At 37.9% G+C, this 57,671-nt stretch carries 60 protein-coding genes and 2 tRNA genes (2 of these 62 only partly in view); 29 read left to right on the top strand and 33 right to left on the bottom strand.

Features of this window, described 5'->3' with window-relative positions:
• The 8 genes from groL to fbp form a co-directional block, all read right to left on the bottom strand.
• Positions 1-160: the 5' portion of a chaperonin GroEL gene (gene groL, locus LUD75_RS01730; RefSeq protein ID WP_232703996.1), read on the bottom strand. Its footprint begins 1,463 nt before the window's first position; 160 of the gene's 1,623 nt are visible here — the first part of the coding sequence; the start codon lies at positions 158-160; its stop codon lies off the left edge, out of view.
• A gap of 102 nt (positions 161-262) precedes the next feature.
• Positions 263-541, bottom strand: coding sequence for a co-chaperone GroES (locus tag LUD75_RS01725; RefSeq protein WP_034977079.1), 279 nt, complete (start codon positions 539-541; stop codon positions 263-265).
• Between the two features lie 168 nt (positions 542-709).
• On the bottom strand, positions 710-1,195 hold the full coding sequence (locus tag LUD75_RS01720; RefSeq protein ID WP_232703995.1) for a hypothetical protein: 486 nt from the start codon (positions 1,193-1,195) through the stop codon (positions 710-712).
• A gap of 41 nt (positions 1,196-1,236) precedes the next feature.
• Positions 1,237-1,950, bottom strand: a complete 714-nt coding sequence (locus tag LUD75_RS01715; RefSeq protein ID WP_232703994.1) for a hypothetical protein — start codon at positions 1,948-1,950, stop codon at positions 1,237-1,239.
• 87 nt (positions 1,951-2,037) lie between these two features.
• Positions 2,038-2,412, bottom strand: a complete 375-nt coding sequence (locus LUD75_RS01710) for a hypothetical protein (RefSeq protein ID WP_232703993.1) — start codon at positions 2,410-2,412, stop codon at positions 2,038-2,040.
• 4 nt (positions 2,413-2,416) lie between these two features.
• Positions 2,417-4,798, bottom strand: a complete 2,382-nt coding sequence (locus tag LUD75_RS01705) for a M1 family metallopeptidase (RefSeq protein WP_232703992.1) — start codon at positions 4,796-4,798, stop codon at positions 2,417-2,419.
• 96 nt (positions 4,799-4,894) lie between these two features.
• Positions 4,895-5,911, bottom strand: a complete 1,017-nt coding sequence (locus LUD75_RS01700) for an o-succinylbenzoate synthase (protein ID WP_232703991.1) — start codon at positions 5,909-5,911, stop codon at positions 4,895-4,897.
• A 63-nt stretch (positions 5,912-5,974) separates the two neighbouring features.
• On the bottom strand, positions 5,975-6,994 hold the full coding sequence (gene fbp / locus LUD75_RS01695) for a class 1 fructose-bisphosphatase (RefSeq protein WP_232703990.1): 1,020 nt from the start codon (positions 6,992-6,994) through the stop codon (positions 5,975-5,977).
• A 241-nt stretch (positions 6,995-7,235) separates the two neighbouring features.
• Between fbp and LUD75_RS01690 the strand changes: the two genes are divergently transcribed.
• The 4 genes from LUD75_RS01690 (at position 7,236) to LUD75_RS01675 (ending at position 10,632) form a co-directional block, all read left to right on the top strand.
• Positions 7,236-8,474, top strand: a complete 1,239-nt coding sequence (locus LUD75_RS01690; protein WP_232703989.1) for an aspartate kinase — start codon at positions 7,236-7,238, stop codon at positions 8,472-8,474.
• 7 nt (positions 8,475-8,481) lie between these two features.
• A complete protein-coding gene (locus tag LUD75_RS01685) occupies positions 8,482-10,326 on the top strand; it encodes a lysophospholipid acyltransferase family protein (RefSeq protein WP_232703988.1) in 1,845 nt (614 codons plus the stop codon).
• 94 nt (positions 10,327-10,420) lie between these two features.
• A tRNA-Phe gene (locus tag LUD75_RS01680) sits at positions 10,421-10,493 on the top strand.
• A gap of 66 nt (positions 10,494-10,559) precedes the next feature.
• Positions 10,560-10,632 (top strand) — tRNA-Phe (locus LUD75_RS01675).
• Between the two features lie 130 nt (positions 10,633-10,762).
• Here LUD75_RS01675 and coaD read toward each other — a convergent pair.
• The 3 genes from coaD to LUD75_RS01660 form a co-directional block, all read right to left on the bottom strand.
• On the bottom strand, positions 10,763-11,233 hold the full coding sequence (gene coaD / locus LUD75_RS01670) for a pantetheine-phosphate adenylyltransferase (protein WP_232703987.1): 471 nt from the start codon (positions 11,231-11,233) through the stop codon (positions 10,763-10,765).
• Between the two features lie 55 nt (positions 11,234-11,288).
• Positions 11,289-12,272: a D-alanine--D-alanine ligase gene (locus tag LUD75_RS01665; RefSeq protein ID WP_232703986.1), complete on the bottom strand. Its 984-nt coding sequence runs from the start codon at positions 12,270-12,272 to the stop codon at positions 11,289-11,291.
• A 147-nt stretch (positions 12,273-12,419) separates the two neighbouring features.
• The gene (locus tag LUD75_RS01660; RefSeq protein WP_232703985.1) at positions 12,420-12,782 is read right to left on the bottom strand and encodes a diacylglycerol kinase family protein; all 363 of its coding nucleotides are present in this window, start codon (positions 12,780-12,782) and stop codon (positions 12,420-12,422) included.
• 115 nt (positions 12,783-12,897) lie between these two features.
• On the opposite strand from LUD75_RS01660, the gene dnaN reads away from it, so the two are divergent.
• The 6 genes from dnaN (at position 12,898) to LUD75_RS01630 (ending at position 19,732) form a co-directional block, all read left to right on the top strand.
• Positions 12,898-14,028: a DNA polymerase III subunit beta gene (gene dnaN, locus LUD75_RS01655; RefSeq protein ID WP_232703984.1), complete on the top strand. Its 1,131-nt coding sequence runs from the start codon at positions 12,898-12,900 to the stop codon at positions 14,026-14,028.
• A gap of 125 nt (positions 14,029-14,153) precedes the next feature.
• Entirely contained in the window at positions 14,154-14,387 is a 234-nt protein-coding gene (locus LUD75_RS01650) for a hypothetical protein (protein WP_232703983.1), read from the top strand.
• The gene (locus tag LUD75_RS01645; protein ID WP_232703982.1) at positions 14,384-14,656 is read left to right on the top strand and encodes a Txe/YoeB family addiction module toxin; all 273 of its coding nucleotides are present in this window, start codon (positions 14,384-14,386) and stop codon (positions 14,654-14,656) included. The genes LUD75_RS01650 and LUD75_RS01645 overlap by 4 nt, the downstream gene beginning before the upstream one ends.
• A gap of 110 nt (positions 14,657-14,766) precedes the next feature.
• Complete coding sequence (gene pheT / locus LUD75_RS01640; protein ID WP_232703981.1) at positions 14,767-17,196, top strand: phenylalanine--tRNA ligase subunit beta; 2,430 nt, start codon at positions 14,767-14,769, stop codon at positions 17,194-17,196.
• Positions 17,197-17,490: 294 nt separating this feature from the next.
• On the top strand, positions 17,491-18,849 hold the full coding sequence (gene hemN / locus LUD75_RS01635; protein WP_232703980.1) for an oxygen-independent coproporphyrinogen III oxidase: 1,359 nt from the start codon (positions 17,491-17,493) through the stop codon (positions 18,847-18,849).
• A 52-nt stretch (positions 18,850-18,901) separates the two neighbouring features.
• Positions 18,902-19,732, top strand: a complete 831-nt coding sequence (locus LUD75_RS01630) for a dienelactone hydrolase family protein (protein ID WP_232703979.1) — start codon at positions 18,902-18,904, stop codon at positions 19,730-19,732.
• A 3-nt stretch (positions 19,733-19,735) separates the two neighbouring features.
• On the opposite strand, the gene LUD75_RS01625 is transcribed toward LUD75_RS01630, so the two are convergent.
• Positions 19,736-20,203, bottom strand: a complete 468-nt coding sequence (locus tag LUD75_RS01625) for a hypothetical protein (RefSeq protein ID WP_232703978.1) — start codon at positions 20,201-20,203, stop codon at positions 19,736-19,738.
• A 100-nt stretch (positions 20,204-20,303) separates the two neighbouring features.
• Here LUD75_RS01625 and LUD75_RS01620 point away from each other — a divergent pair, with 100 nt between their 5' ends.
• Positions 20,304-20,747, top strand: coding sequence for a 6-carboxytetrahydropterin synthase (locus LUD75_RS01620; RefSeq protein WP_232704906.1), 444 nt, complete (start codon positions 20,304-20,306; stop codon positions 20,745-20,747).
• Between the two features lie 74 nt (positions 20,748-20,821).
• Positions 20,822-21,442, top strand: a complete 621-nt coding sequence (locus LUD75_RS01615) for a porin family protein (protein WP_232703977.1) — start codon at positions 20,822-20,824, stop codon at positions 21,440-21,442.
• A 53-nt stretch (positions 21,443-21,495) separates the two neighbouring features.
• On the opposite strand, the gene LUD75_RS01610 is transcribed toward LUD75_RS01615, so the two are convergent.
• Positions 21,496-22,692 carry a DUF1343 domain-containing protein gene (locus LUD75_RS01610; RefSeq protein WP_232703976.1) on the bottom strand — a complete coding sequence of 399 codons (1,197 nt, stop codon included), beginning with the start codon at positions 22,690-22,692 and terminating at the stop codon, positions 21,496-21,498.
• 4 nt (positions 22,693-22,696) lie between these two features.
• Between LUD75_RS01610 and LUD75_RS01605 the strand changes: the two genes are divergently transcribed.
• Both LUD75_RS01605 and LUD75_RS01600 read left to right on the top strand, forming a co-directional pair.
• A complete protein-coding gene (locus tag LUD75_RS01605) occupies positions 22,697-23,926 on the top strand; it encodes an FtsX-like permease family protein (RefSeq protein WP_232703975.1) in 1,230 nt (409 codons plus the stop codon).
• Positions 23,927-24,094: 168 nt separating this feature from the next.
• Complete coding sequence (locus tag LUD75_RS01600; protein WP_232703974.1) at positions 24,095-25,078, top strand: pyridoxal-phosphate dependent enzyme; 984 nt, start codon at positions 24,095-24,097, stop codon at positions 25,076-25,078.
• Between the two features lie 229 nt (positions 25,079-25,307).
• Here the strand turns inward: LUD75_RS01600 and LUD75_RS01595 are convergent, their stop codons facing one another.
• The 4 genes from LUD75_RS01595 to LUD75_RS01580 form a co-directional block, all read right to left on the bottom strand.
• The gene (locus LUD75_RS01595) at positions 25,308-25,556 is read right to left on the bottom strand and encodes a hypothetical protein (protein ID WP_232703973.1); all 249 of its coding nucleotides are present in this window, start codon (positions 25,554-25,556) and stop codon (positions 25,308-25,310) included.
• A 426-nt stretch (positions 25,557-25,982) separates the two neighbouring features.
• The gene (locus LUD75_RS01590; protein WP_232703972.1) at positions 25,983-26,693 is read right to left on the bottom strand and encodes a hypothetical protein; all 711 of its coding nucleotides are present in this window, start codon (positions 26,691-26,693) and stop codon (positions 25,983-25,985) included.
• Positions 26,694-26,717: 24 nt separating this feature from the next.
• Positions 26,718-27,560, bottom strand: a complete 843-nt coding sequence (locus tag LUD75_RS01585) for an isoaspartyl peptidase/L-asparaginase (protein WP_232703971.1) — start codon at positions 27,558-27,560, stop codon at positions 26,718-26,720.
• Between the two features lie 153 nt (positions 27,561-27,713).
• Positions 27,714-28,622 carry a cyanophycinase gene (locus LUD75_RS01580; protein WP_232703970.1) on the bottom strand — a complete coding sequence of 303 codons (909 nt, stop codon included), beginning with the start codon at positions 28,620-28,622 and terminating at the stop codon, positions 27,714-27,716.
• Positions 28,623-28,977: 355 nt separating this feature from the next.
• Between LUD75_RS01580 and cphA the strand changes: the two genes are divergently transcribed.
• On the top strand, positions 28,978-31,605 hold the full coding sequence (cphA, locus tag LUD75_RS01575) for a cyanophycin synthetase (protein ID WP_232703969.1): 2,628 nt from the start codon (positions 28,978-28,980) through the stop codon (positions 31,603-31,605).
• A gap of 71 nt (positions 31,606-31,676) precedes the next feature.
• Here cphA and LUD75_RS01570 read toward each other — a convergent pair whose 3' ends face one another.
• Positions 31,677-32,531 (bottom strand): LysR substrate-binding domain-containing protein, encoded by an 855-nt coding sequence (locus LUD75_RS01570; protein ID WP_232703968.1) that lies wholly within the window; start codon positions 32,529-32,531, stop codon positions 31,677-31,679.
• Positions 32,532-32,633: 102 nt separating this feature from the next.
• Between LUD75_RS01570 and LUD75_RS01565 the strand changes: the two genes are divergently transcribed.
• From LUD75_RS01565 to LUD75_RS01550, 4 genes are all read left to right on the top strand, one after another.
• On the top strand, positions 32,634-33,095 hold the full coding sequence (locus tag LUD75_RS01565) for a gamma-glutamylcyclotransferase (protein WP_232703967.1): 462 nt from the start codon (positions 32,634-32,636) through the stop codon (positions 33,093-33,095).
• Positions 33,040-34,296, top strand: a complete 1,257-nt coding sequence (locus LUD75_RS01560; protein ID WP_232703966.1) for an MFS transporter — start codon at positions 33,040-33,042, stop codon at positions 34,294-34,296. Before LUD75_RS01565 ends, LUD75_RS01560 begins: the two co-directional genes overlap by 56 nt.
• Positions 34,297-34,311: 15 nt before the next feature.
• Positions 34,312-35,034: an MBL fold metallo-hydrolase gene (locus LUD75_RS01555; RefSeq protein ID WP_232703965.1), complete on the top strand. Its 723-nt coding sequence runs from the start codon at positions 34,312-34,314 to the stop codon at positions 35,032-35,034.
• Between the two features lie 64 nt (positions 35,035-35,098).
• Positions 35,099-36,229, top strand: a complete 1,131-nt coding sequence (locus LUD75_RS01550; protein ID WP_232703964.1) for an alpha/beta hydrolase-fold protein — start codon at positions 35,099-35,101, stop codon at positions 36,227-36,229.
• Between the two features lie 53 nt (positions 36,230-36,282).
• Here LUD75_RS01550 and LUD75_RS01545 read toward each other — a convergent pair whose 3' ends face one another.
• Both LUD75_RS01545 and LUD75_RS01540 read right to left on the bottom strand, forming a co-directional pair.
• Positions 36,283-36,600 carry a nuclear transport factor 2 family protein gene (locus LUD75_RS01545; RefSeq protein ID WP_232703963.1) on the bottom strand — a complete coding sequence of 106 codons (318 nt, stop codon included), beginning with the start codon at positions 36,598-36,600 and terminating at the stop codon, positions 36,283-36,285.
• Positions 36,601-36,620: 20 nt separating this feature from the next.
• On the bottom strand, positions 36,621-37,415 hold the full coding sequence (locus tag LUD75_RS01540) for an SDR family oxidoreductase (protein WP_232703962.1): 795 nt from the start codon (positions 37,413-37,415) through the stop codon (positions 36,621-36,623).
• Positions 37,416-37,538: 123 nt separating this feature from the next.
• On the opposite strand from LUD75_RS01540, the gene LUD75_RS01535 reads away from it, so the two are divergent.
• Positions 37,539-37,922, top strand: coding sequence for a winged helix-turn-helix transcriptional regulator (locus LUD75_RS01535; protein WP_232703961.1), 384 nt, complete (start codon positions 37,539-37,541; stop codon positions 37,920-37,922).
• A gap of 55 nt (positions 37,923-37,977) precedes the next feature.
• Here the strand turns inward: LUD75_RS01535 and LUD75_RS01530 are convergent, their stop codons facing one another.
• The 11 genes from LUD75_RS01530 to LUD75_RS01480 all read right to left on the bottom strand — a co-directional run bounded on the left by LUD75_RS01530 (position 37,978) and on the right by LUD75_RS01480 (position 46,053).
• Positions 37,978-38,538: a dual specificity protein phosphatase family protein gene (locus LUD75_RS01530; protein ID WP_232703960.1), complete on the bottom strand. Its 561-nt coding sequence runs from the start codon at positions 38,536-38,538 to the stop codon at positions 37,978-37,980.
• A gap of 59 nt (positions 38,539-38,597) precedes the next feature.
• Entirely contained in the window at positions 38,598-39,038 is a 441-nt protein-coding gene (gene arr / locus LUD75_RS01525) for an NAD(+)--rifampin ADP-ribosyltransferase (protein WP_232703959.1), read from the bottom strand.
• A 34-nt stretch (positions 39,039-39,072) separates the two neighbouring features.
• Entirely contained in the window at positions 39,073-39,660 is a 588-nt protein-coding gene (locus LUD75_RS01520; protein WP_232703958.1) for a hypothetical protein, read from the bottom strand.
• 50 nt (positions 39,661-39,710) lie between these two features.
• On the bottom strand, positions 39,711-39,902 hold the full coding sequence (locus LUD75_RS01515; RefSeq protein ID WP_232703957.1) for a hypothetical protein: 192 nt from the start codon (positions 39,900-39,902) through the stop codon (positions 39,711-39,713).
• A gap of 61 nt (positions 39,903-39,963) precedes the next feature.
• Entirely contained in the window at positions 39,964-40,581 is a 618-nt protein-coding gene (locus LUD75_RS01510) for a hypothetical protein (protein WP_232703956.1), read from the bottom strand.
• 75 nt (positions 40,582-40,656) lie between these two features.
• On the bottom strand, positions 40,657-41,817 hold the full coding sequence (locus LUD75_RS01505) for a serine hydrolase domain-containing protein (RefSeq protein WP_232703955.1): 1,161 nt from the start codon (positions 41,815-41,817) through the stop codon (positions 40,657-40,659).
• Positions 41,818-42,009: 192 nt separating this feature from the next.
• Positions 42,010-43,041 (bottom strand): S41 family peptidase, encoded by a 1,032-nt coding sequence (locus LUD75_RS01500; RefSeq protein ID WP_232703954.1) that lies wholly within the window; start codon positions 43,039-43,041, stop codon positions 42,010-42,012.
• Between the two features lie 232 nt (positions 43,042-43,273).
• Positions 43,274-43,630 carry a hypothetical protein gene (locus LUD75_RS01495; RefSeq protein ID WP_232703953.1) on the bottom strand — a complete coding sequence of 119 codons (357 nt, stop codon included), beginning with the start codon at positions 43,628-43,630 and terminating at the stop codon, positions 43,274-43,276.
• 10 nt (positions 43,631-43,640) lie between these two features.
• The gene (locus LUD75_RS01490; protein WP_232703952.1) at positions 43,641-44,474 is read right to left on the bottom strand and encodes a CBS domain-containing protein; all 834 of its coding nucleotides are present in this window, start codon (positions 44,472-44,474) and stop codon (positions 43,641-43,643) included.
• Positions 44,475-44,523: 49 nt separating this feature from the next.
• On the bottom strand, positions 44,524-44,802 hold the full coding sequence (locus LUD75_RS01485) for a hypothetical protein (RefSeq protein WP_232703951.1): 279 nt from the start codon (positions 44,800-44,802) through the stop codon (positions 44,524-44,526).
• Positions 44,803-44,841: 39 nt separating this feature from the next.
• Positions 44,842-46,053, bottom strand: a complete 1,212-nt coding sequence (locus tag LUD75_RS01480; RefSeq protein WP_232703950.1) for an RNA-directed DNA polymerase — start codon at positions 46,051-46,053, stop codon at positions 44,842-44,844.
• Positions 46,054-46,323: 270 nt separating this feature from the next.
• Between LUD75_RS01480 and LUD75_RS01475 the strand changes: the two genes are divergently transcribed.
• Positions 46,324-46,887 carry a hypothetical protein gene (locus LUD75_RS01475; protein ID WP_232703949.1) on the top strand — a complete coding sequence of 188 codons (564 nt, stop codon included), beginning with the start codon at positions 46,324-46,326 and terminating at the stop codon, positions 46,885-46,887.
• A gap of 179 nt (positions 46,888-47,066) precedes the next feature.
• Here LUD75_RS01475 and LUD75_RS01470 read toward each other — a convergent pair whose 3' ends face one another.
• Together LUD75_RS01470 and acs are read right to left on the bottom strand one after the other, a co-directional pair.
• Positions 47,067-47,459 carry a surface-adhesin E family protein gene (locus LUD75_RS01470; RefSeq protein ID WP_232703948.1) on the bottom strand — a complete coding sequence of 131 codons (393 nt, stop codon included), beginning with the start codon at positions 47,457-47,459 and terminating at the stop codon, positions 47,067-47,069.
• Positions 47,460-47,935: 476 nt separating this feature from the next.
• Positions 47,936-49,876, bottom strand: coding sequence for an acetate--CoA ligase (gene acs, locus LUD75_RS01465; protein ID WP_317207308.1), 1,941 nt, complete (start codon positions 49,874-49,876; stop codon positions 47,936-47,938).
• A gap of 208 nt (positions 49,877-50,084) precedes the next feature.
• Here acs and LUD75_RS01460 point away from each other — a divergent pair, with 208 nt between their 5' ends.
• From LUD75_RS01460 to argH, 8 genes are all read left to right on the top strand, one after another.
• Positions 50,085-50,663: a GNAT family N-acetyltransferase gene (locus LUD75_RS01460; protein WP_051878668.1), complete on the top strand. Its 579-nt coding sequence runs from the start codon at positions 50,085-50,087 to the stop codon at positions 50,661-50,663.
• Positions 50,656-51,849, top strand: coding sequence for an argininosuccinate synthase domain-containing protein (locus tag LUD75_RS01455; protein WP_232703946.1), 1,194 nt, complete (start codon positions 50,656-50,658; stop codon positions 51,847-51,849). Before LUD75_RS01460 ends, LUD75_RS01455 begins: the two co-directional genes overlap by 8 nt.
• 128 nt (positions 51,850-51,977) lie before the next feature.
• A complete protein-coding gene (gene argC / locus LUD75_RS01450; protein WP_232703945.1) occupies positions 51,978-52,943 on the top strand; it encodes an N-acetyl-gamma-glutamyl-phosphate reductase in 966 nt (321 codons plus the stop codon).
• A gap of 36 nt (positions 52,944-52,979) precedes the next feature.
• Positions 52,980-54,143: an aminotransferase class III-fold pyridoxal phosphate-dependent enzyme gene (locus LUD75_RS01445; RefSeq protein ID WP_232703944.1), complete on the top strand. Its 1,164-nt coding sequence runs from the start codon at positions 52,980-52,982 to the stop codon at positions 54,141-54,143.
• A gap of 124 nt (positions 54,144-54,267) precedes the next feature.
• Positions 54,268-55,221 (top strand): N-acetylornithine carbamoyltransferase, encoded by a 954-nt coding sequence (locus LUD75_RS01440; RefSeq protein WP_232703943.1) that lies wholly within the window; start codon positions 54,268-54,270, stop codon positions 55,219-55,221.
• Between the two features lie 105 nt (positions 55,222-55,326).
• Positions 55,327-56,118, top strand: a complete 792-nt coding sequence (gene argB / locus LUD75_RS01435) for an acetylglutamate kinase (RefSeq protein ID WP_232703942.1) — start codon at positions 55,327-55,329, stop codon at positions 56,116-56,118.
• Positions 56,093-57,175, top strand: coding sequence for a M20 family metallo-hydrolase (locus tag LUD75_RS01430; RefSeq protein ID WP_232703941.1), 1,083 nt, complete (start codon positions 56,093-56,095; stop codon positions 57,173-57,175). Before argB ends, LUD75_RS01430 begins: the two co-directional genes overlap by 26 nt.
• A gap of 274 nt (positions 57,176-57,449) precedes the next feature.
• Positions 57,450-57,671, top strand: the 5' portion of a protein-coding gene (gene argH / locus LUD75_RS01425) for an argininosuccinate lyase (protein WP_232703940.1). Its footprint extends 1,083 nt past the window's final position; 222 of the gene's 1,305 nt are visible here — the first part of the coding sequence; its start codon is at positions 57,450-57,452; its stop codon lies off the right edge, out of view.

The following is a 57,671-nucleotide window of genomic DNA, read 5'->3' as shown; positions in this document are numbered from 1 at the left end:
TCACACCATCTTTGGTAACGTGTGGCGCACCGAAAGATTTTTCGATGACAACGTTTCTACCTTTTGGTCCTAAAGTTACTTTAACTGCATTTGCCAACGCGTCAACACCTCTTTTCAAAGCGTCTCTTGATTCAATATCGAATTTAATTTCTTTTGCCATTTTTTGTTGTATTAATGTACTTTGTACAATGTATTAATGAATGTTGTATTCACGAAAATTTAAATCATTTTACGTAAATACCTTTTACTTTTTACAAATTTGTTACCCAATAATTCCAAGAAGATCTCCCTCTTTTACGATAAGATAATCTTTCCCTTCAAACTTAAGTTCTGTTCCTGAATATTTTCCATAAAGCACTTTGTCACCAACTTTTACAGTGGTTGGCTCATCTACTTTTCCAGGACCAACTGCTACAACGGTTCCTTCCTGAGGTTTTTCTTTTGCAGTGTCTGGGATGATGATTCCTGATGCTGTTTTAGTTTCTGCAGGTGTTGGTTCTACCAAAACTCTGTCCGCTAATGGTTTGAAATTTACTGACATAATTATATTTGATTTTTAATATTTATTCTGATTCCTACATCTCCAACAATGTGCCAAGTCGGGTAGAGCCTGCAAGATAAATGATTGAAGTTAGATTTGGCAGATTTTTATTTCGAGACTGAAATTTTGGCAGAAAAAAAAGTCATTCGGTTTGAATGACTTTCACGGTTAGCTGTTGCGCCGTTTGTGCTTTTTATTTTTTGATCTTTTAGTTTTAAGTAATTGTCTACAATAATCTACAGCCATACAGCAAATATTACTGAAACTATCATTTGTCAAGTGTTTTTGATATGAATTGATGAAATTAAAATATCCTAATTGTGCCTTTGAGTGATTCTTGGCTTCCAAAAGAATATTGTAAGACGAATTTCTGTACTCTTTTGCGAAGATGTTATTCACATATTTTCTTAATTCATCATCGGAAACATAGATTTCATTATCAAGTTCTTCGTGTTCCTTCTTTCGTTTTTCTTTTTCTTCCGGAGTTTTTCGGTCAAATATATTTTGAACGATTCCTTGATTCATCGCATCATAATCTGCTTTGTACTTATGAGGAAAAGCAACCAAACTGTTTCCTTTTTCATCGGCAGGATAAAACCAGATTTGCTTGCTAAGTTTTTTCTTTTCTAATCGAGGTAATTTAAACTTATCCATAATATCGTTTTAGAAAGTTTTACTAAAGCTACCAATTTATTTTATTCCATTATCATCTTCCTGCCTCCAGCATTTATTTCCTGCTTAATAACTTTTCTCGAATCCAAATCAATATAATAAGTACTCTCGGTTTTCCTGTCCTGAATATCATCCGTCGTTTTTACAATCCAGACTTTCTTATCATGGTATTCACCAATTTCTACCTTTTCAATATAAGCTTTGATAACCCCTTTTTTTGCTGTCGGATTATAATCGAAAATTGAAATTTCTGTTGAATAATTTTCTTTTAAAGGCAAAAACCGAATGAGTGCAGGATAACTGTTGCTGTCAAAATAGGCTGTATTGGTAGCTTCATTAATAATGTCTTTTTTCTGAGTTTTATTATCCAAATAATAACCTGTCACTTTATTTTTATCAAATTTTAGCGACATATTTCTCATAGAATTAAATGACGAATGATACACCGGCTGGAAATCTGAAATCTTAACAATTGTAGAATCCACCCAAGCATCAGGAGCTTGCTTCATTTTGACAGTCGTTTTTATCAGAAGTTCTTTTTTGTTTAATTTTTTCTGTTCGGTTGTTACTTTCCCGATTTCTATTTTTTTTCCTGCATTTTCCATTGTCCAACTCACCTCATTCGATTCATCTTGGATGTACTTTGAATCAAGTTTAATGTTGGAAGGTGTAAGCAGGTTTTGTGCAGAAAAAAAATTGGCACTACCAATTATTAAAAGAATAAGAAATGTTCTCATATTTTTTAATAATAAGTAGTGCCAAATATGATAAAGTTACAGCAAACTGTTTACTTTTTATAGACAGGACGAAATTGAAATTATATTCTAATTTCCTTCCTTCAAAGCGTTTTCAAATAATTCATCAACATCAAGGCAATTGCATCTTTCTTTTATGAAAGGATCGTCTTTCTTGATACCCTTATTTACTCTGATGATTTCTTTGCAGTAATCTTCTTTTTTCAATAAACTTCCAAGATACATCAACGGAATATTCATTAAAACAAAAAGTAGAACACCCGGAAACATATAAATTAATGCTTTCATTGATACAGCACTGATGCTGATTACTCTGTCATTAGTTACACTTTTGTAATATTTTTTCCAGATCTTTTTTGCCCACCAAATCAATATCAATACGCCGCCTCCAAGTCCGAAAACTAATGCAATGTAAAATAATATTTGAATGGTGCTATGTGTCATTTTTTTATTTCTTCCCTGCAGCTTGCATCGGATTTACTTTTCCGCTGGCGCCGCCTCGTGCTGTTTCTCTTTGTGACTGTTTGAAAACCTGGAATTTCGTAGGCGCTTCCGTCGATGAAGTTGCTGCCCAGAAATTGTTGGAAGTGTCGATGTCAGCTGTTTCTTTCATTGGATCAAGCTGGATAGATTTCAGTTTTTTATCAAGGTAATAAGTTTTGGAAACCTTTTGCTCATTAGCTCTCCAGATTTGAACATTGATTTTGTCTTTCAATTTGGTTCCATCTTCAAAAGTCAGTTCTAGAATGATCGGCATTACCAATCCGCCTTTATTTGTGAAGTCGATTTGATAAGCTGTGATATTTTTGTTAAGACCTTGAGTTTTTTCCTGCGCTGATAATTTTTCAGAACCTTCGCTTTTTAAAACATATTCTTTAGAAGTGTCCACTTTTTCCTGTCCACGGTCGTATTTGTAATAAAAATCCTGAACGTTTTTGTCTCCGTCAACATAGAATTTGATGGTTTTATCTTCTCTGTTTCTGATCTTGGAAATGTCTTCAAAATCATTCAGAAGCGGTGCGTCAGTTTTGTATTTGGTTTCTTTTGCTTCTTTTGGAATGGCATCAAAATCCGGAACTGCTACAGTCACTTTGTCAATCGCAATATCTACTGGATCTGTGCTGTAGAACCAGCCTCTCCAGAACCAATCCAGATCTTCGCCGCTTGCATCTTCCATCGTTCTGAAAAGATCTGCAGGCTCAGGATGACGGAAAGCCCATCTTTGTGCATACGTCTTGAATGCTTTATCAAAAAGTTCTCTGCCCATAATGGTTTCACGAAGAATGTTTAGTCCTGTTGCAGGCTTAGAATAAGCATTTGGCCCGAATCTCGCGATATTTTCTGAATTGGTCATAATTGGCTCCAATTCATCTTTCGGAAGTTTCATATAATCTACGATTGTCCAAGCTGGCCCACGTTTCGAAGGGAATTTATTGTCCCATTTTTCCTCGGTCAAATATTCTACAAAGGTGTTCAATCCTTCATCCATCCAAGACCATTGTCTCTCGTCTGAGTTGATGATCATTGGGAAAAAGTTGTGTCCAACTTCGTGGATGATCACGCCAAGCATTCCATTTTTAATCGCCTCGGAATAGGTTCCGTCTTTTTCAGTTCTTCCGTAGTTGAAACAGATCATCGGATATTCCATTCCGTTGGACGCTTCTACCGATTGTGCCACAGGATATGGATAAGGAATCGTAAATTCTGAATAAGTTTTAATGGTGTGGGCAACCGCTTTTGTAGAGAGTTTTCTGTAAAGTCCGTAAGCTTCTTTTCCGTAGAAACTCATTGCCATCACTTTGTTGTTGTTTTCAGGAATCGTGACGCGCATTCCGTCCCAGACAAATTTTCTGGATGATCCCCAGGCAAAATCCCTTACGTTTTCCGCCTCGAATTTCCAGGTTTTTCTTTCCTTGGATTTATTTTTCTCAGCTTTTTTAGCTTCGTCAAGTGTTACAATTTCGATTGGTTCGTTAGAGTTTTCAGCTTGTTTGTATCTCGATAATTGAGCTGAAGTCAAAACCTCACTGTAATTTTTACATTCTCCAGTTCCGCCGATAATGTGATCTGCAGGAACATTCATAGAAACTTTGAAGTTTCCAAAGACCAATGCAAACTCGCCACGACCTGTAAACTGGTGATTCTGCCAGCCGTGGAAATCGCTGTAAACACACATTCTCGGATACCATTGCGTCATTGTATAAAGGTCGTTGCCGTCTTCCGGAAAGTTTTCATAGCCGCCACGACCGCCTTTTTCCATACGGTTCGGGATGTTGTAATTCCAGTCGACTTTAAATGTGAATTTCTCTCCAGCCTTCAAAGGTTTTGCCAGATCGATTCTCATCATTGTTTTGTTGACAACATATTTGATAGGAGAGCCTTTTGCATCAGTTACTTTTTCAAGATTTACACCGTAACCATTATCCTTCAATGGAACTTCGGAAGGTCTTAACCTGTCGATATTTGAAGTTTTTCCCAAAGTGGAAGATGAGGGATAATCTGCATTTTTTACAGAAGACTGCTGATTTTCATCCAATTGAAGCCAGAGATATTCCAACTCGTCCGGCGAATTGTTGTAATAAGTAATCGTTTCAGAACCTTTCAGATTTCTTTTGTCTTCGTCCAAATAGGCAGAGATGTCATAATCTGCACGCTGCTGCCAATACTGATTTCCAGGCGCACCGGAAGCCGTTCTGTACGTGTTTGGCGTGGGCAGAATTGTCCCAAGCTGTTCAAATTTGTTCCCATGATTGCTCCCTGGATTATTTTGAATATTCTGAGCATTGATGAACACACTGGCGACAAGAAGACCTAAAACTTTTAATTTCATTTCGGAAAAATTAATGACTGAGAAAATTATATGTCATCAAATTTAGGAAAATGTTACTAATAAATTTGGAACGAAAAACGATTATTGATGTTTTTTTTATAAATGTTGGTATTCAAACCAAAGATTTTCGCCCTTTAAAACTAAAGGACTTGGAAAATTATTAGTAAACAAACTTCCGGTGCCCAGTCCTTGCGGCATCGGATTATTTTTGTTGTAAGTATACTGCGCAATCGCATTCAGTCCGATGTTGCTTTCCAATGCAGAAGTGATCCACCAATTGATCTTATTTTTCTCAGCTAAATCAATCCATTCGTCAGAGCCGGAAAAACCGCCGACCAAACTTGGTTTCAGAATGATATATTGAGGTTTGATTTCTGTCAGAAGATCTTTTTTAGACTCAATGTTTAGAACGCCAATAAGTTCTTCATCCAAAGCAATTGGAGTGGGGGTATTTTTACAAAGTTCTGCCATTGCTTTCCAGTTTCCGGATTCTATTGGCTGTTCGATGGAATGGATTTCCAGTTCGGCCAATTCCTGCAAAACAATTTTAGCTTGTTCTGGAGAAAAAGCCCCATTTGCATCTACCCGAAGTTCAATCTGATCTTTCGGGAATTTATTTCTAATAGATTTGATAACCTCTTTTTCGGAATTCCAGTCAACACCGATTTTCAGTTTGATACAGGTGAAATTATTTTTGAGTTTTTCCTCAATTTGAGATTGCATAAATTCAGCATTTCCCATCCAGATCAAACCATTGATTTTTATTGAATCCTTGCTTTCAGTAAAATCACTTGGGAAGTAAAGATCGCCCTGATGTTTCAAATTTGCCAAAGCCTGCTCGATTCCAAAAATAATCGACGGATGATTGATGAGTTCTTCCTGCAACTCTTCAAAACTCAGATTAATATTACGGCAAGCCCACTCGAGCGCACTTTCATAGTCATCATCGTCATCAAAACTCAATCCTCGGAAAAGGGCGCATTCTCCAATTCCTTTTTTGTCGTCTTCGGTAATTTCTATAAAATAAGTTTCTTTGGTATTCAAAACACCGCGCGAAGTTCCACTTGGCTGTTTGAAGTTCAGAATATATTGGTTGAATGTTGCAGTCTTCATCCTACAAAAATAAGAAAAGACCGACAAAATCGGTCTTTAGTATGATTTAAAAAATAATTAATTCTAGTTTTTATTCACCGCTTTCGCCATAAATTCCTCAGCTTGCGTTACCATCGCTGCACTTCCGCAGAAAAACGGAACACGCTGATGAAGTTCTGTTGGTTCGATTTCCATAATTCTTTTGAAACCGTCGCTGCATTTGCCGCCAGCTTGCTCTGCCAGAAATGCCATTGGATTTGCCTCGTAAAGCAATCTCAGTTTTCCTTTTGGAGAATGAGAAGTTTGAGGATAAATATAGATTCCGCCTTTCAGCATATTTCTGTGAAAATCTGAAACCAGCGATCCAATGTATCTGGAAGTGTAAGGTCTGTCGCCTTCTTCTTCCTGGCAGTATTTGATATAATCTTTCACACCCTGAGGGAATTTGGCATAATTTCCTTCATTAATGGAATAGATTTTTCCCATAGTCGGGAATTTGATATTTTCGTGAGATAAATAGTATGTTCCGATTGATGGATCCAAAGTAAATCCGTTCACGCCATTTCCAGTCGTGTAAACAATCATTGTGGATGAGCCGTAAACTACATAGCCTGCAGCGACCTGATTCACACCTTTTTGTAAGAAATCTCTCAATTCTACAGGGCTACCAGGATCAGAAACTCTTCTGTAAATTGAAAAAATAGTTCCTACAGAAACATTCACATCGATGTTGGAAGAGCCGTCCAAAGGATCAATCAAAACGACATATTTACTAAGGTGTGCATTTTCTGTACATTTTACTTCGATGAAGTCATCGCTTTCTTCAGATGCAATTCCGCAAACTACTTCTCTTTGCGAAAGTGCGGCAATGAAAATATCGTTGGCCAATACATCCAGTTTTTGCTGATCTTCGCCCTGGATATTCATATTTCCAACATTTCCGATGATGTCTGCAATTCCGGCTTTGTTCACTTCGCGGTTTACGATTTTTGTCGCAATTCTGATTGAACTGATAAGGCGGGAAAGTTCTCCTGTTGAATATTTGAAATCATCCTGTTTATCGATGATGAATTCTCCTAAAGTCTGTAAGGCTTGTTTTGACATGGGTTTAATTTTCAGATTTACAAAACTATATTATTTTTCAAACAAATGAAACAAAATTTATCATTAATTGATGATAGTTATCATAATCCTATTAATATGGTTTTATGATTCATAATGAGGCATTAAAAAATCTGATGTCCAATTTTCATATTTCGTTCATTATTAATATTTTTGGGGGTTAATAATAAATTAACGATGTTGTTCTATTAAAATCAACTGTTTTTAAGTCTTAAAAAATCTAATGAAAATTTACAAATTTGGTGGCGCATCTGTAAAAGATGCTGAAGGTGTGAAAAATGTAGCCTTGGTTCTCGAAACTCAGGGTTTTGAAAAATGTCTGCTTGTGGTTTCCGCAATGGGAAAAACGACGAATGCTTTGGAAAAAGTAGTGGAATATTATTTCAAGAAGCAGGATTATCAGCAGGAAATTGAGTTGATAAAGAAAAATCACATCGACATTGCCAAAGGTTTATTTTCAGAAAACCATCCGGTTTTTGGAGAGATCTCATTATTTTTCGATGACATCGATTCTTTTTTAAGACGAAATAAATCGCCGAATTATAACTTCGTTTACGATCAGGTTGTAAGCTGCGGCGAAATGATTTCTTCAAAGATATTGAGTGAGTATCTTAATGATATTCAGTTTTTTAACCATTGGCTGGATGCTAGAGATTACATCAAAACCGACAGCAATTACAGAGAAGGAATCGTCAACTGGCAGGAAACTGAGCAGAATATTTCCAAATTGGATAAAATCAATTGTTATGTTACTCAAGGATTTATCGGTTCTGAAACCAATAATTTCACAGTTACTTTAGGAAGAGAAGGTTCCGATTATACCGCTGCGATTTTCGCCTATTGCCTGAATGCGGACGAAATGACCATCTGGAAAGATGTTCCGGGCGTGATGACTGGTGATCCTAGGAAATTTGATAACGTGGAACTTTTGTCTTTCATCTCTTACGAAGAGGCGATCGAGATGGCTTACTACGGCGCATCCGTTATTCACCCAAAAACATTGCAGCCGCTTAAACAGAAAAATATTCCATTCTTTGTAAAATCATTTGTTGATCCGAAAGAACCGGGAACTAAGGTTGGAAATTCAGCAGAAAACGAATCTGTAGAAAGTTACATCCTCAAAGAAAATCAAACTTTGCTGAATGTTGAAACCCGCGATTTCTCTTTCATAGCCGAAGATCACATCAGTTTGATCTTTACGCTTTTGGCAAAATATAAAATTAAAGTTTCTTTGATGCAGAATTCGGCAATTTCACTAGCTTTATGTTTGGAAGATAAATTTGGAACCGCTAATGAATTCAATGAAGAACTGCAGCAAAGTTTCATCACACAAATGACGAAAAATGTATCCTTGTTTACCGTTAGAAATGCTGAATTGGACAAGCTGGAGAAATTCTACAAAGACAAAAAAGTACTGTTGGAGCAGATTTCCAAAAAAACCTTCCAAATGGTAACCATGTAAAAACACTATGAGCTTAATTTCCAAAGAAGACTTGATAAAAGCAGCCGGACTCGATAAAATTGGTTTTCTCAAGAGACCCGTTTCGTCTGCGATCATGAATCTCACCAAAATAAATGAAGTCAACACACTTTATAATAAACTCATCCATACAAAAGGTGTGGAATTCTTTGATGAATTTGTAAAAGAGCAGGAACTCAGCTACATCGTTTTTGCGGAAGATCTTGCCAAGATTCCCAAAACCGGACCATTTATCATTGTTTCCAATCATCCGCTGGGTGCATTGGATGGGATATTGATGTGCAAAATAATTCTGAGTGTGCGTCCGGATTTCAAAGTGATGGGGAATTTTCTCTTATCGAAAATCAAACCAATGGAACCTTTCGTTATTTCCGTTAATCCATTCGAGGAGCGGAAAGATGCGTACAGCAGTTCATCGGGAATGAGAGAAACTTTCAGACATTTGTCGGAAGGTGGTTGTTTGGGCATATTTCCAGCTGGCGAAGTGTCCAATAAAAATAATGATTACGGGGAAATTCTTGACAGACCTTGGGGGAAAACAGCGCTGAAGATCATTAAAAAAGCCAAAGTTCCCGTAGTTCCGATGTATTTCCACGCCACTAATAGTAAGATTTTTTACAATCTGGCTAAGCTTCATCCGGATCTTCAAACATTGATGCTGCCAACGGAAATGATGCGCAAAAGGGATCATCCAATCCGTATCAGAATCGGAAAACCTATCTCCGTAAAACAAATGCAGGAAGAGGAAACGATCGACGAACTTGGCGATTATCTTTATAATAAGGTTTATATGCTGAAGTCTTATTATGAAAGAAGAAAAAGCATCACGGAAAAATTGAAGCTTCCGAATATGTCGCTCAAAAATCCATTGGTAAAGCAGAATAATATCGTACAGAATATCATTGAAGAAACGCCAACGGAAGACATTGAAAGCGAAATCAACATCCTTAAAAATACAGAAAATAAAAAACTTTTTTCTCACGGCGACTACGATGTTTTTTTTACAACATCAGCCGAGATTCCTTTTATAATGAGGGAAATCGGGCGTCAGAGAGAGTTGACTTTCCGGGCAATTGGTGAAGGCACAAATCTCCCTTTTGATCTGGACGAATATGATAACCATTATCACCATCTTTTTATGTGGGATAATGCCGGCAAAAAGCTGGTTGGCGCTTACAGAATGGCTCTTGGCGCGGAAGTGATGAAGAAATATGGCATTGATGGATTCTACACCAGTTCACTTTTCGAGTACGATCCGGAGTTGCAACCGTTCTTCCGAAAAGTGATCGAAATGGGACGTGCTTACGTTTCTGTGGAATATCAGCAGAAACCGTTTCCGTTATTCTTACTGTGGAGAGGAATTGTCCACGTTTGTCTTCGAAATCCGGAACATAAATTCCTGATGGGTGGTGTAAGTATTAGCAATAAGTTTTCAGAATTCTCAAAATCTTTGATGATTGAATTTATGCGTTCTCATTATTATGACTCTGCTGTTGCGCAATATATTCATCCAAAAAATGAATTCAAAGTGGTGATGAAGGAACGTGATAAAGCGTTATTTTTCGAAGATATTGATGCCGATCTTAATAAGTTAGATAAGATTATTGACGATCTTGAACCTGAATTGAGGTTGCCTGTTTTGATTAAGAAATACATCAAGCAGAATGCGAAAATGATCGCCTTCAACGTTGATCCAAACTTCAACGATGCGATTGACGGATTGATGTACATTCGAATCAGCGATTTGCCGGAAGATACGATAAAGCCTGTTTTGGAAGAGTTAAGTGATTTTTTCAAAGCACAAACTGAAAAAAAATCCTCTGAAAATCAGTAATTTTCAAACAAATATTGACTAATTTTCAATATAATTTGCATTGTAAGGATAAAGACTATATTTTTGCACCACTCAAAATAACAATGCGAGTGATGGTTTCTTAGCTCAGTTGGTAGAGCAATGGATTGAAAATCCATGTGTCCCTGGTTCGATCCCTGGAGAAACCACAATTAAATATTGATTTACTATTAATGTTTAAAACTAATTAATGAGTTCATTGCTCAAAAAACAATGGTTTCTTAGCTCAGTTGGTAGAGCAATGGATTGAAAATCCATGTGTCCCTGGTTCGATCCCTGGAGAAACCACTTAAAACCGCCTTTTATAGGCGGTTTTTTTGTTTTAATACCAAAATGTAAGTAGATGTTCTATAAATTATAAATAAAAAAATCCTGAAGTTATCAGGAATTTTTATGTGTTGAAATTTAACTTAAATTTTTATTCTTTAATTGCTCTCACCGCATCCGGAACCATAATCTCGTAGTTTCCGCCATAAGAAATGATTTCCCGCACAATACTACTGCTGATGTACGATTTGCCAGAAGATGTCAGAAGGAAAATTGTTTCAATCGTGTTTTCCCTTGTCAAAGCTCGGTTGGTTTGGGCAATTGACTTTTCAAATTCAAAATCGGCTGGATTTCTTAAGCCTCTCAAAATGAAATTCACGTTTTTACTTTTACAATAATCGATGGTCAATCCTTCAAAATCATCGACTTCCACATTAGGAAATTTTTCAAAAGTTTTTCTGATGAATTCCTTGCGTTGCTCGAGAGAGAACATATATTTTTTCTGAGAATTCTTTCCGATGGCGATGATGATCTTGTCAAAAAGCGGAACGGCGCGCTCTACGATATCGTAATGTCCAAGTGTGATAGGATCGAACGATCCAGGAAAAACAGCAATTTTCATTTATTTCAGATTTAAAAAAAATTAAGCCAAAGACTTTTCTCTGGCTAATTTATAATTATTTATTTAAAGCTTTCTCAACTTCGCTTCCACAAAGGTCTTTGATGGAGATTCCGTAGATCTTCGCTTGTTGCGGAAGAATACTTGCCGGCGAAAATCCAGGGTTTGTATTCATTTCCAAAAGGTATGGAATTCTGTCCACAATGATAAATTCTGACCTAGAGAATCCACTCATTCCAAGTGATTTATAAGCTTTGATGGAGATTTCTTCCACCTTCTTTGTCGTCTCTTCGTCAATTCTTGCAGGCGTGATCTCCTGGGAAGCGCCTTCATATTTGGCTTCATAATCGAAGAATTCTTTGTCAGGAATGATTTCGGTAATTCCTAAAACAATCACGTCACCTTTGTAATCCAAAACACCTACAGAAACCTCGGTTCCGTTTAAGGCGCTTTCAATTAGGATCTCGTCGTCTTCCTTGTAGGCAATTTCAAGTGCATTTTTCAATTCACTTTTTTCTTTGACCTTCGAAATCCCGAGTGAAGAACCGCTTTGATTGGGCTTCACGAAAAGAGGTAATCCCAGTTCTTCCACAATTTTGTCATCAGAAATATCTTCACCTTTTCTTAGGTAAATACTTTTTGCTGATGGAATGCCATATTTTGAAAGAACGGCTAAGGTATCTTTTTTGTTAAAAGTCAAGGCACTTTGATAGAAATCACAGCCTGTGTATTTTTGTCCAACTGCATCCCAATAAGCTTGTAGAATTCCGTTTTCGCCAGGTGTTCCGTGGATGATATTGAAACAAGCATCGAATTTCAGACTTTCTCCGTTTCCTAGATCGGCAGAAAAATCAGCTTTGTTGATTGGTTTTTTTTGATCGTTTTCATCGAGGAAATACCATTGATCTTTCAGGATGACCACTTTGTAAACATTATAAATATCACGGTCCAAAGAATCGAAAATCAATTGTCCACTTTTTAGAGAAACTTTGTATTCATCAGAATATCCGCCCATTACGACGGCGATGTTTTTTTTGCTCATTCTAGAATTATATTGAAAACAAATGTAAAAATTTTATGTAAAAAACGATGATTAAATCTTGTAATCTTTGAATAATTAAGTTTAATAAATTTCAATTAGATTCATAATAAAAAAATTAGAATTCAAAACTTCCAAACTCTACGACTCTCAAACCCTCAAGCTTAAATAAGGCCAATAAACCAAAGCCCCAACACAGATCGCAGAAATAGTCGCCAACAAAACCGCTCCTCCAGCCAAATCCTTAATGATTCCAATTCTCAAATCAAATTCTGGCTGAATGTAATCACAGATTTTCTCAACACAAGTATTCAAAGCTTCCGTCACCAAAATAAAAAACGAAACCAGAATGATCAATGCACTTTCAAAATTCGAAAGTCCTAAATAGACAATCAGAAAAAGATTGATGATCAATCCCAAAATATGGATCTGGAAATTGCGCTCGTTCCTCAAAATCCACAGGATCCCACGGATTGTGAACTGAACGCTTTTATGAAATGGCGGTTTTTTCATAGGAATAATATCAACAAAGATAGATAAATCTAAAAATTGTTAATAACTAAATAAATACAGCTTTTAAAATCACATCAAATTCATTATCTTTGTAGAATTGAAATAAATACAGTTTATGAGATTTATTGTTGCCAGTGGCGATTTGCAGAAAGCTTTACAGACAGTTAGCGGCGTTATTTCCGGTTCACAGTCTAGACCAATTTTGGAGAATTTTCTTTTCGAATTAGATCAGAACTTGTTGACTGTTACAGCATCAGACGGCGAAACAACGCTGATCACTTCTCTTGAGGTGAAGTCAGATGACAAAGGAAAAATAGCAGTTCCCGGGAAGATCTTTCAGGATTTCTTGAAGACTTACGGCGAGCAACCCTTGACTTTGGCCGTGAAAGATTCCGAAGACGGAAACGGAAGCGTTTTAGAGATCTTGGATGAGAAAGATAACTTTGCAGTAGCGCTAGACAATGCAGACGATTACCCGGAATTGCCGGAATTCGATGCGTCTCAAAAAGTGTCCATCTCTGGTGGCGTTTTGGCAGAAGCTTTGGCGAACACTTTGTTTGCGACAAGTAACGATTCTCTTCGTCCAGTGATGACAGGTGTTTTGTTTCAATTCAAAGAAGATGAGACCAATTTTGTATCCACAGATTCTCACAGATTGGTGGTTTACAAAAGAACAGATGTCACGCATCTTGAGACTTTGGAATTCATTATGCCGAAAAAACCATTGGCGATCTTCAAAAATATCCTGAACAATTCAACGGAAGATGTGTTGATCGAATTCAGCGACAATATGGCGAAGTTCACTTTTGGAAACAACACTTGGATCTGTCGTTTGATAGATGGTAAATATCCAAACTACAACGCGGTAATTCCGAAAGAAAATCCAAACGTTTTGACCATCAACAGAGGTCTACTTTTGAGTTCTATCCGTAGAGCATCCATTATGTCAAACAAATCGACCAATCAGGTAAGATTCAAATTGTCCGGAAATGTGCTTCACCTTCACGCAGAAGATACAGAGTACGCAAACAAGGCAGATATGCAGATTCCTTGTGATTACAATGGAGATGATATCAACATCGGTTTCAGTTCAAAATTCCTGACAGAGATGTTATCCGTTTTGGCTTCTGACGATGTGACGATGAAAATGTCTCAGCCAAACAGACCAGGAATCGTAGAACCAGTTGACGGATTGGAGGAAAACGAAAGTATCCTGATGCTGTCAATGCCAGTAATTGGATTATAAATGATAAAGGATAATTGATGAATGATTATTTATCGATTTTATAAATAATAAGATTTGAGATTTGATGATTCAAATCTCAAATTTTGTTTAATAAATATTTTTTTAACCTAAAAAAATAACGGAATATGACAACGTTCACATTTGAAGCGGATAAATCCGAAGTTGAAAAAATCCGCACAATTTTAAAAGCGCTTGGCGTTAAAAAGCTTAAGGTAAAAGAAAATGCTTCAGATTCATCTGAGAAAATAAAATATTCTCGTAAGGAATTTGATGAAATGCTTGATGAATCAAAGAAAGGCAAGAGCAAAAAGGTGCTGAAATCAAAAGACGAGGTCAAGAATTTTTTTGATTCATTATGAGTTTTTCTGTAAACTATACCGAAAAATTTATTGAAGACCTGAAAAAACATAAAAAGTCAGGACAAAAACAGTTGCTTTCAAAAGTCGAACGTTTTGTAACGGAATGTCTGGATAGTCCTAGGGTTGGAACGGGAAAACCAGAACAGCTTAAACATCGAAAAGTTGAGACTTGGTCTCGCGAAATCAACAAGCAACATCGTTTGGTTTATGAGATAGAATCTAATGACATTCTTTTTCTTTCGGCTTGGGGACATTATGATGATAAGTAGAATACAGCTTTAAAATAAAAAAAGAGATTTGAAGATTCAAATCTGAAAAATATTAAATTAAAATAAAACCTCGGACATCAGACTTCTGACTTCCGACAATAATATAAATAATGAAAATTTCAAATAATTGGCTTAAGGATTATATCAAAACTGAACTTTCTACGGAGAAAATCAGTGCGTATCTTACAGACATCGGTCTGGAAGTCGAAGGCGTAGATAAATTCGAAAGCGTAAAAGGTAGCTTGGAAGGAATAGTTGTTGGCAAAGTTTTGACTTGCGAAAAACATCCAAATGCAGATAAACTCAACAAAACAACAGTCGATGTTGGCGGAAAAGTTTTAGAGATCGTTTGTGGCGCACCAAATGTTGCAGCTGGACAAACCGTTCCCGTTGCAGTGGTTGGGACTAAGATCTATGCAAAAGACGGCACTTCTTTCGATATCAAAAAAGCAAAGATCCGTGGCGAAGTTTCCGAAGGAATGATCTGCGCAGAAGATGAATTAGGGTTGAGCGATGATCACGGCGGAATTATGGTCTTGGATTCAGAAAAATTCGAAGTTGGAAAGAATTTCGCAGACTATTTTGAATTGACAAACGATGAGGTCTACGAGATCGGATTGACGCCAAACAGAACTGACGCAATGTCGCATTACGGCGTTGCCAGAGACTTGCAAGCTTTCTTGGTTTCCAATAACCTGAAATCAGAATTCACAAAAATCGAATCCAAAGTTTTAAATATCGAAGGTTCTCACGATTTCAAATTACAAATAGAAAACTCTGAACTTACACCAAGATATTTGGGTGCAGTGATCGAAAATGTAGAAGTGAAAACTTCTCCAGATTGGTTGAAAGCAAGATTGAAAGCCATCGGACTTTCGCCGATCAATAATGTGGTAGATATTACCAATTACATTCTTCACGGCCTCGGACAACCGCTTCACGCTTTTGACGCAGACAAAATTGCAGACAAGGTCGTGAAAGTTGGAACAGTCCAAGAAGGGACAAAATTCAAAACTTTGGATGGTGTGGAAAGAACTTTGAACGGTTCCGAGATCATCATCAAAGACGGAAAAGACAATCCGCTTTGCATCGCCGGCGTTTTTGGCGGAAGCGAAAGTGGCGTTTCTACGGAAACCAAAACGATATTTTTGGAAAGTGCTTACTTCAATCCGGTGGCGATCAGAAAAGCTTCGAAATTCCACGGACTCAATACCGATGCATCTTTCCGTTTCGAAAGAGGTGTGGATCCGAACAATGCAAGAACCGCTTTGACACACGCGATCCAGTTGATCGAGGAATTGGCTGGCGGAAAATTGGTTGGCGAGATCTTGGAAAGTTATCCAGAGAAGATCAAAGACCATTACGTCGTTTTCAGATATTCGAAGATTGATCAGATTCTTGGAACTAAAATTCACAGAGAGAAGATCAAAGAGATTTTAAAATCTTTGGAGATTACAATTCTTAATGAAATTCAAAACGGACTAGAATTATCGATTCCAGTTTACAGAGCCGACGTTACCAGAGAAATTGACGTCATCGAAGAAGTTCTAAGGATCTACGGTTACAACAAGATCGAAGCACCAAAGAAGATCTCCTTCACGCCCGTAAAACTGGATTTCGAAGATCAGGACGCTTTGGAAAACGCCTGGGCAAGGACTTTACAAGGCAATGGCTTCAACGAGGTGATGAACAATTCATTGACTTCTGTGAAAGACGAGACCGATGCAGTAAAGTTGTTGAATCCATTGAGCAACGATTTGGCATTTATGAGAAAGTCTTTGTTAGAAGGACTTTTGGGAAATGCGATCTACAATATCAACAGAAAATCGGCCGACATCAAGTTTTTCGAATTAGGGAAAATTTATCATAAAAAAGAATCAAGCGAAGCGTATCTTGACCAAAGGGAAAAAAAGTACGAAGAAAGAAAACAATTGGCGATCCTGACAACGGGGAGAGAAGTTGCAGAGAACTGGCTTCAGCCAAAAAGCGCGACAGATTTCTACCATTTGAAAGCTTACGTGAAAATTCTTTTGGAAAAATTAAATCTTGACCTTCACGAATCCGCTTTGGAAGATCCACGTTTTTCCGATGCTTTGGAAATCTCGGCAGAAGGGAAAATTTTGGCAAGATTAGGAAAGGTTTCCCCACAATTGTTGAAGGATTTCGACATCAGCCAAGACGTTTTCTACGCAGAGATCGAACTGGAAAACTGTCAGTCTTTCAGAAGCAACGAAAACCTGAAATTTGTCGACATTCCAAAATTCAACAAGATCAGAAGAGACCTTGCGTTGTTGGTGGACAAGACGATCTCTTACTCAGAATTGTACGAATTGGCAAAGAAGAACAAGTCGCCTTTCCTCAAGAAGATCAATCTTTTTGATGTTTATGAAGGCAAAAATCTTCCAGAAGGCAAAAAATCCTACGCGATGAGTTTCGAACTCTTGAACGAAGAAAAAACCTTGGAAGACAAAGACATCACAGAAGTTATGAACTCACTCATCAAGTCTTTCACAAAGGAATTGAACGCAGAATTGAGATAATTTAAATAAGTCTTCAACATACATAAAATCCTGTCAGAATTTCAAACGCTGACAGGGTTTTTTCTTTAAAGCCTATTAAGAGCTATTTCCCGCTATCCACTATATCTTTTTTGCTTTCACACGTTTTTTCATCCAAACAAACTTTTCCACAAAAAGCAAAAAAGGATGCCGTTCCTATCTGGGCTATGGGCTTTGTCGTTTTATAGAAATTTGGACATCCGTTATAGAAAGTACCAATCAAAAGTCATCCTAATTCAAATTCATTCCAAACTCAAATTTTGTAACTTTGCCGCAATGAATTCTTTAGTTGACAAATACAATATTCCTGGTCCGCGTTACACCTCTTACCCGACTGTTCCTTATTGGAATGAAGAAGGTTTTACCGCAGATCTCTGGAAAAAATCAGTGATAAGATCTTTCTCGGAAAGCAATTCTGAGGAAGGGATTTCCATTTATATTCACCTGCCTTTTTGTGAGGCGCTTTGTACATTTTGTGCGTGTCACAAGAGAATCACGAAGCAACATTCGGTAGAAGTTCCATATCTGGAAAGCGTTTTGAAAGAGTGGAAATTGTACTTGGAATTGTTCGATCACAAACCAAAACTGAAAGAACTTCACCTGGGAGGCGGAACTCCGACTTTCTTCTCACCAGAAAATTTGAGAACACTTTTACAAGGTATTTTTGATACGGTAGAAATTGCCGAAGATCAGGAATTCAGCTTTGAAGGTCATCCGAATAATACAACCCGTGAACATCTTCAAACCTTGTTTGACCTAGGATTTACGAGAGTTAGTTTTGGTGTTCAGGATTATGATCCGAAAGTTCAGAAGGCGATCAACAGAGTTCAGCCTTTCGAAAATGTTGAAAATGTGACCAATTGGGCAAGAGAAATTGGCTACAAAGGCGTGAGTCACGATCTGATCTTCGGATTGCCACATCAGACTTGGGAAGCGATGGAATTCACGATCCGTAAAACAATGGAATTGAAACCAGACCGATTGGCTTTCTATTCCTACGCACACGTGCCTTGGGTAAAAGGTGTTGGACAACGTGGTTTCGATGAAAATGATTTGCCAAGCGGTGACGAAAAACGAAGACTTTATGAAGACGGAAAAAAACTGTTGGAAGATCTTGGTTACATAGAAATTGGGATGGATCACTTCTCTTTGGAACACGATGACCTTTATCAATCTCAGATTCAGAAAAAACTGCACCGTAATTTTATGGGTTACACTTCCAGCAAAACCCAATTAATGGTCGGTTTGGGAATGTCCGCAATTTCAGATTCCTGGTATGCGTTTGCTCAGAACGTTAAAACGGTGGAGGAATATCAGAAATTGGTGGAAGAAGGACAAATTCCTGTTTTCCGAGGTCATATTTTAGATGCAGAGGATCTGAATATCAGAAAACATATTTTGAATCTGATGTGTCAGCTGGAAACCAGTTGGGATCTGCAGAATTCTTTCCCAGAGATTGAAAACTCCATTGAAAAACTTAAAGAAATGGAATCTGATGGATTGGTAGAAATTTCAGAAAATCAAATCAAAATCACGGAAAAAGGACGTGCTTTCACGAGAAATGTCGCGATGGTCTTTGATCTCAGAATGTTGAGGAACAAACCGGAAACCCGGATTTTTTCGATGACGATATAACATTTAAAGGAAGTTTTCATTAACTTCCTTTTTTATTTTAATTCAATCTGAAATGAACTTGATCAAACAAAAAAATATTATTCTAAAAGGTGAAAGAGAATTCCTGGCAGATGCATTTTTTCCTAAATCAGAAAAGAAGCTTCCACTAATAATATTTGTTCACGGTTACAAAGGCTACAAAGATTGGGGAACTTGGGAATTGATGGGAGAGAAGTTTGCAGAAGCGGGATTTTATTTTGTGAAATTCAATATGTCGCATAACGGAACCACGATCGAAGATCCAAACAACTTCGGCGATTTGGAAGCTTTTGGGCAGAATAATTATTCCAAAGAATTAAATGATCTGGAAATTGTTATCAATCACTTCAAAAATCAAAAAGAAGTTGACGCTGAAAATATAGCTTTACTAGGACACAGCCGAGGTGGCGGAATTTCGATTATTAAAGCTACAGAAAATCAAAACATTACCAAATTAATGACGCTTGCGAGTGTTTCAACGCTTGACAGATTTCCCCAAAACGAAGCTTTTGAAAACTGGAAAAAGGATGGCGTATATTTCATCGAAAATGCCAGAACCAAACAAAAAATGCCTCATTATTTTCAATTCTACAAAGATTTTGAAAATAATAAGGAAAGATTTGATGTCGAGAAAGCTTGTGGAAATCTTGAGATTCCAACTTTATTTATTCACGGTTCAAATGACGAATCTATAACGATCGATCACTCAGAAAATCTACATTATTGGACTAATAATTCTCAATTTAAAATCATTGAAAATGCAAATCACACTTTTGGTGCAAAAGAGCCTTGGGAAAGTGATTCATTACCAAAAGAATTAAACGAAGCCGTCGAAATTTGTATCGATTTCCTAAAAGAAAAATAGAATTTATTTCTTCTTTTTGATCAGATTATTGTTCTCAATCCAGCGTTTGTTGCTATTAATATCTTTAAGATACCAAATGTCGCTCGCATTCATAATGTATAAACTGTAAACCAAAGGCATTGCAATCTGTTTGCCTTCCAGGAAGTTAGCTCTTACCGAAACTGCATTTTTCTTTCTGATGTAATCGCCGGTAAAAATATTGGAAAAACTTTTTCCGCTGGACTTGTCATCAATCAGTTCAATCAGTGTCAAAGTTCCGTCAGTATTGAATTCCAAAACGTGGCGTTCTGCGTGGTCTTCAAAATCTTCCACCAAAACGAATTTTTTGCCTTTGAGATCATACTCAGAAGCGTCTTTCATTTTTTTGCTTTTGCTTTCGATTTTATCGAGAATTTTATTGATGCCGGCAAAATCCTGGGAATAAAAATAAACGGAAGAAATTAAACTTAAGAAGACAAGTGTTTTTTTCATTTTAATATATGTGTTTTCTGTGCACAAAAATAAGCATTTGAAAGTTGGCTGCAAATCTTTTACCAAATTAATCAAACAGATTTTTGATTATCTTTGCAGAATGATAAGGATTACCAAAATTTTCACTTTCGAGACCGCCCACGTGCTTTACAATTATGATGGCAAATGCAAAAATATGCACGGTCATTCTTACAAACTTTTTGTAACAGTAAAAGGAAATCCGATCAACAATCTTGACGATCACAAGAATGGAATGGTTGTAGACTTTGGCGATATCAAAAAAATTGTGAACGAAGAAATAATTGATCTCTGGGATCATTCGGTTTTGGTGAATGGTGCTTCTCCACATAAAAGTCTTGGTGAAAGCTTGCAAAATCAGGGTCATAAAGTAATCTTTTGCGACTATCAGCCAACGTGCGAAAATATGCTTTACGACATCGCTTCAAAAATAAAATCCAAGTTGCCATCCGACGTTCAGCTTGCCTACCTGAAACTTCACGAGACCGAAAATTCTTACGGAGAATGGTTGGCTGAGGAGAACTAAATTTATGATTTTTTATAAGTTGTTTTGTTTTAAGTTAAAATTATCTTAAAATTGCATACTAAAATTAATCAACTATGAAAAAACTATTGGTTCTAGGGGCAGTTGCACTTTTTGGAACAATGAATGCTCAAACTGAAAAAGGATCTTGGGTTGTAGGCGGATCTACGAACATTGGTTTCAATAACAGTACAAGCAAAGTTAAATTTGACGGTAATTCAGTAGATGGTCCAAAAACTACTTCTTTTAATATTACGCCTTCAGTTGGATATTTTGTCGCTAACAATTTTGCAATTGGTGTTGATCTTTCATTTACTGCAGCAAAAACTACAAACACGCAATATATTTTTGATCAAGAATATAATTTTGATACCAAAAGCAATACGATAATTGTAATGCCTAACGCTACTTATTATTTCAAATCTGCTTCTAAAGTTATGCCCTACTTAGGTGCTGGAATTGGATATTTCTCTAATACAACGAAATATCCATCTGATTTTGCTACAAATGAAGAAGTGAAGTTTACGACTGATGGTCTTGCATGGGGAGCCAAAGGTGGAATTGTTTTTCTTGTAACGCCTTCAGTAGGGATTGATTTAGGTCTAGCTTACGTCAATACTTCTGACAAGGAAGACGATGTGAAAAATGTGACCAACACTTTTGGAGTGAATGCCGGTATCTCTTTTTTCTTTAAATAATACAATATCCCAGCTTTTTATAAAACATAAACCTCGCAACTTGCGAGGTTTTTTTAGTTTGGATAAACGATATATTTCTGTCTTATCTTTTCAAAATCTGCAAGATCTTTTTTCCAGCTTTCTTTGATTTCTTTTTCGGATTTTCCGGCAATGATTTGTTTTCTGAGTTCGTCACTTCCTGCTAATTTGTCAAAAAATAAATTTTGTAAGAAATAGTTTTGTTGAGGATTTTTATAGTCTTTGTAAGATTTCAAAAGCCATTCCAGATTCAAAATACGTAAGTCTTGCGAATAGTTGCTGAGGTTTTCCCCGAAGCATAATTTTCCGTTCAGGAAAGGATCTTTTGCGCCTGCCGTTGGTTTTGGCGTGAATTGATAACCGAAACTTTTCGTCCACGGACTTCCATAGATCTGAAATGGCAAATCTGTTCCGCGTCCTACAGAAACCTGAGTGCCTTCAAAAAAACAAAGACTTGGATAGAGATTGATGGACTTGTCATTTGGAAGATTTGGTGAAGGTTTATCAGAAACGCCATATCTTTTTTGCTTGTGATAATTCAACATTGGGATCAGAGTGTATTTTGCCTCGATTCCATTTTTCAGCCACTTTTCGCCGTTTACCATTTTTCCATATTCGCCGATTGTGAGTCCGTAAACAACAGGCACATTATGCAATCCAACAAAGCTTTTCCATTGGTTTTGCATCATCGGTCCGTCTGTGTAACCATCGTGGGGATTTGGACGATCAAGAACAATTACTTCTATATTATTTTCTGCCGCAGCTTCCATAATATAAGATAAAGTCGAAATATAAGTGTAAAATCTTACGCCAACATCCTGAATATCAAACAAAATCACATCAGCACCTTTCAAATATTCCGCTTTGGGTTTTTTGTTGTCGCCGTAAAGTGAAACAATTGGTAATCCTGTTTTGGTATCAATTCCGCTTTTCACGTGTTCACCAGCATCAGCGGTTCCCCGGAAGCCGTGTTCGGGAGCGAAGATGGATTTGATTTTAATATTATTTTCAACCAAAAAATCTACCAGATGTTTTTTATCTTTCAGAAGACTTGTTTGGTTAGCCGCTACGATCACATTTTTATTTTTCAAAAGCGGAAGGTAAAGTTCCGGTCTGTCCGCAGCAGTCGCAAAGCAGTCTTTTTCAGTTTTTTGAGCTTTTATAAATGGGATTGAACTAAAATAAATTAGCAGGATAAAAACTAAAGTTTTATTTTTGAGGCTTAATATCATTGATTTGAATTTTCCGTTATATTTCTCGAAAAAGATAGCGTTTTCCAAAGATAACAAAAATAATCTCTCAAAGGTTATCGTCTACATCGGCAGGCTTTCTGTGGCATTGGGCATCATTGTTTCTTTGATTACGATTTCCACAGGTCTCGGCTCCAAAAGGGCGATAGAAGACCGAATCTCAAATTTCAGCGGCGATATTTCTGTCAAATCCACGCGTTCCAATTCTTCCTATAATTCTTCTGTTTTGGAAACAAAAGGTTTGGATATCAATGCTGTGAAAAAAATTCCCGGCGTTGCTGGTTTGCAGTCTTATGCCTCAGTTAGTGGGATTTTAAGAACCGAAACCAATTTTGCCGGAATTATTCTGAAAGGCGTCGGAAAAGATTTTGACAAAGCCAGATTTCAGCCGTTTATGATCGCAGGATCCATTCCCGATTTTAAAGAAGACGGATATAATAATGAAATCATCCTGTCAGAAAAAATTGCACACGATCTTTCTCTGAAAGCGAATGACAGCATTGTAACTATTTTTTCAAAGGAAGACCAGAAGCCAATTTACAGGAAATTTATCGTCAAAGGGATTTATAAAACCGACATCAAACTTGTAGATGATTTGTATATCATCGGCGACATCAACCACGTTCGCAAAGTGATGAATATGGACGAAAAACAAGTTGGCGGACTGGATATTTTTCTTGATGACACAGATAAGATTGACCAAGTTTTTCCGGAAATCGAAAAATACATTGGCTACAAAAATTACGCAGAAAAAGTAACCGAAAAGTATCCGCAGATTCTGGATTGGATCAATATTTTTAACCAGAATATTTCATTAATTATTACAATTATGCTTTTGGTTGTGGTCATTAATATCGTAATGGTTTTATTGATATTAATTATTGAAAGAACCAATTCCATCGGGGTTTTGAAAACGATGGGCGCTTCCAATGCACAGATCAGATCCATCTTTATCAATTACACTTTGCTGATTATGATTCCCGGATTATTGGCAGGAAATGTGATCGGAATCGGATTGTTATTAGTTCAAAAATATACAGGATTTATCAAGCTCGATCCCGAAAACTATTTTATCAGCACCGTTCCTGTAGATCTCAATCCGGTTTACATCATTGCCGTTTCTGTCGGCATCTTTATTGTTTCAGGAATAGCGATGATTTTGCCAAGCTATTTGATCAGTAAGATTTCGCCGGTTAGGGCAATTAAGTACAGTTAAATAATTATTGTAATTTGGGCAGCTTAATCCGTCTTCCACTCCCTCCCGATTTTACATCGGGATCCGTTCAAGCCGGGCTGCAGATTCAATATAAAAACAATGTTTGTCATCATTTAAAAGACAATTAAAAATAATGACGGCATCAATTAAAATTAAAAATAAAAACAAATGAAATATTACAACAATATCGTAGAAACCATTGGTAACACGCCATTAGTCAAAATAAACAAAGTTTTGGGAGAAGATTTTCCGGCTTTGGTTTTGGCAAAAGTAGAAACTACGAATCCCGGAAATTCCGTAAAAGACAGAATGGCCCTGAAAATGATCGACGATGCGGAAAAAGACGGCCGTTTGAAACCAGGCGGAACCATCATCGAAGGTACTTCCGGAAACACAGGAATGGGATTGGCTCTGGTAGCCATCCAAAGAGGTTACAAATGTATTTTCGTAACCAATTCCAAGCAGTCCAAAGAAAAATGTGATATTTTAAGAGCTGTTGGCGCAGAAGTAATTGTTTGCCCAACAGATGTGAAACCAACAGATCCACGATCTTACTACTCAGTTTCCAAAAGACTGGCTGCCGAAACCGAAAATGGCTGGTACGTGAATCAATATGATAACTTATCCAACAGACAGGCGCATTACGAAAGCACAGCACCGGAAATCTGGGAACAAACTGAAGGAAAATTAACGCATTTCGTTGCCGGTGCCGGAACAGGTGGAACAGTCACTGGTTGCGGAACATTCTTCAAAGAGAAGAATCCGGCTATTAAAGTGATCGGAGTTGATACTTACGGTTCAATCCTTAAAGAAATTCACGAAACGGGCGAAATCCATTTGAATCACGCCTACACTTACGTTACAGAAGGAATCGGCGAGGATATTCTGCCGGAAAATTACGATATGAGCGTCATCGACCATTTCGAGAAAGTGACGGACAAAGACGGCGCCATCTACGCGAGAAGACTGGCAAAAGAAGAAGGGATTTTCTGCGGCTATTCTGCGGGAAGTGCGATGTCAGCTTTGGTTCAGATGAAAGATCAGTTCACGAAAGATGACATCATCGTTGTCCTTCTTCACGATCACGGTAGCCGGTATGTAGCGAAAATCTACAACGACGACTGGATGAAGGAAATGGGTTGGCTGGAGTAATAATAAATGATGGATCATTAATGATAAACGATAAAACTGTCTTGTGTAAAACTAGACAGTTTTTTTTGGAATGAAATCAATAAATTTTTTAAAATATTCGAAAGTATAATGTTTAAAAATTGCTCCAAAGGAGCAATATGTTTGTAGAAATAAATGTTGTGATAAATTAGAACTCCGTAGGAGTGACATTAGCAGTAATGGTTTTTATCAAATAATATCAGCAATAAATCTACACAATTCCGCCACCAATAAACAATCGGATGAATCCCAAAAATGCAGCCATTCCACACATTATGATTCCTGCCGTTGCATTTGTTTTTGGCAGACCGTCTTCCTGAACGTATGCCACAATGCTGATGACCAATCCGATCATAGAAAATGGAATATTAATCCAATTGAACGCTCCCAAACACGGAATAAATCCGAAAAGCATTCCGAAAATCGCTAAGATTCCCATCACCAGACTTGCTGTTTTCATAGTTTTGTTTTTATATTTTTAAGAAGAAATAACAAGAATAATATAGAATTAATTACCAGCAAACCAAAAATTACTAGACTGAATTTATTTAACGCCAAAGCATTTTTAAGATTCAAATTTTTGATTTCGATGAAAGCGCGGGTTGATCCGCAGAGGAAACATTCTAATCCTTCTTTTCGAGACTCACAAATTGGAACTTCGGATAGAATTATTTTTTCATCCACAAAAAATAAAATCAGCAATACTAGAAAAGAAAGAACTGCTGAGATTTGCCACACAATCCGGATAGCGTTTTTTAGTTGTCGATTTTTGTAGATTGGTAGGTTTAGGGTCATCTACTTTTAAATTTCATGTAATAGATTTATAATAAAATCGATGCATCTCCCTCTTTGTAATGAAACGAAATGATTTGCTGTATTTTTTTATCTACATTGGAGGCGGTGGAGACGGAGCGGGACTGAATTGTCTCATTTGTTCTTCTGTTCCTTTTATTTTTACATTGTCATCCACATAGAGAATATTCATCATTAATTTTTGATTCTTTGTAACATCAATTTCGGAAATGTCATTTCCTTTTATAATAAATTGAATTAGTTCAGAATTTCTTGAGATATCTAATTTTTTCAGCTTGTTATCATCAGCCGATAAATATTTTAAATTTTTAAAGGATTTTAGATCAATATCTTTTATTTTGTTATTCATGAAATTAATTGATTCAATAGCTGGACAGTCTTTTATTGTTAATATTTCCAACTGATTTACACCGCAAGCTAAGTCTTTTAACTTTGGTAAATTCGAAATTTCCAATGATTTAAGCTTATTTTTTGCACAATAGAATTTTACAAGATGCTGAAAATTTTTCAATTTCAAATTTTCAATATGATTGTTGGTTAGCGATAAATATTCTAAATTTTTAAAGAGATTAATATCATTTACATTTGTAAGATTCTGTCCCATTAAATTTAAATCTTTTAAACTATCTGCTTCATTTTTATTAATTTTTCCATCTTTGTTAAAATCAATATTTGGATATTTACTCAAAACTACCTTTTCAAAATTTTGATTCTCAAATTTCAGATTTTGTGAGAAGGCTAATAATGAAAAATTTATCAACATTAAAAAGACGATTTTATTCATAAAATTTTAAATTTACTATTTTAATTATCCAAAAACCTCAAAATCAACCCCATCAAAACTCGCAAAAACCATAGTAGGATAAGAATCCTGATGGAAGACATTCCCTTCACAGTCAATTCCGATAGCGCCTGCAAAACCGTCAATGTCTTTCAGTTCTTCAAAGGTTCTGTCGAAGGCATTTTCAATGGTTAATCCGTCTGTAACTCTCGTTACAATTTTTGCTGAGGTTGCATTGCTTACAATATCTTCTCCAACGCCTGTACAACTCACTGCACAAAATTGATTGGCGTAATTCCCGGCAACCGTCGCAGAATCTGAGATTCTTCCTGGGATTTCAAAACCCTTTCCGCCGGTGGAAGTCGCAACTGCCAGTTTTCCGTTTTTATCCAGAGCAACTGCGCCAACCGTTCCTTTGCCGCCGGTTTTCAGTTTTTCCTCGTATTCTTTTCTTCTTTGCGGGATTTCGGTGGAGAAATTGCCGAAGCCATTTTGTGTGGCATATTGTTTTGCACCGTTTCCGCCAAGAACGCGGTCGTCTTCTTTCATTAATTCCTTCGCTACTAAAATCGGATTTTTCACATCCTGAATATTGATGACACCACTCATTTTCTGGGTTTCACCATTCATTATCGCTGCACTCATACGGATTACGCCATCACTTTGAATTTGAGAACCGATTCCTGCATTGTACAAATCATCGTCTTCCAAAAGCGAAACTGCATACGCAACCGTATCAAAAGCTGAATTGTCTTGAAGAAATTCATAGGATTTTTTCGCAATGGCTTTCAATGAATTCTGTTTTGCCAATTTCACTTCGTTGCTTTGATTGCTTTCGGAGAAGAATCCGCCGTGGATGATTATTTTCATAAATGGAATTTTAGTTTTTTATGTTTCCGAGAACCTCAGACTGACAAAAGAATTTTTTATATGTTTTCTCTTCATCAGGCTCAGGATAAACTTCGCCTCAGACTGATATCTTAAATTCTAAAAATTTGTCACACTGAGCGGAGTCGAAGTGTTTTAATCGCTTGTGTAATTACTAGGAATCACCTGCGGAATAGGGTTGTACTGTGAATTTACAATCGTCATTTCTCTGGATTTCATATCAAAAGTATCATTCATAGAAAGGACATCTACGATCAGGTTTTTAATAGAAATCGGTTGTCCGAGATCTACGTTTGTCAAATTAGTATCTTTGATTTGGAGTCCGTCAACGATAATGACAAGTCCTGAACCAATCGCAGTCATTTCATCATCCTGAATAAATAAACCTGTATCTTCTCCAAGACCAATTCCTAAAGTCCTTGGATTGTTGACAACCGCCTGAAAAAGCCTTCCGATTCTACCTCGCTGAACGAAATGTGTGTCAATAATTACATTTTCTATAAAGCCTAAACCTTGCGTGGTCTTAATCTCGCCTTTCAGCAAAGCTTCGGAGCTTGAACCTTGATAGATCATATTTTCGGAAGCAGCAGCAGCGCCGGCAGAGGTTCCTGCGTAGATAAAATCTTCGGTCTGATATTTCGTAAGAATCGCATCGTGAAATCTCGTACCGCCAAGAATTGATGTCAGTCTCAGCTGATCGCCACCTGTGAACATTACAACATCAGCTGCGTTTGCTCTGGCAACTATTGCATCACTATTGGCCTGCTCACGATTTTGGATATCCAGAATATTACAGGTTTTAGTGCCTAAAAATTCGAAGGCTTTTTTATATTCGGGACCTACGATATCGGGAATCTGAGAAGCTGTCGTAATAACTTCGATGACCGAGTCTTCTTTAAGTTTGGATTCGTTGATGATCTTTCTGAGGATACCTCGTTCAAAAAAGTTGAGGTTTTTTTCGACGTTTTGATCAAAGTGGGTTTCTGTAAAACTACCTTTATTTACAGCACCTCCAATGATGACAAGTTTTCCTTTTGATTTCATAGTTAACAAAAATAATAAATCATAATAGAATATACCTCATATTTTACTGGTAAAAATTCGTCTGTTTTATTTAAAGTTTTAATTATTAAATACTTATTTACAGTAAAACGTAGGTTTAAATTAACAAATCGTTAATTGTTTTATAAAATTGATAACGATTTTATTTTATAACAAAATATTTATTTCTGATTTTTCTTTATTTAAAAGCTTTTCTATTATCTTTGATAAAACTAGAATTTAGGAACGGCTTTGGTAAGTATTTTTTGATTGTTTGAGAATTCTCGGACATAAAATTTTAAACCATTGATTTTAAGTCCAATATCTGAAATCTAACGATCTAACAACTACTTTAAATATGAAAATAGAAAAAATACAGGTTCTGAGAGGTCCGAATATCTGGAGCATTACCAGAAAAAAATTAATACAGATGCGTCTGGATCTGGAAGAAACAGAACATCAACCGACCAATAAAATAGACGGTTTCAGGGAAAGAATCGAGCAGTTGCTTCCTTCATTAATTTCCCACAGATGCTCCGAAGGCTGCGAAGGTGGCTTTTTCAAACGTGTGGAAATGGGAACCTGGATGGGGCACGTTATCGAACATATTGCGCTTGAGATTCAGACGCTTGCCGGAATGGATGTCGGATTTGGAAGAACACGTGAAACAAAAACGCCAGGTGTTTACAACGTGGTTTTCAATTACAGAGAAGAGCAGGCCGGGATTTTTGCGGCAGAAGAATCCGTGAGAATTGCCGAAGCTTTGATGGCAGGAACAGATTACGATATTGATGTCTGCATCCACCACCTCAAAGAACTGCGTGAAAGCGAAAGACTTGGGCCGTCTACAGGTAGTATTGTGGAAGAAGCGGTTTCCAGAAGAATTCCTTGGATCAGATTGGGGAAAAACTCTTTGGTTCAATTGGGTTATGGAATCAATCAACAGAGATTCCAGGCTACCATTACAGGAAATACAAGCAGCATTGCGGTGGATATTGCCTGCAACAAGGAGCTTACTAAAAAAATGCTGGAAGATGCAGCGATTCCTGTTCCTTCCGGAAGTTTGGTGGTGGACGAGGAAGGTTTGGATCTTGCGATCAGAAAAATTGGTTATCCAATCGTCATCAAGCCATTAGACGGGAATCACGGAAAAGGTGCTTCCATTAACGTTAATGATTTTGAGACAGCAGTTGTTGGCTTAACGCACGCGCAACAATATTCAAGAAAAGTCATTGTCGAAAAATACATTACCGGTTTCGATTTCAGGGTTTTGGTCATCAATCATAAAATGGTGGCAGCAGCAAGAAGAGTTCCGGCTCACGTGGTTGGCGATGGCGACTTGAACATCCAGGAACTCATCGATAAAGAAAATACAGATCCAAGAAGAGGTTACGGACACGAAAATGTCTTGACCGAAATTGATGTGGATAAAGACACCAATGAACTTCTTGAAAAATTAAATTATACTTTAGAAACGATTCCTCAAAAAGGAGAAATCGTTTACTTAAAATCAACTGCAAATTTATCAACTGGCGGAACATCCATCGATGTGACCGATATGATCCATCCAGAGAATGTTCAGATGGCGGAACGTGTTTCCAGAATCATCGGACTGGATGTTTGCGGGATCGATATTATGGCAGAAAACCTGACGCAACCCTTGAAGGAAAGCGGCGGCGCAATCTTGGAGGTCAACGCGGCACCAGGATTCAGAATGCACCTTGCACCAAGCGAAGGTTTGCCGAGAAATGTTGCAGCGCCAGTTGTAGATATGCTTTATCCACCTGGAAAAGAATTCAGAATTCCAATCATTGCTTTGACGGGAACGAATGGAAAAACGACGACCACGCGAATTCTTGCACACATCGTAAAAAACAATGGAAAAAGAGTAGGTTTCACAACATCTGACGGCATCTACATCCAAAATACATTGCTTCAAAAAGGCGATACGACCGGACCACAATCTGCCGAATTTATCTTGAAAGATCCAACCGTGGAATTTGCTGTTTTGGAAACGGCAAGAGGCGGAATCCTGAGATCCGGACTTGGTTTCGGAACTTGTGATATCGGTGTTTTGACTAATATCAAAGAAGACCATTTGGGTATCAGCGATATTCATAATTTGAAGGATCTGACGCGGGTAAAACGTGTTGTTTTAGACAGTGTCAAAAAAGACGGCTGGTGCGTGCTGAATGCTGATGATGAATATTCTATGAGACTCGTGGACGATTTGAAGTCAAAAGTGGCTTTGTTCAGTCTGGACGAAAACAATCCGCACATCAAACGTTTTGCAAAGGAAGGTAGAATTACCTGCGTTTATGAGGAAGGATTTGTGACCATCAAAAAAGGCGAGTGGAAAATCCGAATCGAAAGGGTGAAAAATATCCCGATCACGATGGAAGGCAAAGCCAAGTTTATGATCGCAAACGTTTTGGCAGCATCATTGGCCGCTTACGTTTATGGTTTCGAAATTCCAAACATTGCTTTGGCTTTGACGACATTTATCCCAAGTGCACAATTGACACCAGGACGACTGAATATCTTCAATTTCAAAAACTTCAAAGTAATGATCGATTTTGCACATAATCCTGCTGGTTATGAAGCAATTGAGGATTTCTTGAAAAGCGTGGAGGCCAATAAGAAGATCGGAATCATCTCAGGTGTTGGCGACAGAAGAGATGGCGACATCCGCGAGATTGGGAAAATTGCGGGAAGAATGTTCGATCACATCATCATCAGAAACGAAAAACATCTTCGAGGAAGACCAGAAGAGGAAATCAATGGACTCATCATCGAAGGAATCCAGGAAGCCAATCGAGACATCAGCTACGAATGCATCCCAAAAGAGATCGATGCTTTAAAACACGCAATGAGTCTGGCCGAAGAAGGAACATTCATCACAGCGCTCAGCGACGTGATCACGAATGCCATAGAATTGGTTCAGGAATACCAGGCTAAGGAAGTTCAGGATGAAGGAAAATATTAGACAAACTTTTTTTAATTAATAAAACCGCTCTAGCAAAGGGCGGTTTTTTGTTATTAAAGGACAATAAATTTTTAAAGAAATTCCTGAAAGATCTTGACCGATTTTTTTTGATACATATTTTTTAGCGATATGATGGTCGCTTCACGCAACATATTTTTACCTTTGATCTTAATAGTTGCCAAGTCTGGATCGTCCACGCTGACTTGCGTCAGTATCGTATTCCAATTACCGGTTTTTACGAGTTCTAGTAGAGTTGGGATGTCATTGATCTCGATCAAAACATTCGGTTCTAATTTTTCCTTCTTCAGAATGCCTTTGATAAATTGAATCGTGCTGTATCCCTTTGCTGGCAAGGCTAGTGGTAATTTCATAATATCTTTTAAAGCGATGGACGAAAGTTTTGAAAACTCAGAATCTTTGGCCACGACCAATGTCATTGGCGAGAAAAATAGAGAATGGTAGTCATAGTCGGACTCATAGCTTTCTTTGAAGGTGAGAATGAAATCCAGTTCGGTCGTATTTAACTTTTCTATCAGTTCAGAGGTCGTTCCGAAAACAATATTGATTTTGATCTTTGGGTATTGTCGGGAAAAGGCGATCAATGCTTTGGTAAGAAGATGGCGCAATGCGTAGGTGATCCCGATGGAAAGACTTCCGGAATTGAGCTTGTTCAGATCCTTCATCATCATAAGACCTTCATTGGATTTTTGAACACTTTGAAAGGCAAACTCAGAAAATAACAGACCAGCTTCCGTCAAGGTAATTCGTTTTCCAATGCGGTTGAAAAGCGGAATTCCAATTTCCTCTTCCAACTGTTTGATCTGTTGGGAGAGTGTGCTTTGGCTGATATTTAGATGGTTGGAAGCTTCAGTGAAGTTTAGAAGTTCCTTTGCTTTGAGAAAGTATTTGAGCTGTCGTAATTCCATATTCTAAATCGGTTTTATCGATGGATTTTATCGAAATAAAGCGTTTTACAAATTTAGAATATATTCCGAAATTTGTATCATCAATTGAAAAATGATTTAAGAATGAGTTTATTAACAGACCTTTCAGCTTTGAACCAAAAACATACAATTGCAGATATTAAAGTTGAAACATTGGACCAATATGAGCTTACGGCCGACCAAAGAGTTTTTTTTGAAGAGTACCGACCAGAGAACAAACTTATAATCTACGGAACACTTGCTCCAGGAAAACCCAATCATCACAAAATAAGTCATATCCAAGGTGAATGGAAATCCGCAATACTGAAAGGCGGAAAATTAGAATGCAAAGGTTTGGGTGCCGACCTTGGTTCTAATGGATTTGTCTCAGCGCCGGAAAATGAACAGATAGATATTTCTTGCTATGTTTTATTTTCTGATGACTTGAGCTACCACTGGCATTCTCTTGACGAATTTGAAGGCGATGGCTACCGCCGAATTCTCGCTGAATATGAACTGGAAGACGGACAAAAAGGCTTCGGCTATATCTATGGGATCAATCAGTAGTTCAGTTATCATTTTAGACATCGATCACAAAGCGGACAAAAAGAGTCGCAGATTCAGAAATATACAACTGACGATATTTCTTTCGGGATTGTCTGTCTTTGCACAGCTTTATCTGTTCCAGCCTTTGTTGCCGACCGTTGCAAAAGATTTTAAAACTTCCATTGGTGACAGTTCTTGGCTGGTTTCTTCTTCCACCTTGGGAATGGCTTTGGGTCTTTTCTTTTTTGCTTTCAAATCGGATAGTTTTTCCAGGAAAAAGCAGATGTTGTTTGCATTGCTGGCGTCATCTTGTCTCACCATCGCCTCAGCGTGGATAGAAAGTTTACCACTTTTAATTGCAATGGGAGTTGTGAAAGGTTTTGTGATAGCGGGTGTTTCAGCGGTTGCATTGGCTTATATTACAGAAGAAGTTCAGGCCTCTGTCATTGGATTGGCGATCAGTATGTATCTGAACGGAAACACGATCGGCGGAATGAGCGGAAGAATGATAGCGACGGTTTTGGATGGCGAAATAGGCTGGCGAAATACAGTCTTGATCATAGGAATGGGAAGCTTGATCTTGGCGTTGATATTCTGGAAATATTTCCCCGATTCACGTTTTCATCAACCACAGAAGATTGACTTTACTTTGAAGGTAAAACAGATGAAAAACTTTGCTTCTGATTCTTACATGCTTCGTCTTTATTTTGTGGCTTTTCTGATTATGGGAACGTTTGTGAGTATTTACAATTACTTGACATTCCGTTTGGAGTCGCCACCATTTTCGATGAATCATCTTTTCATTGCCTTTATATTTTTGATGTACACTTTGGGTGTCGTGGGAACAACCATTGTTGGCCGACTTTCAGAAAGGATGGAGCAACGCAGGATTCTGCAGGTCTGTATTGTTTTGATGTTAGTTGGGGTCTTGCTTTTGCTTTCTCCGAGATTGTTCATCGTAATGATTGGTCTGGCGCTTCTTACGCTTAGTTTTTTCGGTGCACATACAATGGCGAGCAAGATGGTCGCATTGCACGCACAGGAAGCCAAAAGTACAGCCACGTCTTTGTATTGGTTGTTTTATTATTTTGGGTCAGCACTTTTAGGAAGTGGCTCCGGCTACTTTCTCCACGCCACATCTTGGAGCTACTTCATTCTGCTCCTTGGAATTGTGGTTTTGATTTCTTATTTTTTGTCATTAAGAAAAATGAAAGTTATTTAATTTAAAAGATTGAAGATGAAAATACATCCGCTAAAAGACGGGAATTTCAGTGTTGATAAAAACAAAAATTTTACCTATCTCGAAGATTCCGAAAACGAGAAGGACCTCAAAATAGCAATTCAACCTTTCCTAATCGAGACCAAAGATGATCTGGTCTTGTTGGATGCTGGTCTTGGCTGGCTGGAAAATGACGTTCCTAAGATTCACCTCAATATAGAAAAAGCTCGCCTGAAACCTGAAAATGTGAAGATGATCCTGCTTTCTCATCTGCACAAAGATCATATTGATGGATTGGTGAATAAGAATGGAAAACATTGGTCGCTCAATTTCCCTGAGGCTGAAGTTTATCTTCAAAAACGTGAATTGGAGTTTGCCCGTTCCAAAGATGGAAATCCTTCATTCGATCTAGATGTTTTGAATTTTATTATTGATAATGCCAAAATCGTCTGGATGGATCTCGACAAAGGAAACCTCACACCCGAAATTTCCTACGAAGTGACAGGTGGACACACGCCATTTCATCAGGTTTTTTGGATCAAAGAAAATAATGAGACCGCTTTCTACGGCGCAGACAATCTTCCGCAAATGGGTTATCTGAAATATCAGATCGCCTTCAAAACAGATTTTGACGGGAAAAAGGCAAGAGACGAAAGAATGCTTTGGGAAAAACAGGCGAGGGAAGAACAGTGGAAGATCCTTCTCTACCACGATTTGGAACTGGATATTGTGACAATTTAAATCGGTTTTATTATTTCATAGAATTTGTAAATTGCATAGTTTTCTAACGTTTTCAAATAGTCCAATGCAAAAATTCAAAATCATAACAGCTGCTCTTGTTTTCAGTTCGGCTCTGTTGTTTTCTCAAAACTTTAAAACGTCTGTCACAGCAAAGAACGGAAAAGAATTTCCTAAAATTGATGCTGACCGAAAAGCAGAGGTCAAAGTCTATTTTCCGAAAGCAAAATCTGTGACGATAGAAGGTGGAGACGGAATGCAGAACCTCTCGTACGATGCCGCAGAAGGAACTGATGGATTTTGGACTTTTTCAACCTCACCATTGGAAATTGGCTTTCATTACTATTGGTTCAATGTCGATGGCAAAAGGACGAATGACCCGAATACAGAACTTTACTTCGGCTACGGGCAGCCAACAAGCGGGATTGAAATTCCGTCTGGTGAAGATTTCTTTTTTGAGAAAAATGTAAAACACGGCAAAATAGTAGATGACGGTTTTGAGTCTGAGATCACCAAAGTAAAACGAAACTTCAAAGTTTATTTGCCACCAAACTATGGCACGCAGAAATTCCCGGTCTTATACCTTTATCACGGAACCGGCGAAGATATTACTGGTTGGGAAAGACAAGGTTACATCAAAAATATTTTGGATAATCTCTTCGCAGATAAAAAAGCAATCGAAATGATTGTCGTGATGGATTATGGCGTTGCACTAACTCCCGAACAGGAAAAATTACCCGACGATTATCCAAGAACAGTTCTTTCTACAAAAAATCTAGACAAACTGGTGACTCATGAGCTGATTCCTTACATTGAAAAAAAATATAATACGAATGGTAAGAAAGCAATCGCAGGCCTTTCCAGAGGAAGTTATCAGGCAATGTTCATCGGGGCGAATCATCCCGAACTGTTTTCTGCCATTGGCTCATTCAGTCCGGTGATTTACGAAGGGACGGAACTTCAGCCTTTCAAAGAATTGCCTGTGGAAAATCTATTGAGATCAAAACAAAAACCATTTTTCTTTATCGGAATTGGCGAGAAAGAAGACAAGCGTTTTTCTGAATACAATGCGATATTATCTAATTATTTGAATCAAAACAAATATCCATTCGTCCAATACAACTCACCTGGAACCTACCACGAATGGCTAACTTGGAGACGTTGTCTCAATGAATTTGCGCAACAGATTTTTAGATAATTTAAACTAAAAAAACCGCTCTTCAACAGAACGGTTTTTTATGGATGAGATTTTTAACCTGTAATTTTCAGAGAGTCGATCAGTCCGTCTTTTAACTTAAAATGATAAGCTAAAACTATCGGACTGCCTGGGAAATTCCCTGACACTTCAGCTTTCAAAATTTCATCGGCTTCAGAATATTCCAAAGGTTTCATAGTCGCTTTGTATTCTGTGTTAGCTTTCTCTATCCATTGTTGGATCTCGGCTTTTCCGTTGTGAGTCTTGCCCTCGTCAAAAACTACGGCTGTTTCGGAAAAACAATCTGCGTAAGCGTGACTGTCAAAATTGTTCTGTGCTTTTTCTAGCGATGTGATTACTTCTGGTAAGTTCATATATTTTATTTTTAAAGTGATTAAATTGTAGGAATTGTGCCTCCGTCCATGATATATTCTGTTCCGGTGAGATAATTGGCTCTTGGAGAAACCAGGAAACCGACAAATTCTGCAATTTCCTCTGGATCCGCTGGTCGTCCGATTGGGATTCCGCCTAATGCATCCATGACACTTTTTCTTGCTTCGTCAATGGTAGAATTTGAACTTGTAGATATGCGTTCCAATAGTCTTGTGGATGATTCTGTCATAATCCAGCCCGGCGAAACGGTCAAAACACGAACGCCTTTGGGCGAAACTTCCTTAGACAGGCCTTTGCTGTAATTAATAAGTCCGGCTTTCGCAGCAGCATACGGTAATGTGGAATCGTAAAGCGGCAGTCTTCCCTGGATGGATGCAATATGAATGATTACGCCACTTTTTTGCAAGAGCATTTGAGGCAAAAATTCACGATCCAATCTTATGGGTGCTAATAAATTGGTATTGATGCTTTGTTCCCAATCTTCATCAGTCAAAACCGAAAAACCGCCGCCTTTGGTTTCCGAGCCTCCAAGATTGTTGATGAGAATGTCCAGTCGCCCAAATTGAGCGCGAACCTCATCTGCTACTTTTTTCGTGCCTTCGGATTTGCTAAGATCTGCAGAAATGAAATGTAAGTTTGAAACTTCTGTTTCGGGTTTGTTCCTTGCGGTGATGATCACAGTTGCGCCAGCTTTCAGAAGTCTTTCTGCAATTGCCTTTCCTGCGCCTTTTGTGCCTCCTGTTACCAAGGCTATTTTGCCTGATAACTCATTTTTGAAATTAAATTCTTGTACCATTGCTTTATTTTTGTACAAATTTCTGACATACTTCAACATTGCACAATTACGGAATTACGATTCAGATAGGGAACAATTTTTCCCCTATTGCACAATTTGGAACATAGGCTTAATTTTGCTTCTATGTATGAGAGAAAAATTTTACCAAACCTCAATTGTGGCCTCGATCTAATCGGCGAAGTACTCTATGGTAAATGGAAAATCCGCTTGTTATGGTTTATCAATCAGGGACATCAGCGTCCAAGTGAATTGCAGCGGAAGATTCCCGATGCGACAAGAAGAGTTCTGAATATTCAGCTAAAAGAGTTGGAAGACCACGAGTTGGTTTCGAAGATCATTTATCCAGTGGTGCCACCAAAAGTGGAGTACAGTCTGACCGATTTTGGAAAGACACTCATTCCAGTCATTTCAATGATAGGAAGCTGGGGCGATGATAATGAGAAGCGTCTCAAATCCGTGATTATGAAAAAATATAATTCCGAAAGTTCAGATTCATCAGAAAAATAATTTAAAAAACCGCTTTATGACAGGCGGTTTTGTGATGGTGATCTGGCACTTGCTGTCACCTCATTCTTTTCTTGTAATTAGTAAGATAAATTCCTTTCTCAGAATTTTTGGAAAAATTACCGCTCAATTCCCAAAGGTAGCGCGCGTGGGATCTTGCATCTTCATTAGAAAAATTCTCATACTCAATCCTGTAAATGGAGCTGAAAAGCCTCGAACGCCCGACGCCGTGGTGACAATGGATCAAAACAGGATAATTCTTTGGATTGTCCATTATCTTAAGGAATTTTTGAACCGTGCTGTCTTGCGGAATCTGATCTGTCGGTAAGTTGAAATACTTTACGCCCGCAATTTTATTCATCGCATATTCTTCGGCATTCACTTGTTTTTTGGTTTCGGGATTCAGCTCGGTTTGCACAAAACCGTCTCTCAGATCAATCACGGTTTTAATATGGTGATCACTTAAAACTTCTGGTAATTTTTCAGGAGCGATGACACCGGAATTATAGACTTTGTTTTCCGAAATCGTCACCAGATTGTACCGTACTTTTTTCTGATAAAAGACAAAGCCCGCAACCAGCAATACTGCAACAACCAAAAGAATCAGTATGTTTTTCATTAATTTTTAAATTGAGTTTTAATTTCGCAAAACTGTTGTGGTGTCTTAATACTTGTTGTTTATAATTCATCATTCAGGGAATCAATGCCCTGATCTTTGAGTTTTTCCAAAGCATCTTTCATCGTTTGCACCTGATCTTTGGGATGTCCTTTCCATACCGTCACTTCTCCCACCACTCTGAAAGGTGATGTAGACCTATATGATTTCGTAGGATTGCCAGGGAACTTTCTGTCGGTTAAGTCCGGATCATCTTCTATTTCACCGGTTGGTTCTACGAGATAGATTCTTTCACTACCTTCTCCAATCGCCAGTTCTGCACCCCAGATTGCAGCATCCAGTGTAGCGCTCAGGAAAATATATTTAGCATCGATCCGCTTTCCGAAGTTGGAACTGTTGCCAGGTTCTATCAGATCGCCCAATTCCAAATTTGCCTTTGTTCCATGGAAATAGGTTTGGGAAAATGGGGTTGGACTTTGTCTGGCAGTTTTGAGTTTTTCCATCATATTAGGTTTTCCAAAATACTGTCAATGAATATTACTTTTTACATTTATTGTAATACTCGGTTAGATAATCATAAAATTCATTTTCAAATGTGATCTTTTTCACGTTTTCGTCCACATATTTCTGATAGTCCGGGCAATCTCTTACTATATAAGACAAAGCCTCTTTCCATTTTTTAGGAAAAGTAACCGGGAAGCTTAGATCCTGTATATCATTTTTCTTAACAAGATAGCCTAGGCTTACACTGTAATTGATGCCAATAAATCCAGAGCCATAATACTGGTAAACCGTTAATTTGTCCACTTTGTTTCCGAATACGCGGAACGCAAATGATCCTTTCCCGGATTTATCATCTGTGAAGCTGTCAAAACAATAATTCCTTTCGTCGGTTTTTATACAAAAGCCATCCAGATCACTAGGTTTTGCTGTAATTGTTTCGCCATTGAGCTTGTATTTGACTTTACTCTGTAGCTTTTCTATTTTACCAAAACTTCTTATATGAAGAGAATTGTCAGAGAACTCAACATTGATGGTATCATTGTTTTTAATAATAAACCCGTTGTTTTGACTGTAGGTCAAATTCAGGATTAATGCAAAAAAAAGAATTGTTAATTTTTTCATGGTAGATTTTATAAACCGTTTTGGTTTGTAGTTTTTAATAGTTCTTAATATTATTTCTCCGCCTTCTTCAGAAAATTCTTCACAAGTACCGCAACCGCAATCAAAAGCGTAACCGCATAAAGCGCCGCCAACGCAGGCTTCTCCACAGTCATCGTTTTAAAATCAATTTGCTTGTACAAAGCTACCCCGACGATGATGGCAACAATACTCATTGTAAAGGTCATTGGATTGTTTTTCTCCATAGTTTTAAGTTTTTAGATTAAGATAGTTGATGTCACTAAAATAATAATAATTTACCACAGATCATCTTTCGGTGATCGAGATTAATTTTTTATTGATTTTATTAAACGTAATGGTCTTATTCGGTCCGCCATAGAAGATGACGAGTGTTATGATGCTGTCTGTCTCACTGACAAAATGAAGGTCTTTGGCCTCACTGATTTGCAATTCAGGTCTCAGTTGCGCTTCAAACTTCACATTGATAGGTTCGTTCTTCAGTCGCTCGATGTCCATTTCTGTGCACTCGTAAAACTTATGTTCCAGCAGACCTTTTTTCTCAATCACTTCCAGCCACGGATGCACCATCACGCCGTAACCCACTATTTGCCCGCGGTAGTTTTCGTTCAGATCCTTGTCTATTCTCAGTCCTGCTGAGGTCATAGAAAGAATGAAAGTTAAAAACGGTAATCCCATTGGAAGGATGCTTAAGATTAAAGTCAGAATCATCGCACCCAGAAATACTTTGGCTACAACCTTCTTCCAGAAAACTACAATCACAACCAGGCTCATCACAAACCAAAGCCAAAACAAAATAATATCACTGTAATAGCCAGCCAGACTGATCTGATAATTGTAGAAGGCAATGCCATCAGCGATTAGCAAAACAGATAAGAGGATGAAGATGTAAAGACTTATTTTCATCGGTTTAATTGTGATTAAGTTTACAGGTTTTCGAATTTATGAATGACTAAAATACCAATTATTTACAACAGATGATTACTTTGAATGTGAATCCCTCTTCACACTTTTCAACCAGCTTTGGTAAATCGGAAACCAGACACGGTCGCCATTAGATCCGTTGCATAGCACAACGATACCGTTTTTGCTTGGTAAATCCATAAACACAGCTGCACACCAGCCAACATTTTCGCCTGTATGACCAATGGTTCGGAAACCTTCATAATTCATAAACCGGTAGCCCAATCCACTTTCGCCTTCGTTGGAAGAGGGTTGCACTGGCGTTTCCATTAGCTTAATAGTTTCAGGTTTCAGAACTTGATTCAGTTGTTTGGGATTATGCGTGATTGATAGTGCTGTAAAGTGAGCCAGATCCTCAATTGTGGTCTGCAGTCCTGCCGCTGCTTTTTCAGTGAAAATTCTGTCTTTAATCGGGTTGCCAACTTCATCGTAGGCTGTTGCTGAGGTTTTCATCATTTCTGCCGTCCATTCATAGCTTGTATGTTTCATCCCAAGTGGCAGGAAGATGTTTTGTCTCATATAGCTGGCAAAATCCCGCTTGGTTTTCTCTTCCAAAAGAAGTTGTGCCAGTGTGTAACCGCCTCCCGAATAGTCCCATTTGGTTCCCGGTTCGCTGATGAGATGCACCGTTTCACCATTCCGTTTGGTTTTCCCGTTCAAAGATTCCTCCAGGTTGAGTAGTGTCGTTCCCTGATCCGATCCGCCATAACCGTGAACCGAAAGCCCCGCCGTATGACTCAGCAATCGCCGCAATGTAACTTTTGATTTATCAAATTCAGAATCCGCAAGATGCCATCGGGTAAGAGATTGATCAACAGAATCATCCATATTTATCAGACCTTTCTCCGTCAGTTGCATAAATCCCCATGCAGAAACCATCTTAGAAACAGAACCGACATTGAAAATCGTTTCCGGAGTGACAGGCTTTTTGCTTGCCAGATCCGCATAACCTATCGATTGAATCCAGGCGACTTTTCCATCCCGGATTACAGCGACTGCCACGCCGGGAACATGATTCTTTACAGTCAGTTCCTGTCCCAATTTCTCAATTTCCAGATACAGGGGATCGGCTTTGTAATTAATTGAACTCTTTGCAGTAGAGCAGGAGAAGATCATTCCCAAACAAAAGACGAAAGCTAAACTCGAGGATTTGAATTGAATAAGACTAATGTTTCTCATAACCAATGATCCGCTAAAAGTCTTTAAAAATTAATGAATAACACAATTAGCTGACAATCAAATGTCCGAAATAATAACCAATTGCAGAAAAGAAATATTTGCAACTACTTCTTTTGGGTAAATGTATATAGAGATAAAATTTAATTCCTTCATCGCTGGCGCGAGTATCCTGCTCGTGTCCGCAACCAAAACCTACTTCCCCTCAAAAAACTTCACCGCCTCCAGCACATTTCCATCCGCCGTCAGGTCATCAAAATTATCCAGCTTCGAAACCAAAACATCCGGCACAATCTCCTCCTGATAAACGCCGTTCCTGTCACTGTCATAGCCGATCGTCAGTGCCAGTACGGCACCAAATGGCAGTTCCGTCTGGATATTACTCGTCATCGCTCCATAACTCTTTTCGCCGATGAAGATCGTGTTGGGTCGCCCCTGGAACGCCAAAGCCGTTATCTCTCCCGAACTTGCCGTGAAGATCCCTGTGATCACCGCTACTTTTGCCTGATCCACTAGTTCGCCGTTGGGTTTTATAGATGGGATTATTTTAGAATTATCCAGATACTTTCCCTGTTTCAGTCGGGCCAGATTTTCCTGTTTTTTGTTGAGGTCCAGCGTGCCCCAGACCGCGTTATCGCCCAGCAGGTCGTAAAGTGCCAGCAGCATTGGCATCGAGTTCCCGCCGGTATTGAGGCGCAGATCCACAATCCAGCCTTGCGGGTGGTGCGTGGTTTTGAGGGCTGCAATCTGGTCGTACATTGGCTGCGCTATGCTGGAGATGTTGCTGGCGCTGGTATCCATAAAGACCATTGCGGGCATCAGGATGTAGGCGTACCGGTCGTTCAGCATTCTGGCTTCGAAGGCTGGTTTGGCAGCCAGTTTCTTTTTCAGTTGGTCGGTGTAGGCATCTTTGGGGATGGTTTTTCCCGAGCCGGCGTATCTTTTCTGTTGGTAGTAGATGCCGCAGTGGTTGGCGCCTATCTTGTCAAACAGCGGCTTGATCTCACCCAGCGAGCTTCCGAAGTTCCCGTAGGCGCTTAGCTTCTGTCTGGTTTCCGCCTCTACCGCTGGCCAGTTCAACTGCTTCCTGTGCAGATAGCCTTTTTTGAGAACCGAGAAAAGCCCGTCATAAAACACCTTGATGCTATCCTTGGCGCCCGCCTGTTTCTGAGCATATCCAAGAATCGACAGACTAAAAATAAAACAAAGGATCAGTAGTTTTTTCATAGAATTTTAAGAATGGAGGTGTAAGTCTCAAATATCTGAAATTATCAGTGGAGTGGGAAGATGAAAACCGCTTTTGAGGGCGGTTTATGATTTTACAATAACGTGTCGTTTTCGTTTTCCTCAAGTTTTAAAAGTTCTATTTTAAGTTTTCTTTTCTTTTCTGAATTTAAAAGGATCGATTGATGATTAGTTATAATTGAAGTTTCTATTTCTAGCCTTCCGAAATTTACCTCTAAAAAGAAACGTATAAACTTTCACTAAAGAATAAATCTAATTGTTTCTCAATGTCATCATCGAATTTTTTAGATGATTTAATGCCTTTGAATTTTGTAAAACCAAGCTGTTTTCTAAATGAATGATTGACTGTTCGGTTAATTTCATTCATCCTAGCTCGTAAATTTCCAGTTTCACCAACATATAATAGTATTTCTGTTCCTTCGAATAAAGCATATACTCCAGGACTTTTGGGGATTGAATTTTCTCTCCACGTCTTATCTTTTTTAAATTTAAGTTTTTCTGAAGAAAATAATTTTATTTCTGCTTCTATTAAAATATCGGATAAATTTTTATGGTTTAATAAATATTTCATTATAGATTTTTTACTGAATTATTTCTATCTCAGATTTCAATAAAAATTGTTTTGTGTCATTAATTGTTCGAGTAAAACTGTGCCAGGTGAGATTTGCTATTATTGAACTTTGACTATGTGCTAACTCATTTCGAATCTTTTCTGCATTTTCTAAAAAATCTTTAAACCTTGTTTTTGAATAACTAAATTTTCCTAAAAATTCTTTGTTTCTAAGAAGTATTTCTTTTTTATCACATAATTGTAAGCATTCTAAAATTGTAAGATCTAAATTTTGTCCCTGTCGCTCTCTAAAGATTTTTTGTGCTAGTTGAAATCTATTGCCTGAAATTAGTTTATCCAAATTATCTATATCTTCTAATTTATTAATCCAATAATTTAGATGTAGCTCGTAAAGTGAAATTAATCCGAATAAATAAATTCTAACAATGGGTTTGTTAATATCTGCTTTAGTTACAATTCCGGTCACTTCATTTTTTGTTAAAATAAAGACATATCCATTTCTTGAAAGTAAATCTAATAACTCCGACATAGGTGTAGAATCAGAAATTATATTTTCTATGCAAAAAGGTAATATTTGCTTTTCAACTAAGTCTTTTTCAGTTAAGTCATTTCTTTTTAGATAGCCAATTGTTTTATCATCCTTTCTAACTCCAAGAATGTCAAAATCTAGTTCTTTCATAAGATTCTGAACATCAATAGCAAAGTCGTCATTTTGACAACAAGCCAAAGGTTCGTAAATAAACTTAGTAGTTATATTATCAATAAATATATCTTGAAGTTCAGCGAAAGTCGTTCCTTTCCTTCTAATGCCAGTAGTTGCAGAATACCAAAGTTGTAGTCCCATACTTTTTAGTTTTTATAGAATTTATATTTTTAAGAATGTGACAGAATTATTATTTAAACTTATCAATTATAAAACTAATATTAGCCTTTTTTAAGGCTTTATATTTATCACGTAATTCGTTTTGTGTTAATATTTCATAACAAAATATCCAGTATCTATGAAAGTCTTCTGCATAAAGTTTTTTAGCTAAGTCTTTATATTCTTTTAAGTAAGACTTGCTTTCATATCTTTTATCATATAAAAAAGCAATCATTAAAAATATACAATCATTAGATTTCAATGCATCATTTTTAATAGTAGAACTAGATAATTTAAATTTATACTCCATGGCGTAGAAAATTGAATAAGAGCATATTTCATAGTTCTTTTATTTTAATCCTAATTCGTACAAATCATTAGCAATTAATTCAATTATCTCCTTTTCTACTAAATGTTTTTCAAAAACATATTCTTTTAGGATTAATACTAGATAGGGATATAGTAGAGTTAAATGATGAACTTTTTTAATAAAATAATCATATGCTAAAATACCTAAATGTTTATTTGAAATTATTTTAATAGCATAATTTAGAATAGCAGCATCATTACCATTTTCCAACATCGTTTCAATAGCAAAATCAATAAAACCTTTCAGTTCCCTTAATCTGACTCCCTGTTGACCGTGTTTCGTAGTGTATTGATCTGTAAAATTAAAATGGTTAAGCTTTGTGACCCAATTGGAGACATCTGCTTGTGGTAACTGGCTTATTTTACTTTTTTTGCTATTTAGAGATAATTCAAATCCTTTAAGTATCTCGGATAGGTCAATGAAAAATTTTTCTGCTTCTTCGTATGAATTAGTAAAGCACGTAAAATCGTCTACATTACGATAAAATTTATACTTCTTACTTAGTAATTCGTAATCAACACAACATAGAATTATTTCAGATATGAGATTTGAAGAGTGGGGTCCAATTAAAACACCATTTGTTTCTCCATATTTTAAATTTCTAGTATAAAAGTCTAATTTATTGAACCATTTGTCCTCAAATTTTTTTCCACTTTCTTGTTTAGCTTTTGTTTTTCCAACTAATGCCCAAGAAATTGAATGACTATAAATGCTTGGAAAACAAGTGGCAACATCAGCGTTGGCAACGTATTTACTTTTAACATATATATTATCTTCTGGATTTCCATCTAGTATGAAATTTTTATAATTCATTTCAAACAATGAATGTTTAGCTTTCAATCGTCTAATATGAATTCTACTAATCTTGAAAGGTTGGGATTTTGTTTTTCTCTTATAATGACTAATAATTCTTAACCAATTTTCACTTAGTATTTTTATTTGATTGGCGTATGAGAAAGGATCAGGAATAGCTAGCGGTCTGGGAATGTTTATATTACGCATGTTAGAATATCTAATATAATCCGTTGGTTTTGAATCATTATAAGGAAAGCTTTGTGTTTGGATATAACTGTAGAATGATTCTGAAGTTAAAAAGTTAGGAATCTTCTCTGCAAACAATCCAAAACCTAATAATCCTTTAAATAGCTTGTTTTTTGAAATTTCGTGATGGAATTCGTAATATTTTTTCATTCGTTATTTAACATTTGAATTTTAGCGTGATTCTCAAATATCCAAAATAAAATCCAATTACAAAAGTGTTATCATCTTAAAAACCTTGATTCTCAAACCAATACCAATCCAATTTAACATAATATAAACCAGTAATCCCTTCTAAAATCCAAAAACCTATTTAACATAATATATTTTCGAAAAATAATTCATAAAAAATTACATTTCGTATGAATAAAATATTTATTTTAGAAGCTCAAATTATTAATAACTTTTAAAAAACCACAAACGATGGCAGAAAGTAAAAACAACATCATCACACACGGCCTTAGCGGTAAAGTAGGAGACCTTATCGTATTCAGCCAAAGAAACGGCAAAACTTTCGTTTCAAAAGTTCCAAAAGACAGAACCGGAGATTACACAGACAATCAGAAGGCGCATCAGCTCAAATTCCAAAAAGCAACCCTGTACGCAAAATCGGTAATGAATGATCCTGCCCAAAACCAAATCTATTCCGCAGCAGCAGATGCATCCAAAGGAATCAGCACCTACAATGTGGCAGTAGCTGATCTCCTGAAAGCACCGGACATCGAAACCATAGACCTGTCTGCCTACAAAGGCAAAAAAGGAGATGTCATCAAAATAGTAGTACTGGATGATTTCGCTGTGAAAGCGGTAACCGTCAAAATAGAAAATGAAGACGGCACGCTGGTAGAAGAAGGATCCGCGGTAGATTCCGGCTTCGAGTGGCTTTATACAGCAACAGAAGATAACAAAGATCTCGCAGGCGACAAGATCACAATTAAGGCAACAGACAACCCTGCCAATATGACAGAAATGACGCAGACGCTTTAAAAACCAAAACTAAGTTTTGCGTATAGGTTGCGTATACCGATCGTATACCGATAGCCTCTAAAAACAATATGTCAAAATGACAAAAGCCACCCAACCCGGATGGCTTTTTTTCATGTCGTACTGATCTTGTTCAAGTATTATTCTTACAAGATTTAGGGAAACTTTGCCGTACAGCACAACTATTTATAATCATTATTACAGAACACGCCCAGAAAACCTTCCCCTACAGAATCGGGGATCACGTAGGCCATCTCCGTCAAATGTTTGTTTTGTACCAAACTGTTCAGGAGGCTGTCTTCTTTGGAGTACACTTTCCACTGTACAAGTCCGGCTTTTCGGTTATCGCAGTCAAATTTCCATAGAGTCAATACGTAGCCATCAATCACCTTCAAGCCGGTGGAGGATTTTGGATGATATTCCGTTTTTCCAGACACCACTTTTATCCAGGCCGTATTTTCTGTATTTGGCATGTAGTAAAAGGTATCAGTATCGTTCTCAAAAATATATTTCCATTCCTGCGCATAGCTGAAAGAAAATATGAAAAGACTAGAAGCTAATAAAAGTTTGTCCATTTTGTAATCTTCATTTGGTTAGTGATTTTTTAGTTTGCTCAAATTTACAAAACAAACTGATAATCAGCTAATTAATTTACCGATTTAACATAATATAAATCAATAATTTAACATTGAATCCAAAACAAGTTGACAGAATATCAGCTTCGGAAAATAATTAATCAAAAAACATATTTGACATTGATATTATATATTTTTCATCTACTCAATTATGCTTAATATTTAAAAACCAAAAATGATCATCGAAAACAAATCCATCAGCATCAAACAAAGCTTTATCATAAAAGCATAACACCACATCCAAATGACAAAAGCCACCCAATCCAGGTGGCTTTTGCTATAAATATTTAAAGATCTATATTATTGTCAGGCTGAGGCTCTCTTAGCCCATCGCTATAAAAACCAACTCAAAGACCACAGAATCGAAATGTCTATCATCTCTCCAACTCTCCAACTCCCAAACTCTCCAACTCAAATCACACCCTCTCATCCTTAATCTCATCCACAATCTCCGGATTCAACAAAGTCGAGATATCCCCGAAACTGTTGAAGTCACCCTCTGCAATCTTTCTCAGAATTCTACGCATAATCTTCCCAGATCGCGTCTTCGGCAACCCGGACACAAATTGGATCTTGTCCAGCTTCGCAATCGGTCCGATCTGTTCAGAGATCAACTGGTTGATCTCCTTCGCAAGGTTCTCGCGGTTTCTTTCCGCCCCAGCATCTTTCAGGATCACAAAACCGTAGAGCGCATTCCCTTTCACATCGTGCGGATAACCCACGATTGCAGACTCCGCCACCGCAGGATGCTCGTTAATACTATCCTCGATAGGTGCCGTCCCCAGATTGTGCCCGGAAACGATGATCACATCATCCACACGCCCCGTGATCCGGTAATAGCCAACCTCGTCCCTCAAAGCGCCATCACCGGTGAAATATTTCCCAGGGAACGCCGAGAAGTAGGTCTCCTTGTATCGCTGATGGTCGCCCCAGATCGTTCGGGCAATCCCAGGCCACGGAAAACGGATGCAAAGATTTCCATCCACCTGGTTTCCGGTGATCTCATTCCTTTTCTCATCCATCAAAACCGGCTGAATGCCTGGCAATGGAAGGGTGGCGTAAGTCGGTTTGGTAGGCGTCACAAAAGGGATCGGCGAGATCATAATTCCGCCTGTTTCGGTCTGCCACCAGGTATCGACGATCGGGCATTTCTTCTTCCCAACGTGGTCATTATACCAATGCCAAGCCTCATCGTTGATAGGTTCGCCCACAGAGCCAATGACTTTCAGCGAACTCAGATCGTGCTTCTCCACCCATTCCACGCTTTCCTTCGCCAAAGAACGGATTGCCGTAGGAGCGGTGTAGAACTGGGTCACTTTGTGTTTCTCGATCACTTCCCAGAATCGCCCGGCATCAGGGAAAGTCGGCACTCCTTCGAAGATAACGGTGGTTGCACCATTTAGAAGTGGTCCGTACAAAATATAAGAATGTCCCGTGATCCAGCCGATATCTGCTGTACACCAATAGATGTCATTTTCTTTATAATTAAACACATTCTTGAAAGTGTAAGCTGTATAGACCATATAACCGGCACAAGTGTGCAACATCCCTTTCGGTTTCCCGGTCGAGCCCGAAGTGTAAAGAATGAACAACGGGTCTTCCGCATCCATGATCACCGTCACGAAATCTGCCGAGGCTTTGTCGTAATAGTCGTCCATCCAATGGTCACGGCCTTCTTTCATCTTCACATCGTTGTGGGTTCTTTTCACGACCAGGACGTTTTCTACGGTTGGTGATTTTTCCAAGGCTTCATCTACAAGACTTTTCAAATCCAGAACTTTGTTTCCCCTGTAACTTCCGTCAGACGTTATGACCATCTTTGCCCCGCAATCATTGACTCTGGAAGCCACCGCTGATGCAGAGAATCCTGCAAATATCACGGAATGAACAGCGCCCAATTTAGCGCAAGCCAACATCGTGATTGCCAATTCCGGAATCATCGGTAGATAAATACAAACGCGGTCGCCTTTCTCGATGCCCATTTCACGAAGGATATTCGCTACTTTGTTGACTCTGGTGTAAAGTTCGCTGTACGAAATATGTTGCGCCTCTTCTTTTGGGTCGTTCGGTTCCCAGATGATGGCGGTCTTGTCGCCACGCACGGAAAGATGCCTGTCCAAGGCGTTCTTGGTGATATTCAGTTTCGCATTCTTAAACCATTTGATGTTCGCTTCCTGCATATCATAATCCACAACTTTGGACCAGCGCTGATACCATACGAAGTTCTCATCCGCAATCTTATCCCAAAACTTCTTCGGATTCTTAATTGACTTTTTATACTCTTTGAAATAATCCTGCAGATTCTGAATGTGATAATTTCTCATACTGATTGATTTATGATGGTGGTTTTGATTAATGAATAGTTGCGAATCCTTTGCAGACCGCAGTATTAGCTTAGCCAAATTACACAAAATCTATAACAAATAGAATACCTGCTACGATTATTATTCAGCTGACTAACAGATAATATTGTTGTTAAATAATAATTAACAGATAATATTATCTTTTTAATTTGGATAATAAGGATAATTGTATTTAAATTTGCCACTTAATTAGATAATATCAATGAAATTAGAAGTTTCCTCAGAGAAACATTTGGTCTATGTAGAAGAAATCCGAAACGAAATGGAGGATTCTGCAAAGAAAAGAGGAACTGGCATCGCGAAACGTTCCTCCGAATATCTGGGAAAAAAAATCTCGGAAGGTAACGCTATCATCGCCATCGACGAAGATGGAACCTGGGCAGGCTTCTGCTACATCGAAACTTGGACGAACGGAGAGTACGTCGCGAATTCCGGATTGATAGTTTCGCCTCAATTCAGAAACGCAGGCTTAGCCACTTTGATTAAAGAAAGAATCTTCGAGCTTTCCAGGGAGAAATATCCAAATGCGAAGATTTTCGGTCTCACCACCGGATTGGCAGTGATGAAAATCAACAGCAGTTTAGGTTACAAACCCGTGATTTATTCGGAGTTGACCCAAGATGAACAATTCTGGAACGGTTGCAAAAACTGCGTGAACTATGAAATTCTGATGATGAAAGAACGCAAAAACTGTCTTTGCACGGCAATGCTTTTCGTCCCGGAAAAAGTAAATATGAATAAAGAAAAAGATTTTGAATCTATAAATAACGACAATGAGTAAGAAAGTAGTTTTGGCATTTAGCGGAGGTTTGGACACGTCGTATTGTGCAAAATATCTGAGCGAAACTTTGGGATACGAAGTTCACGCAGTCACAATCAACACAGGTGGTTTCGATGAAAACGATGAGGTTTTGCTTAAGGAAAAAGCAGAAAAATTAGGCGTGGCTTCTTACAGGTTTATAGATGCTTCAGAGAAATATTATAACGATTGTGTCAAGTATTTGATTTTTGGTAATGTTTTGAAAAACAACACTTATCCATTGTCAGTCAGTGCAGAAAGAACGATTCAGGCACAAACCATTGCCGAATCTGCTTTGGAAATCGGAGCCGACGCAATTGCACACGGAAGTACAGGTGCAGGGAATGACCAGGTTCGTTTCGATTTGATTTTCAACGTAATGTGTCCGAAAATCGAAATCATCACACCAATCCGCGATTTGAGTTTGTCAAGAGAAGACGAAATCCAATTCCTGAAAGACCACAACTACGAAATGGATTTTGATAAAGCCAAATATTCTATCAATAAAGGACTTTGGGGAACTTCCGTTGGCGGAAAAGAAACTTTGACTTCTCGATTTTCGCTTCCAGAAGAAGCTTTTCCTTCGCAAGTTGAAAAAACCGAATCTTCAAATCTTGAAATCGAATTCAAAAATGGCGAATTGATTTATGTCAACGGCGAAACTTTTTCCCATCCGGTTTTAGCGATTCAGAAGATTGAAGAATTGGCGTCACCGTACGGAATCGGTCGCGATATCCACGTTGGAGACACGATTGTCGGGATAAAAGGTCGTGTTGGTTTTGAAGCCTCATCCGCGTCAATTATCATCAAAGCACATCATCTTTTGGAGAAACATACACTTTCCAAATATCAGCAGACCATCAAATCACAATTGTCAGATTGGTACGGAAACTGGCTTCACGAGGCGCTTTTCCTGGACCCAGTGATGAGAAACATCGAATCATTTTTGCAAGATTCTCAGAAGACGGTGAACGGAAAAGTATTTATAACTCTTCATCCATATCGTTTCGTCTTGAACGGAATCGAGTCTGAAAATGATTTAATGTCTTCAAAATTTGGAAGTTACGGCGAAGAAAATCTCGCTTGGAATGGCGATGATGTCAAAGGTTTTACCAAAATCCTGAGCAACTCGCTTAATATTTATCATCAGGTCAACAAACTGAATTAGAATATTTTGGAGATGTCATCCTGAGCGGAGTCGAAGGACTTTGTGAAATAAAAATCAGTTAGTATAATATTATAAAAACACTTTGAAGTCCCTCGCCTTTGGAGAGGGATTTAGGGAGAGGATTAAATATGAAAAAATCAGTCGGAATCATCGGAGCCAATGGCTACACAGGAAGCGAACTCGTTCGTTTGCTCGCATTCCATCCGAATATAGAATTAAAGTTTTTGTTCAGTCGTTCCAATTCCGGAGTGAAAATTTCCGAATTGTATCCGGATTTGGACTCGATTTGCGATTTGGTTTTAACCAATGAAGTTTCAGAAACGGACATTCTTTTCCTTTGCCTTCCTCACAAAGAAAGTCAAAACTGGCTGAATGAAAATCCAGTATCAGAAGAAACTTTGGTTATCGATTTAGGAAATGATTTCCGTCTCGATGGCGATTTTGGAAATAGAAATTTTGTTTATGGTTTGCCCGAGATTTATTTTAATGAAATTCAGAACTCGAAAAGCATAGCAAATCCTGGATGTTTTGCGACTGCTATTCAATTGGCGTTACTGCCTTTAGCAAACGAAAATCTTTTGAATGATGTTTATACAACCGGAATTACGGGTTCAACCGGAGCAGGGCAATCATTACTACCGACAACGCATTTCACTTGGCGAAATGACAATATTTCAGCCTACAAAACTTTGAATCATCAGCACGTCGACGAGATTTTAAAACAAGTCAATTTGCTTAATGAAAAGGATGTGGAACTTAATTTTGTGCCTTGGCGAGGCGATTTTGCAAGAGGAATTTTTACAAGTTCTATAATTGAATGTAATGTTGAATTAGAGAGAATTTACTCATTATATAAAAACTTCTACAAAGATTCGCCTTTCGTGAAAATCTCAGAAAAACCGATTGATATGAAACAAGTTGTGAATACCAATTTCTGCGTCATCCAAATCGAAAAACAAGGAAACAAAATAGCAGTTCATTCCGCAATCGATAACTTATTGAAAGGCGCATCCGGACAAGCAGTTCAAAATATGAATATCGCCAATGGCTGGGAACAAAACCTCGGATTAAACTTAAAACCAATTGCTTTTTAAAGTCAATCAACTATCAACCGAAAACAATCAACCAAGATGAATTTATTCAACGTATATCCACTTTTCAACATCAATCCTGTAAAAGCCGAAGGCTCTTTCCTTTGGGATGAAAATGGCCAAAAATACCTCGATTTTTATGGCGGTCACGCTGTGATTTCCATCGGTCACAATCATCCGTATTATGTTGACAAATTGAAAAATCAATTGGAGAAAATCAGTTTTTATTCGAATTCGGTTCAGAACAATTTACAAACTGAATTGGCTGAGAAATTGGGAAAATTATCAGGTTACGAAGATTATTCATTGTTCCTCTGTAATTCTGGAGCAGAAGCCAACGAAAATGCTTTGAAACTGGCTTCATTTCACAACGGAAAAAAGAAAGTGATTTATTTCTCCGAAGCTTTCCACGGCCGAACTTCTGCCACGGTTGCTGTGACAGACAATCCGAAAATCGTAGCGCCAGTCAACGAATCCGAGAATTTCATTAAATGTGAATTCAATAATTCGGAAGAATTGGAAAAGATTTTTGCCGAAAACCAAAATGAAATTTCTGCAGTAATAGTAGAAGGAATTCAAGGTGTTGGTGGAATCAATTTGTTGGACAAAGATTTCATTTTAACGATTGAAAAATTGTGCAAAGAAAATGATACAGTTTTGATTTTGGACGAGGTTCAGTCTGGTTACGGCCGTTCCGGGAAATTCTTTGCCCATCAGGAATTCGACATTAATCCTGATTTAATAACGGTTGCCAAAGGAATGGGAAATGGTTTCCCGATTGGTGGCGTTTTGATTAGTCCAAAATTCGAGGCTAGCTACGGATTATTGGGAACGACATTTGGCGGAAATCATCTCGCTTGTATAGCTGGAATTGCAGTTTTGGAAGTGATTGAGAATGAAAATTTAATTGATAATTCAGAAAAAATCGGCGCTTACATCGAACAAAAAATTAAAGATTTTCCTCATATTAAAAATATCAAAAGGCGTGGTCTGATGATTGGAATTGAGCTTGACCAAGCTTGTGCAGATGTCAGGAAAGAATTGCTGTTTGAACATTTTATTTTCACAGGAAATGCCAATGACAAGAATGTTCTTCGGATTTTACCGGCGCTCAATATTTCAGAAAAAGAATCCGATTTGTTCATCAATGCTTTAGAAAAAACCTTGACAGCCATTGATGAGAAAATATTAGAATTAAAATAACGGAAAGGCGCAAGAGTAGTAATCTCACTGCTGAAAAGTCGCCAACATTGTGCGTTAAAATTTGCGACTTGAAATGTCGAATCATAAAAAATCATAGCGCCTTTGCGTTCAAAACAATTAAGAAATGAAAAATTTCACTTCGGTTTACGATATAGATAATTTGCAGGAAATCATTGCAAAAGCTTTAAAAATAAAAGAAAATCCATTAGAAAATCCTACCAAAGGAAAAGGAAAAACGATTGGTTTGGTTTTCCTTAATTCCAGTCTCAGAACAAGATTGAGTTCTCAAATCGCCGCTCAGAATTTAGGATTAAATGTCTTAACACTCAACGCTGCACAAGAAGCCTGGAATCTGGAATTCGCTGATGGAACGGTGATGAACGGCGACACAGTTGAGCACATCAAAGATGCCATCGAGGTTCTGAATCAATATTGTGATATCATCGCAGTAAGATGTTTCGCAGGAATGAAAAACAAAGCCGACGACGTGAACGAAAGTATTCTGAGCCAATTCCTAAAACACGCCAAAGTTCCCGTTATTTCTTTGGAATCTGCAACGCGTCATCCGTTGCAAAGTCTGGCGGATTGCATCACAATCACAGAAAATTGGACAGAAAACAGAAAACCAAAAGTCGTTTTGACTTGGGCGCCTCACATCAAACCAATTGCGCAGGCTGTCGGAAACTCATTCACAGAATGGATGCAAAAAATGGACGTTGATTTCGTGATTGCAAATCCGGAAGGTTATGATTTGGATAAAAATTTCACAAAAGACACAAAAGTGATTCATAATCAGGACGAAGCGTTGAAAGATGCAGATTTTGTTTACGTTAAAAACTGGTCGTCGTTTGAAGATTATGCAACTATGTCGAAAGTTGAAGAAAACTGGATGTTGACCAATGAAAAGTTAGAATTGACAAACAACGGAAAAGTAATGCATTGCCTTCCCGTCCGTAGAAATCTTGAATTAAGCGACGAAGTGATGGACGGCGAAAATTCAATCATTTATCAACAAGCAAAAAACAGAATCTTCTCTGCACAGGCAGTTTTTTCTGAAATTTTAGATGAATTAAAGTAACAAATAAAGTTTAAGTCTTTGATGAGTTTTACGTCTTTGCGAACCTTAAAATATTTTCAATAATTAACAAAAAATCTTAGCGGACTTTGCGTTCAAAAATCTTCAATGAACAAGCTACACATCATAAAAATCGGAGGCGCTTTAATCGATGACAAAAAATCATTGAAAGCTTTTCTTCAACAGTTTTCGCAAATCGAAGGTGCCAAAATCCTGATTCACGGCGGTGGAAAGATTGCAGAAACTTTGGCAGAAAAACTGAAAATCACACAGACGATGATTGATGGACGCAGGATTACCAACAAGAAAACTCTGAAGTTGGTGACGATGGTTTACGCGGGAAGAATCAACAAAAATATTGTAGCAAAATTGCAGAGTTTCAATTGCAACGCGATGGGATTTTCAGGCGCTGATGGCAATTTAATTCAAGCTGAAAAACGCCAGCATCCAACCATTAATTTTGGATTTGTGGGCGATATTAATGAAAAAAGCATCAATCACGAATTGATTATAAATATGATAAATCTGGGTTTGGTTCCGGTGTTTTCTGCAATCACTCACGATAAAAAAGGAAATCTGTTAAACACCAACGCAGACACGATTGCCGGAACTATTGCTCAGGCTTTATCAAATAATTTCGAAACAGAATTGTTGTTCTGTTTCGATAAAAACGGGGTTTTGGAAAATGTGGAAGACGAAGATTCAAATCTTAAAACCATTAATAAAAGTGAATTTTCTGACTTAAAATCACAGGGAAAACTCCACAAAGGAATTTTACCAAAACTCGAAAATGCTTTCAAAGCCAAAGAAAATGGCGTTCAGAAAGTGTCTTTGATTAACGAGAAAAAACTGTCAGACCAAATAAAACAAGGAAATGAAGGAACTGAAATCTGTCTTTAGCAGAGAAGAACTTGCGGAAAACGCCGTCAAATTACTGAAAAAACTCATCGCAACACCATCTATGAGTCGCGACGAATACAACGCTTCGCTCATCATAGAAGGCTTTTTCAATGAGCATCAATTGACCGTCAACCGATTCAAAAATAACATTTGGGCAACCAACAAACATTTTGACGCCGGCAAACCATCAATTCTTCTAAACACGCACCACGACACGGTAAAACCGAACAAAGCATACACTTTGGACCCGTTCATTCCGGTGGAAAAAGACGGCAAATTATTCGGTTTGGGAAGCAACGATGCTGGCGCGTCTTTGGTGGCGATGGCGCAGACATTTCTTTATTTTTATGAAGCCAAAGATTTGTCGCACAACCTCGTTATAGCTTTAACGGCCGAAGAAGAAATCTCCGGTCTGGACGGCATCGAAGCTTTGTTTCCACAACTTCCGAACGTCGAATTGGCAATCGTCGGCGAACCTACAAAAATGAATCTTGCGATTGCAGAAAAAGGTTTGCTCGTCATCGATGGTGAAATGCTGGGAACGCCTTCTCACGCTGCGCATCCGAACGATGACAATGCGATTGTGAAATGTATGAAGGATTTGCAAAACATCCTCGATTTCAAATTCCCGAAAGTTTCCGATTATTTGGGCGAAGTAAAAGTAACATTATCAGTTCTCAACGCAGGAACGCAACACAACGTGGTTCCCGAAAAATGCAATTTCACATTGGATGTCCGTGTGACAGACGAATACACGAATCGTGGAGTTTTCGAAATCATCCAATCGCAGATGAAATCCAAATTGACACCAAGGTCGTTCCGCTTAAACTCCTCAAAAATCGACGTCAACCATCCGTTTGTTCAGGCTGGATTGGCTTTGGGCAGGACAACTTACGGTTCGCCAACATCCTCGGACCAGGCGATTATTCCGTGCACATCGGTCAAGTTGGGACCTGGCGACAGCTTGCGTTCCCACACCGCAGACGAGTTTATCTACATCGACGAAATCCGAGAAGGCATCGATGTTTACATCAAAATATTAGAAAAAATATTGTAATAAATTTTAAGAATTTGGGCAGCTTTTCCGCCTTCCGCTCCCAATCTTTTTTGCCGACGATTCCAGTTTTAAATAGAACTTGAGTACAAGCAAAAAAGGATTTCCGCTCAAGTCGGGCTGCGCTTCGCAAAGTTGAAGATTTGTCTTCAATTCAAATTAACTTTAAAATTTAATCTTAGCTGAGCGTCAGCGCCTTTGCGAACCTTAAAAATGTTTTCAATAAAAATCAAAAAAACTTTGCGCGCTTTGCGTTCAAAACATCAAAATATAAGAAATGAAAAAAATCTGGCAAAAAGACAATTCCACAACCAATGATTTGGTTACAAAATTCACAGTCGGGAAAGACCTGGATTTTGACGACAGATTAGCAAAATACGATGTGTTGGGTTCCATCGCCCACGCAAAAATGCTCGCAGAAGTTGGATTGATTCGACTGGATGAAGAGCAGGCAATCGTGGCCGTTTTGGAAGAAGTTCTAATCGAAATCGAAAAAGAA

The organism is Epilithonimonas sp. JDS (assembly GCF_021261315.1).
GTDB lineage: Bacteria > Bacteroidota > Bacteroidia > Flavobacteriales > Weeksellaceae > Epilithonimonas.
This window is presented reverse-complemented; position numbering and strand designations above follow the sequence as displayed.

Bases quoted from the DNA above. Each gene is read 5' to 3' on its own strand.
- LUD75_RS01725 (WP_034977079.1), bottom strand. From the start codon at position 541: ATGTCAGTAAATTTCAAACCATTAGCGGACAGAGTTTTGGTAGAACCA.
- LUD75_RS01720 (WP_232703995.1), bottom strand. From the start codon at position 1,195: ATGGATAAGTTTAAATTACCTCGATTAGAAAAGAAAAAACTTAGCAAG.
- LUD75_RS01715 (WP_232703994.1), bottom strand. From the start codon at position 1,950: ATGAGAACATTTCTTATTCTTTTAATAATTGGTAGTGCCAATTTTTTT.
- LUD75_RS01710 (WP_232703993.1), bottom strand. From the start codon at position 2,412: ATGACACATAGCACCATTCAAATATTATTTTACATTGCATTAGTTTTC.
- LUD75_RS01705 (WP_232703992.1), bottom strand. From the start codon at position 4,798: ATGAAATTAAAAGTTTTAGGTCTTCTTGTCGCCAGTGTGTTCATCAAT.
- LUD75_RS01700 (WP_232703991.1), bottom strand. From the start codon at position 5,911: ATGAAGACTGCAACATTCAACCAATATATTCTGAACTTCAAACAGCCA.
- fbp (WP_232703990.1), bottom strand. From the start codon at position 6,994: ATGTCAAAACAAGCCTTACAGACTTTAGGAGAATTCATCATCGATAAA.
- LUD75_RS01690 (WP_232703989.1), top strand. From the start codon at position 7,236: ATGAAAATTTACAAATTTGGTGGCGCATCTGTAAAAGATGCTGAAGGT.
- LUD75_RS01685 (WP_232703988.1), top strand. From the start codon at position 8,482: ATGAGCTTAATTTCCAAAGAAGACTTGATAAAAGCAGCCGGACTCGAT.
- coaD (WP_232703987.1), bottom strand. From the start codon at position 11,233: ATGAAAATTGCTGTTTTTCCTGGATCGTTCGATCCTATCACACTTGGA.
- LUD75_RS01665 (WP_232703986.1), bottom strand. From the start codon at position 12,272: ATGAGCAAAAAAAACATCGCCGTCGTAATGGGCGGATATTCTGATGAA.
- LUD75_RS01660 (WP_232703985.1), bottom strand. From the start codon at position 12,782: ATGAAAAAACCGCCATTTCATAAAAGCGTTCAGTTCACAATCCGTGGG.
- dnaN (WP_232703984.1), top strand. From the start codon at position 12,898: ATGAGATTTATTGTTGCCAGTGGCGATTTGCAGAAAGCTTTACAGACA.
- LUD75_RS01650 (WP_232703983.1), top strand. From the start codon at position 14,154: ATGACAACGTTCACATTTGAAGCGGATAAATCCGAAGTTGAAAAAATC.
- LUD75_RS01645 (WP_232703982.1), top strand. From the start codon at position 14,384: ATGAGTTTTTCTGTAAACTATACCGAAAAATTTATTGAAGACCTGAAA.
- pheT (WP_232703981.1), top strand. From the start codon at position 14,767: ATGAAAATTTCAAATAATTGGCTTAAGGATTATATCAAAACTGAACTT.
- hemN (WP_232703980.1), top strand. From the start codon at position 17,491: ATGAATTCTTTAGTTGACAAATACAATATTCCTGGTCCGCGTTACACC.
- LUD75_RS01630 (WP_232703979.1), top strand. From the start codon at position 18,902: ATGAACTTGATCAAACAAAAAAATATTATTCTAAAAGGTGAAAGAGAA.
- LUD75_RS01625 (WP_232703978.1), bottom strand. From the start codon at position 20,203: ATGAAAAAAACACTTGTCTTCTTAAGTTTAATTTCTTCCGTTTATTTT.
- LUD75_RS01620 (WP_232704906.1), top strand. From the start codon at position 20,304: ATGATAAGGATTACCAAAATTTTCACTTTCGAGACCGCCCACGTGCTT.
- LUD75_RS01615 (WP_232703977.1), top strand. From the start codon at position 20,822: ATGAAAAAACTATTGGTTCTAGGGGCAGTTGCACTTTTTGGAACAATG.
- LUD75_RS01610 (WP_232703976.1), bottom strand. From the start codon at position 22,692: ATGATATTAAGCCTCAAAAATAAAACTTTAGTTTTTATCCTGCTAATT.
- LUD75_RS01600 (WP_232703974.1), top strand. From the start codon at position 24,095: ATGAAATATTACAACAATATCGTAGAAACCATTGGTAACACGCCATTA.
- LUD75_RS01595 (WP_232703973.1), bottom strand. From the start codon at position 25,556: ATGAAAACAGCAAGTCTGGTGATGGGAATCTTAGCGATTTTCGGAATG.
- LUD75_RS01590 (WP_232703972.1), bottom strand. From the start codon at position 26,693: ATGAATAAAATCGTCTTTTTAATGTTGATAAATTTTTCATTATTAGCC.
- LUD75_RS01585 (WP_232703971.1), bottom strand. From the start codon at position 27,560: ATGAAAATAATCATCCACGGCGGATTCTTCTCCGAAAGCAATCAAAGC.
- LUD75_RS01580 (WP_232703970.1), bottom strand. From the start codon at position 28,622: ATGAAATCAAAAGGAAAACTTGTCATCATTGGAGGTGCTGTAAATAAA.
- cphA (WP_232703969.1), top strand. From the start codon at position 28,978: ATGAAAATAGAAAAAATACAGGTTCTGAGAGGTCCGAATATCTGGAGC.
- LUD75_RS01570 (WP_232703968.1), bottom strand. From the start codon at position 32,531: ATGGAATTACGACAGCTCAAATACTTTCTCAAAGCAAAGGAACTTCTA.
- LUD75_RS01565 (WP_232703967.1), top strand. From the start codon at position 32,634: ATGAGTTTATTAACAGACCTTTCAGCTTTGAACCAAAAACATACAATT.
- LUD75_RS01560 (WP_232703966.1), top strand. From the start codon at position 33,040: ATGAACTGGAAGACGGACAAAAAGGCTTCGGCTATATCTATGGGATCA.
- LUD75_RS01555 (WP_232703965.1), top strand. From the start codon at position 34,312: ATGAAAATACATCCGCTAAAAGACGGGAATTTCAGTGTTGATAAAAAC.
- LUD75_RS01550 (WP_232703964.1), top strand. From the start codon at position 35,099: ATGCAAAAATTCAAAATCATAACAGCTGCTCTTGTTTTCAGTTCGGCT.
- LUD75_RS01545 (WP_232703963.1), bottom strand. From the start codon at position 36,600: ATGAACTTACCAGAAGTAATCACATCGCTAGAAAAAGCACAGAACAAT.
- LUD75_RS01540 (WP_232703962.1), bottom strand. From the start codon at position 37,415: ATGGTACAAGAATTTAATTTCAAAAATGAGTTATCAGGCAAAATAGCC.
- LUD75_RS01535 (WP_232703961.1), top strand. From the start codon at position 37,539: ATGTATGAGAGAAAAATTTTACCAAACCTCAATTGTGGCCTCGATCTA.
- LUD75_RS01530 (WP_232703960.1), bottom strand. From the start codon at position 38,538: ATGAAAAACATACTGATTCTTTTGGTTGTTGCAGTATTGCTGGTTGCG.
- arr (WP_232703959.1), bottom strand. From the start codon at position 39,038: ATGGAAAAACTCAAAACTGCCAGACAAAGTCCAACCCCATTTTCCCAA.
- LUD75_RS01520 (WP_232703958.1), bottom strand. From the start codon at position 39,660: ATGAAAAAATTAACAATTCTTTTTTTTGCATTAATCCTGAATTTGACC.
- LUD75_RS01515 (WP_232703957.1), bottom strand. From the start codon at position 39,902: ATGGAGAAAAACAATCCAATGACCTTTACAATGAGTATTGTTGCCATC.
- LUD75_RS01510 (WP_232703956.1), bottom strand. From the start codon at position 40,581: ATGAAAATAAGTCTTTACATCTTCATCCTCTTATCTGTTTTGCTAATC.
- LUD75_RS01505 (WP_232703955.1), bottom strand. From the start codon at position 41,817: ATGAGAAACATTAGTCTTATTCAATTCAAATCCTCGAGTTTAGCTTTC.
- LUD75_RS01500 (WP_232703954.1), bottom strand. From the start codon at position 43,041: ATGAAAAAACTACTGATCCTTTGTTTTATTTTTAGTCTGTCGATTCTT.
- LUD75_RS01495 (WP_232703953.1), bottom strand. From the start codon at position 43,630: ATGAAATATTTATTAAACCATAAAAATTTATCCGATATTTTAATAGAA.
- LUD75_RS01490 (WP_232703952.1), bottom strand. From the start codon at position 44,474: ATGGGACTACAACTTTGGTATTCTGCAACTACTGGCATTAGAAGGAAA.
- LUD75_RS01485 (WP_232703951.1), bottom strand. From the start codon at position 44,802: ATGGAGTATAAATTTAAATTATCTAGTTCTACTATTAAAAATGATGCA.
- LUD75_RS01480 (WP_232703950.1), bottom strand. From the start codon at position 46,053: ATGAAAAAATATTACGAATTCCATCACGAAATTTCAAAAAACAAGCTA.
- LUD75_RS01475 (WP_232703949.1), top strand. From the start codon at position 46,324: ATGGCAGAAAGTAAAAACAACATCATCACACACGGCCTTAGCGGTAAA.
- LUD75_RS01470 (WP_232703948.1), bottom strand. From the start codon at position 47,459: ATGGACAAACTTTTATTAGCTTCTAGTCTTTTCATATTTTCTTTCAGC.
- LUD75_RS01460 (WP_051878668.1), top strand. From the start codon at position 50,085: ATGAAATTAGAAGTTTCCTCAGAGAAACATTTGGTCTATGTAGAAGAA.
- LUD75_RS01455 (WP_232703946.1), top strand. From the start codon at position 50,656: ATGAGTAAGAAAGTAGTTTTGGCATTTAGCGGAGGTTTGGACACGTCG.
- argC (WP_232703945.1), top strand. From the start codon at position 51,978: ATGAAAAAATCAGTCGGAATCATCGGAGCCAATGGCTACACAGGAAGC.
- LUD75_RS01445 (WP_232703944.1), top strand. From the start codon at position 52,980: ATGAATTTATTCAACGTATATCCACTTTTCAACATCAATCCTGTAAAA.
- LUD75_RS01440 (WP_232703943.1), top strand. From the start codon at position 54,268: ATGAAAAATTTCACTTCGGTTTACGATATAGATAATTTGCAGGAAATC.
- argB (WP_232703942.1), top strand. From the start codon at position 55,327: ATGAACAAGCTACACATCATAAAAATCGGAGGCGCTTTAATCGATGAC.
- LUD75_RS01430 (WP_232703941.1), top strand. From the start codon at position 56,093: ATGAAGGAACTGAAATCTGTCTTTAGCAGAGAAGAACTTGCGGAAAAC.